Here is a 57,671-nt window from a genome sequence, read left to right on the forward strand (position 1 = left end):
GCAGACCGGTCTGGTCACCTTCCATGGGCCCAATGGGTCGGGCAGCTGGAACCGCTTCAATGCCGACCAGTTCCGGCGCGTGTTCTTCGATCGCGAGCTGATGCAATACCGGAACGTGGTCGATGCCGGGGATGAACTGGTGCAGCGCCGCAACCGCACCGTCACCATCACCGGCGGGAAGGCGCGTGGCGAACTGGTGGGCGGCAACCTGACCGTGCTGACGGCCGTGGCCGGCTCGCCGTACCTGCCCGATTTCACCGGCAAGGTCCTGTTCCTGGAGGACGTGTCGGAGGCGCCGTACCGCGTCGACCGCATGTTGAGCACCTTGAAGCTGATGGGCGCGCTGGACAAGATCGCCGGTTTCATTTTCGGCGAGTGCACCGATTGCGACCCCGGCGACGGGTATGGCTCGCTGACGCTGGAGCAGATCCTCGACGACCACATCCGGCCGTTGAACATCCCTGCCTATCGCGGCGCGATGATCGGGCACATCCGGCAACAGTTCATCGTGCCTGTCGGCGGCAGGGTGGAACTGGATGCCGATGCCGGGAGCTTCCGCCTGCTGGAGCCGGTGTTCCAGGATTGATCCGGCAAAAAGGGGAGGGCGGAGCAGGCAGGCCGGGACGCGGCGGAGCTGAACATTCCTATGCTAATGTCCGCGCGGGGATAGGCCCAGGGGGGGACATGTCGAATCTGCTCGATCTGATGAGGAAGCTCAGCGGCGATGCCGCGCTGGCTGCGGAGTACGAGAAGGACCCGGACGCGGTGACGCGGCGTGCCGGGCTGTCGGACGATGAGCGCAAGGCGATGCTGGGCAAGGACTACGCAGCGATCAAGCGGCTCACCGGACTGGCGGACGGAAAATTCGCCACCAACCACATCATCCAGGCCTACGACGAATAACTCGCTCCCTGACGCCAGGCGCCAGCCCATGATCCGGTGGATGCACATCGCGCTGCTGCTGCTGGCTTTCGCCGGCGCGCCAGCGTTGGCGGCCGACGGGCTGGAGGCGCAAGTCCAGCAGATCGAGCGGCTGGCGGTAAGCGCGCACTGGCGGGAATCGAACGCAAAGATCGAAGCGCTATCGTCGCGGCTGGATGCGCTTACGCCGGAGCAGCGCCACCGCGTCGCGTTCGTGCGCCTGCGCAACCTCGGGCTCGCCGGCGACTCACGTGCCGCGCTGGAGGGCCTGGCCGATCTGCTGCAACAGGACCTGCCCACGGCGTTGCGTATTCGCGTCTATGCCACCGCCATCAGCATCGCGGCCAACACCGAGGACTGGCCGCTGGCGTTCGGCTGGTTGAGCGAGAGCCTGTCGTACCTGCCCGAGGCCCCTGACGAATCGGCCAAGCTGCTCGGTGTCGCCAGCTACCTGCACACGCTCGTGGGCGAGACTGGGAAGGCGCGGGAACTGGCGCTGCGCGCGCTCCGCGAGATCGAATCCGGCAACGACCCCAGAACGTTGTGCCGGGCTCTCGCCGACGTGGCGCTGGCCGAGGACCATGCGCACAACTTCCGCGAAGCGGAAGGCTGGCGACGTCGCCAGATCGACGCATGCGAGCGCGCAGGCGACCTCATCTTCGTCGCCAACGGCAAGTATGGCGTCGGCAAGATGGCGGCCAGCCAGGGCCACCATGCCGAGGCACTGGAGTGGGCCCGGCAGGCGCTCGTGGAGTTCGAGGCCGCGGGCTTCGCGGCCGGCGCATGGAGCGCGAGACTGGTCGTTGCCGAAAGCCTGATCGAGTCGAATCGCGGGCTCGACGAGGCCCAGGCGCTGCTGACCGATACGCTGCAGTACTACCGTACGCAGGAAGCCGACCTGGCCATTGCCGAGACCGAGCGCCTGCTCGCCCGGCTGGCGGAACGGCGCGGCGACCTCGCCGCGGCGCTCACCCACTTCAAGCAGGCGATGTCGGCCTCGGAAGCGGCCGGGCGCGTCGCGCACGAGCGCCGCCTGGCCTACCTGCAGGTCGAGTTCGACACCCGGCTGAAGGAACAGCAGATCGCCCTGCTCGAGGCCGAGAACGAACTGGCCGCGCTGCAGGCCGCCGCGACGCAGCGCCGGCAACTGCTGCTCGGCGTGGGCATGCTCGGGTTGCTGGTCACCGCCCTCCTGCTGTCCGGGCTGCTGCGTCACTCGTTCCGCGAGCGTCGTCGCTACCGCTGGCAGTCCGAGCACGACAGCCTGACCCGCCTGTACAACTACCAGCAGGTGCGCAAGCTCGGCGAAGCGGCGTTCGCGCACGCGCGCGATACGGGGCGGCCGTTCACCGCGATCGTCGCCGACATCGACCTGTTCAAGCAGGTCAACGATCGCTATGGCCACGCCGCCGGTGACGAGGCGCTGCGTTCGCTCGGCAATTGGATCGGCGAGGCAGTCGACGGACGTGGCATCGCCGGGCGCAGTGGCGGCGACGAGTTCACGATCCTGCTCGATACGGACGCAGCCGAAGCCGAAGCATTGCTGCAGCGTCTGCGCGACCGGATCGAGCCGATCACCGTGTTCGGGCGCACCTTCAGCTTCGCCATCAGCTCGGGTGTGTGCCAAGCCGACGGCCACGCCGCCACGCTGGAACAGCTGATCCACGCGGCCGACCAGGCCTTGTACCGCGCCAAGCACGAAGGCCGCGACCGCGTGGTCTGTGCGAACGACCATGCCGCCGTTGCGCCCGAGTCGACCGCGGGCCTGGTGGTGGTCGGCAGCGGCATCGAGTTCGGCCGCCACGTCAGCGAGCGCGCCCTGTCGGAGATCCGCGAGGCCCAGGTGGTGTTCTGCCTGGCCGATCCGTTCGCACTGGCGATGATCAGCAGCTTCCGCCCCGATGCGATCAACCTCGGCGTCCATTACGCCGTCGGCAAGGACCGGCGCCAGACCTACCGCGAGATCGACGCGGCGATCATGGCCGAGGTACGTGCCGGCAAGCGGGTGTGCGCGGTGTTCTACGGCCACCCGGGCGTATTCGCCGACGTGCCGCACCGGGTGGTGCGCAAGGCGCGGGAAGAAGGCATCCGGGCACGCATGGAACCGGGGATTTCCGCCGAGGCCTGCCTGTACGCCGACCTCGGCATCGACCCGGGACAGCATGGCGTGCAGTCGATGGAGACGACCCATTTCCTGGTCCACGACCGCCGGCCGGATACCGCCGGCCCGGTGCTGCTGTGGCAGGTGGCCCTCGCGGGGGACCTGTCGTGTACCCGGTTCCATGCCGAGCGCGAAGGGCTGCAGGCCCTGGTCGACAAGCTGCTGCGCTGGTACCCGCCGGAACACGAGGTGATCCTCTACGAGGCGGCAAGGCTTCCGATTGAAACCCCGCGTGCTGAGCGGCTGCCGCTGCGCGACCTGCCGGCGGCGCATTACGAGGAATACACGACGCTCGTCATCCCGCGGCTCGCCGGCCCCGCGGGGGAATGGCCCGGGAAGAAAAGGGCGGCTGAACCGGACCCCGCTTTCGCGGCGGACTTGACACGCAAATAACAGTCGAAGGCATACGGTGTGCCTGCACTACGACGCAATGTCGTAACGGCCACTCAGCCGCGCCGCACTCCCACTCACTCTCCGCACTGGGCATCGCACTCCTGCAATCTGCAGGAGGCTTGGCTTCGGCCATCCTGGATTCGCAATGGGCGAATCTTCTCTACAGGCGATCAGTCTCATGAATACTCAGACCAGTCCTTCGACCCTCAACGTGCTCGACACCGCCGCGGCGAACGGCACGTTCAAGACCTTCGGCGCCGCCGTGGAAAAAGCGGGCATGACCGAGACCCTCCGCGGCGCCGGGCCGTTCACCGTCTTCGCTCCGACCGATGCGGCGTTCGAACAGCTGCCGGCAGGCCGGCTCGACACGTTGTTCAAGCCGGAAAACAAGGCGGAACTGGCCTCGATCCTCAACTACCACGTCCTCAGCGGCCGCAAGAGCGCGGAAGACATCGGCAAGTGGGACAAGGCCAGGACCGTCAACGGCCAGTCCGCTCCGGTCATGCTGACCGATGGCAAGGTCAGCATCGATGGTGCCCAGGTCACGTCGGCCGACATCGAATCAAGCAACGGCGTCATCCACGGCATCGACAAGGTCAACATGCCCAGCAAGGTGAATTAACCGTTCCCGCTTGTCTGCAATGCAATGGCGGAGAGAAATCTCCGCCATTTTTTGTGGGAGAAGAAGGGAGTTGCCGGACGTGGATGCAGACGTTGTGGAGGTTGCGGGATGATCCGGGGCGCACAAGCGACGTGAGTATCGCGGGCGTGGCTCTCGACCAGCCGTCGTGCGCCCTGTCGTCACCATGGATCCCTCGGACGGCGTTGCGTCCGACTAGTTCCGCGGCACCGCCAGCCGCAGATCGCTTTCCCGCATCACCAGTTCCGAGAAGATCACTTGGGTTTCGTCCGGAGACAGGTCGAGCCCCCAGCCCTCGAACGACGGCGGCAGCGCGACGACGTCGGTGACGGACGAATTCGCGTGTTCGAACAGCGACAGTGCAGGCATGCCTTCCGCCGCACGCCGCACGAAGTAGACGCCGTCGCGTGCCGGCACCCAGTTGGCGCCGTCCCGGGGCTCGAGGTCGGCCATCAGCAACGCTTCCGATCCTGATGCAGCGCCGGCACGCCAGTCTTCCCTCGGCCGCTGCCACAGTCCCCGCGCATCGGGCTTGCTGTAGAGCAGCCGGCTGCCGTCAGCGGATTCCCGGGGATGGGCGCCTGATCCGGCCGTGATCGTGACCGGCGGTCCACCGGCGGCCGGCTGGGCATGGATCCGCCACGCGCCGCTGCGGTTGGACTCGAAGTAGATCCACGCGCCGTCGCGCGACCACGCCGGATTGCGGTTGTCGCCCGGCCCGTCGACGATCCGCTGCGGCGCGCCCCCTTCCGGCGAGACGGTGAAGATCGCGGTCTTGCCTTCCGGGCTGCCGTCGAATGCGATCCGTGCGCCGTCGGGCGACCATGCGGGGTTGTCGACGAAAGCGCCGTCGAAATCTGCGATCTGCACCGCGTTGCGTCCATCGCGATCGCTGACCCAGATGCCGTAGGGGCCGCTGCGGTTGGAGGCGAATGCGATCCGCGCGCCGTCGGGCGACCACGCCGGATTCGAGTCCCAGCGGGTCGAGCGGACGAACCGGCCGGCATCGAGTTCCGTCCGGCTGGCGAGATCGATCTGCCGCAGTTGAGAGCGATGCATCCACTGCTCGAAGGCGATGGCGTCGACGCCCGTCGCCGTCGATGGCTGCTGGACATTCTCGTTGCCCAGGGCGACGGGCCGCAGGTCCTCGCCGTTCGGATCCATCGACCAGAGGCCATAGGTGCCCGAGCGCGTCGAGGTGAACAGGAGCCGCTCGCCGTGCGGCGACCAGGCCAGTCCGTTGATCTTGTGATTGTCGAAGGTCAGGCGGGTCGGCTCGCCGCCGTCCGGGGTGAGCCGGTAGAGATCCTTGGTGACTTCATTGACGGCGCGGACGAAAACGATCGACGCGCCATCGCGTGCGAATCGCGGGTCCATGTCGCCGAGCGAGCCGGGCTCCGGACTCGACACGATCCGCCTTTCACCGCTCTCGAGCGTGGCCAGGACGATCCGGTAGGGTGAGGTGGCGTTTTCCCGGCGGGCGTAGGCGACCTGGGCGCCGTCCGGCGACAGGCTCATGCCGCGGATCTCGGTGGCCGCATCGTCACCGGACACGCGGGTGACGCCGCCACCCAGCGCCGAGACGCGCATGATCGAGATCCCGGCGCCGTCGGAACGCGCGAACAGCAGTGTCCGCCCGTCCGCGGACCAGACGGGATGGCGCTCGTCGGCATCGCTGTTCGTCAGGTTGAGGACGTCTTCGCTTCCGATCGTTTTCACGTAGACGTCGAAGGCGCCGTCGCCGCCGTCCCAGATGAAGGCGACGCGGCTGCCGTCGGGCGACAGGGCGGGTTCGAGTTCGCGGCCGACGAAGCTCGTCAGCGGACGTACGTCGTAGCCGGCGACGCCGGAGGCATTTCCCGCCGGCCGCGAACCGACCAGGAAAACCGCGGCCGCGGCGGCAGCGACGCAAGCGGCGGCCAGCCCGTACAGGACGGGCCTGTTCCGGAGCGCCCGGAACGCCCCGGAACCAGCTGCCTGCCCGGCGGATTGCGCATCGGGCTCCGGCGGGCCGGCCGCAGACGGGTCGGTGGCCGGCGCGGCGACCACTGCGGCGACCTTGGCCGGCGCGATGGGAGCGATCAGGCGATAGCCGGCTTTCCGGATCGTTTCGATGTAGCGCGGGGCCTGCGCGTCGTCGTCGAAGATCTTCCGGAGTTCCGAGACCGCCCGGTTGAGGAGATAGTCGTCGGCGACGGTGCCGGCCCATACGGTGTCGAGAAAGGTCTCCCTGGCAATCACGGCGCCCGGACGCTCCGCCATCAGCACCAGCACCTGCATGACCTTCGGCTCGACCTGCGCGACGCGCCCGTGGATCGAGATCCGGTTGAGCGAGGGCTGGACCAGCGCATCGCCCGCGGTGAAGCCCGGCGGTCCCCCCCGGACCGCCCGGTCTCCGGATCCTGCATCGATCTTCCCGATTGTCGTCTGTTCGCTCACCCGCGCCCACCGCCCGGAGCTGCGCTCTTCGGCGACGCCCACCGGCGCCTGCAGCGAATCTATCGCAAAACCATAGCTTCCCTCCATTCAGGCACGGGTCCATTCGTTCTCTCCTTGCATCGTCCCGGTCCAGGTGGCCGCTTCTTGAACGCTTGCAGCCAGGAGGATGTCTCCATGCTCGGTTTTCGTGCTCGAACGGCCGCCCGCGCGGCGGCGGCGGTGCTGGCTCTGGCGATTGCCGCGGGCGCGCCGGCGGCCGCCCAGACCGACGCGTCGCTGCTGTACCAGAGGAACTGCGCGTCCTGCCATGGCGCCGACCGGCAGGGCACGGGGCTGGGGCCGCCGCTCTCGGCCCGGACCTATCGCTATGGCGGCAGCCGCGATGACCTGGCCCGCATCATCCGGAACGGGATCACGTCGCAGGGCATGCCGGCCTTCGGCGGGACGCTAGCGTCGGAGGAGATCGCCGCGCTCGCCGAATTCCTGCCCGCGCGCCAGGGCGAGCCGGAGCCCGATCCGGAAGAGGTGCAGGCTGCGGCGGAGGCCGAGCCACGCGAGTTCGATGCCGTCCCGGGCGTCGTCGGCACGCTCGACTATGCGGTCCGCGCCGAGTTGTTCGTCGAAGGGCTGCAAACGGTCTGGGCGTTGGCGTTCGTGGATGCGGATACGGCGCTGGTCAGCGAGCGGCCCGGCCGGCTCAGGATCGTCCGGAACGGCGTCCTGGAACCGCAGCCCGTGAGCGGCACCCCGCAGGTCTACGTGCACGAGCACATCTGGAACCAGGGCGGCCTTCTGGACATCGCGATCGACCCGGACTACCGCGAAAACGGCTGGATCTATCTTTCCTACAGCCACCGCCTGGACGAGACCGGGCCCGAGGGCGATCCCCTCGCCATGACGCGCGTCGTGCGCGGCCGCATCCGCAGCAATGCATGGGTCGACCAGGAGGTCGTGTTCGAGGCCGACCGGGCCGCCTATGGCGAGCCGTTCTGGCACTACGGTGGGCGGATGGTGATCGACGGCGAAGGACGGCTCCACTTCTCCGTCGGCGACCGCGGCATGCAGGAACTGGCTCGGGAGCCCGGAACGCCCACCGGCAAGGTCCACCGCATCATGACGGACGGGGCGATCCCGCTGGACAACCCGTTGCGCGGTCGCGATGGCGCGCTCGCCTCGATCTACAGTCTCGGCCACCGCAATCCGCAGGGCATGGCGATCGAACCGTCGACCGGGCGCATCTGGGCAACGGAGCACGGCCCACGCGGCGGCGACGAGCTGAACATCATCGAGCGCGGCGGCGACTATGGCTGGCCGGTCGTTTCCCACGGCATCAACTACGACGGCACGGTGCTGACGCCGGACACGCGGGCCGAAGGCGTGACGCAGCCAGCGTACTACTGGCGGCCCTCCACCGGCGTCTCGGGGCTGGCCTTCTACCACGGCGACGAATTCCCGCTCTGGGAAGGCAAGCTCCTGGTCACCGGCCTGTCGCCGCGCGACCTGCGCCTGCTCACCCTCGACGACGACCGCGTCCAGCACGAGGAGATCATCTTCAGGGCCAAGGGCCGCCCCTACGAGCCGGTGGTCGGGCCCGACGGCGCCATCTACCTGGTCACCGACGACCCGGGACAGATCCTGCGGCTGACGGCGCAGGAGGAGCGCCGACAGTAGCGGGCCGGCCCGAGCGGCGTTCTTGTGCGTGTCATTCCAACGAAGGAGAGCAGGATGAAATCGATCATGTCCGCCAGTCTTGTCGCGATGGCCACCCTGTTCGGGAGCATGGGATCGCAGGCGCAGACCGCACGCCCCGTCCTCGACTTCGCGACGGCGGACGCCATCCGCGACCATTGCCTGGCCCGTGCCGGACAGGCCGGCCACGCGGTCGCGGTCGCGGTCTTCGACGACGGTGGGGACCTGGTGAGCTTCGCCAACCACGGGGCGTCGCCGGCCGCCGCCGCCGTGGCGCAGTGGAAGGGACGCTCCGCGGCGATCTATCGCAGGTCCACGCGCGAGACGGCGTCGTGGAATGTGCCGACTGCGCCGATGATCGCCGCCATGGAAGGCGGCGTGCCGCTCTTCGCCCGGGACGGCACGGCGATCGGTGGCGTCGGCGTCTCCGGCGCGTCGTCGGACTTCGATGCCGAATGCGGTACCCGGGCGGCCGAGGCGGCGAGCCTGATGGTTTCGCGCATGGAAAACTAAAAGCAAGGATCTCAACAAGGGTAAGAGTCGAATGGCACTTACCGGCAACGTCCTGCTTTTGCTCGTCATTCCCGCGAAGGCGGGAATCCAGGGACATTGATCTTCGACGGCATGACGTCCGGTTGGCGGTAGGCGCCTTCGTCCCTGATACCGCTTCTACGGGTTTAGAGAAACATCCCGCCTGAAGCCTCGATCCTCTGCGCGTTCACCCACCGGTTCGCCGGCGACAGCAGCGATGCGATCGCGCCGCCGATATCGTCAGGCAGCCCGACGCGGCCGAGCGCGGTGTTCGCTGCCACGAAAGCATTGAGCTCGGCGTTGTCGCGCACCGCGCCGCCGCCGAAGTCGGTCTCGATCGCGCCGGGGGCGACGGTGTTCACCGCGATGCCGCGGGCGCCGAGTTCCTTGGCCAGGTAGCGGGTCAGCACTTCGATCGCGCCCTTCATCGCGGCATAGGCGCTGTAGCCGGGCAGGGCGAAGCGCGCGAGGCCGCTGGAGACGTTGATGATGCGCCCGCCGTCGGCGATCAGCGGCAGCAGGGCCTGGGTCAGGAAGTACACGCCCTTGAGGTGCACGTCGACCAGCTGGTCGAACTGCTCGGGCGTGGTCTCGGAAAAGGGCGCATGCACGCCGTGGCCGGCGTTGTTGACGAGATGGTCGATGCGCTCGTGCTGCCACTGCGCCAGTGCATCCCGCAGCTGCGCGACGAAGGCCGGGAACGTGTCGATCTTGGCGGTGTCCAGTTGCAGGGCGACGGCGCGGCGGCCGGCGGCCTCGATTTCGGCGACGGCAGCGTCGGCTTCGGTGCGGTTGCTGCGGTAGGTCAGGATCACGTCGCTGCCGTTGCGGGCCAGGGCGATGGCGGTATTGCGGCCGAGGCCGCGGCTGCCGCCGGTGACGAGGGCGATGGGGGCGGGTGTGGCCATGGTGGGCTCCTCTGCGGTTGAAGGCGGTGCATGTGCACCGTGGGGAGCACTCTATTGGTCGCAACTGATAGGATAAATCAGCTGAATTCAGTTAGTCTGTTCGCGATTCGAGAACAATCGCGCCATGACCGGACTGCGGAGACGCCGATGAACCGCCTGGAGGCCATGCAGATCTACGTGCGGGTGGCGGAGCTGGCCAGCTTCACACGCGCGGCCGAGAGCCTCGGGCTTCCCAAGGCCAGCGCATCGACGGCCGTGCAGCAGCTCGAGGCGATGCTCGGCACCCGGCTGCTCCACCGCACCACGCGCAAGGTGTCGATGACCCAGGACGGGCAGCTGTTCTACGAGCGCAGCAAGGACCTGCTGGCCGACATGGACGACCTGCAGGGCATGTTCCGGCAGGCGCCGCAGGCCTTGCGCGGACGGCTGCGCGTGGACATGCCCAGCACCGTGGCGCGCGACGTCGTGATCCCCCGGCTGCCGGCCTTCCTGCAGACGCATCCGCAGCTGCAGGTCGAGCTCAGTTGCACCGACCGCCGCGTCGACCTGGTGCGCGAGGGTTTCGACTGCGTGCTGCGCGTCGGCACGCTGGCCGACAGCAGCCTGGTCGCGCGGCCGCTCGGTGCCTATCGCATCGCCACCTGCGCCAGCCCCGCCTACCTGGAACGCCATGGCATGCCGCAGCGGCCGGAGGATCTCGAGGGACACCGCCTGGTGCACTACGTGCCGACCTTCGGCGGCAAGCCCGACGGCTGGGAGTACTGGGACGGCACGGCCTACGTGAGCCGTCCAATGGAAGGCGCGCTGACCGTCAACAGCGCCGAAGCCTACGAGGCCGCATGCATCGTCGGGCTCGGCCTGATCCAGGTGCCCGTGGCCGGCGTGCGCCACCACATCGCCTCGGGCAGGCTGGTCGAAGTGCTGCCGCAGTACGCGGCCGAACCGATGCCGGTGTCGCTGCTGTATGCGCATCGCCGCAACCTATCGGTGCGGGTGCAGGCGTTCATGGCGTGGATCGAGGAGATCATACGGCCGCACGTGGAGGGCGACGGGTAGGACGGCCGACCAACTTCACGCGTTTCATCGTGACGGGCGGTAGGTTTCCGCATGCGCGACGCGCAGGATCTGGAGTCGGCGCGCTCGAACCGGCGGAATAGGTCAGCGGCGGCGGAGAAGGCAACCGACTGCCGTGCTTCCTGGGCTCTATGTCAAGCTTCGCGAGTGACTGTCGGTCATCGTGCTGGCGTCACCCGCCAGACGGTGTTCGAAAGATCGTCGGCGACGATGAGCGCGCCGCGCGGATCCACGGTCACGCCAACCGGCCGGCCATGGGTCTTGCCGTCGTCACCGAAAAAGCCGGTGACGAAGTCGACCGGAGGACCGGCAGGGCGGCCGTTGCGGAACGGCACGAAGATCACCTTGTAGCCGACGGGCTCCTCGCGATTCCAGCTGCCGTGCTCGCCGACGAACACGCCTTCCGCGAATCGGGCGCCCATCGCGGGCGTGGAGAAGTCGAGGCCGAGCGCGGCGACATGCGAGCCCAGGCTGTAGTCCGGAACGATCGCCGCCGCGACTTTTTCCGGATCCTGCGGCCGGACCCGCGGATCCACGTTCTGGCCCCAGTAGCTGTAGGGCCAGCCGTAGAAGCCGTCTTCGCGGACCGAAGTGAGATAGTCGGGCACCAGGTTCGGGCCGAGCTCGTCGCGCTCGTTCACCACCGCCCATAACTCGTCCGTCCCGGGCCGGATGGCGAGCGCGGTGGGGTTGCGCAGGCCGGTCGCGTAGCGTTTGTGCGCGCCCGTTTTCGCATCCACCTGCCACACCACGGCCCGGTCGACCTCGGCCGCCATCCCGCGCTCGGTGATGTTGCTGTTGGAGCCGATGCCGACGTAGAGGAAGCGTCCATCGGGGCTGGCGGTGAGCGCCTTGGTCCAGTGGTGATTTATCTCCGACGGTAGGTCCGTGACCTTGGCCGGCGGTCCGCTGGCCCGGGTCTGGCCCTCCCGGTAATCGAACCGCACCAGTGCGTCCTGGTTGGCGACGTAGAGATTGCCGTCGACCAGCGCGAGCCCGTAGGGCGCGTTGAGGTCCTCGGCGAAGACGGTCTGTTCCTCGTAGGTGCCGTCGCCATCGCCATCGCGCAGCAGGGTGAGCCGGTCACCGCTCTCGACCTGGGTATTTCCCTTGCTCTTGATATAGCCGGCGATCACGTCCTTCGGCTTCAGGCTCGGCGCGCCGCCGCCCCTGCCTTCGGCCACCAGGATGTCGCCGTTGGGGAGGATCAGGGTCTGGCGCGGGATCTTCAGGTCGGTGGCGATGGCCGCGATCGTGTAGCCCTGCGGCACGGTCGGCAGCTGGTCGCCCCATGCCGCCGGCTTCGCAATGGTCATGTCGGGCAGCAAGCCGTGCTGCTGATCCGGAAGCGCCGGATCGGGGCCATATTGCGCCGGGTCCGGATCGCCGCCGCCACAGGCACCGAGCAGGGCCGAAAGGCCGATGGCCGCAAGCACGTTCAAACGCTTCATGCGGCACCTCCCACGCGGATGCGGGCGAAGCCGATCCATGTCGCCGCGCCCGCAAGCAGGACGACGATTACCGAGAGGATCAGGCCGGTGGGCATGCTCGCCCATGCGTCCCTGGCGTGGACCAGGGCGTTGATGAATCCCAGAACCCAGGTCGCCAGTAGAAGAAGGGCATAGGCCAGGGGGTGCCGTTCTAGGCGATCGGCGCGGAACAGGTCGACGACGGCCCACAGCAGCGCGCAGGCACCGAACACCAGACCGCCGGCGATCAGCCAGGACGCGAAGTTGCTCCATTGGATCTGGTAGCTGGACGCGTACGCGATGTCGCTCAGCATAGCGCCCAGGAACGGCGGGACCGCGCCCGCAAGCAGGAACGCGTGGAGCGGGTGAAGCCCCATGCGAGGGATCCGGTCGACGGTGACGGCCACGGCGGTCTCCTCCCTGATGGTGGTTGAGCGAGGTACCTACAGATGAAAATAACGTCGGTGTGAAGATCGGCAGGGCGAGACTACCCACCTCATCGTCGACGTCGTGCGACGAAGCCGGCATTCATCCCCTCGGAACTGCAAAACGGTTCGAGCGGGCCTTTGGCGAAAAGCGTGATACGGGTCCCGGTCGGGCCGCAATGGAACAGTTTCACGGCTTCCCGGTGTAGATTCGGCCAGACGTAAAGGGGGACGCGGCCATGGACAATGCCACCTCGCAGCACCTGATCGTCCTGTCCGCGAGCGAATCGGATCGCCGGCACAGGGAGGAGCTGATACGCGAATTCTATGGCCGCATCTGCATGCGGCTGGACCTGGCGCCTATCGAGAAGGACGACTTCAGTCTCGATGCCTCGACGATCGTCCTGCCGGGCATGAGTGCGACCCGCGGCAAGGTGTCCCCGATGACCTAGCAGCGGACCGCCGCACTGATGGGCGACGGAAACGACGACATTGCCATCTCCTGGATGGCCGGCGGATTCCGGTTCGAACGAAATGGTCGGACGACGGTGCAGACCCGCGCAGGCGCAGCCTGCATCATGCCCCTGGATCGGGTGTGGCGTGCGGAAACGCCGGACGGCGCCTGGACCGTCTGCATCCAGTTGCCGAAGGCGCCATTGGCGGCTTTCGTTGGCGATGTAGAAGACCTGCCGCCGGATGCCATCAACCGCGACACGCCCGAAGGCGGGCTTCTGCTGGACTATCTCTCCGCCATCACCCGCCGGCCTCCGTCTCCCGCGATGGCGCCGATGGTTTCGCGGCACATCATGGATCTGCTGGCGGTATCGATCGGTTGCACCCGGGAGGTCGGGCGCATCGCCGGAAGACGGGGCGTCCGTGCTGCGCGTTTGCGAGCGATCAAGCAGCACATCCGCGAGAACCTCTCCCACCCGTTGCTCTCCGCGGAGAACGCGGGGCGTCACTTCAAGCTCAGTCCGCGCTACATCAGGCGGCTGTTCGCCACGGAAGACCGCAGCTTCTCCGACTACCTCGCCGAACAGCGGCTCGCCCTGGTGTATCGGCGGCTGTGCGATCCACGATCCGCCGGAACGCCCATTGCCGATATCGCGTTCGAGGCGGGCTTGGCCGAGCCGTCCACCTTCTACCGCCGGTTCAAGGCCCGCTACGGCATCAACCCTTCGGACCTGCGCACCTGTCCCTTCACTTGCGCCAAACTGCAACGCTGACCGTGCCACAGGTAAAGGACGACGTCCGCTTGTAGCCTTGGCCGGTGTAGTAGGCATGCTTGGCGGTGGCATCGGCGGCGCTCATGCCGTGGAACGATGCCCACTGTCCTTTCGCAGGCACCCACTTGGAGTTGTAGCTGGCGCCGTTGGACGCACAGGTGATGAGGCTCGGCATCATTCCCGAGTCGAACAGGTGCTCCACCATGCGCTGGTAGTTGGCGCTCAGCACGCCGTTGAAGGTGTAGTTGCCAATCGGTCGCGGTGCCCAGACCAGAATCCTCGCCGCGGGCAGTGTCTTTCCGGTGAGTCTGGTCCAGGGCCCGTTCAAGCTGGCGACGTCATCCGGGAATGGCGTGGTCATTCCGCGTTCGAACGTAATGGAACGGGGTGCCCCATCCTTCACCATGTGTACATGCAGATGAGGGCCGCTGGACGAACCCGAGTTTCCGATCTGTCCAAGACGCTGGCCAGTGACGACCCTGGCGCCATTTTCGACCAGTGCGTCGACCCGCATCTTCGGATGCCCCTTGGTGATGCTGGTGTCCGTCAACAGCTTGTCGTTGTGCGGGCAGAGGGCCGTCGGAATCGTGTCCGGCATGGCATGGGCATACAGCGCATAGGCGCCGTCGTCCTGCAGTACCCAGAGATGGTTGCCCCCGCCGGGAATATTGCCCGCGATGTAGTCCGGATGACGGCTGTCCTTGCCCGGCACGTTCTCGGGCGCGTTGCGCCAGCAGGCGACTACCGTTCCCGGCGCCATGGCGTAGAACGGCTTGCCGTAGACCACCCAGTTCGACAGGATCTTTTTGTCGGCGCCGCCCGTCCTGAGTCCGGTCCAGTCCTTGTCGCTATTGTGACGCTGCGCACCGATGTCATGGGCCTTGACCTGGTCGGGATTCTTGGTGCTGTGGACACGGGTGCTGTAGCGCTCGTTGGGCGCAAGATCGCTGGCGCGCAACGGCATGCGGTATGCAGATGCGGCCTGCGCGTCCGTCGACAGCATGCACGCCATCGCTGCTGCGGCGAGAACGGCTTGAACTTTCATGATCTGGCTCCTTGATCCGGCGACTGCCGCGTTCCCATCGAGCATAGCCAGCGTCCTCCTGCCGACGTATCGCGTCGGCGGAACAACCGTATTGCAGGAGCGGAACCCAAGGTTCGGGACCGGCCTGGCCAGCCGTCGAGCTTCATGCTCAAGGTCCGGTTGAATACTGTGGTCAACCAGCAGAACGCGACGTGCTTTTACAATGCGGCGATGATTTCCGAGCCGCCGGGTTGAATGCGCTCTGGCCCGCGTTTCCTTAGAGATGGTGAAGTAAGCTCATCCCTTGCCAGTGAAAGGGGACGTGCGAATGGGATCCTTCCTTGCAGCGCTCCCGCGCATGCGGCTGCAGGTGCAAGCCATCACTGACCCGTGCGATGACGCGGTGGCCGTCGTCCGTCGCCTGGGTGCGGTGCAGGCGCAGGACTATCGCGCATCGTTGTGGGCGGTCGGCGTGCGCATGCGCGCGGGCACCGAGGCGGATGTGGAGCAGGCCATCGCCGAAGCCCGCATCGTGCGTACCTGGCCGATGCGCGGCACCTTGCACCTGCTGGCGGCGGAGGACGTGCGCTGGATGCAGCGGCTCCTGGCGCCGCGCGTGGTCGCCCGCGACCAGGCGCGTCACGAACGCGAGTACGGGCTGGACGCGCGTGAGCTGCGGCGTTGCCGCAAGGCGGTGGAGAAGATCCTCGGCGACGGCCGGCCGATGTCTCGCCCCGAACTGTACCGCGCGCTGGAGGACGCGGGCATCGCGACCGCCGACAGCCGTGGCCTGCACATCTGCGGGCGCCTCGCCCATGATGGGCTGATCTGCGGCGGCCCGCGCGAGGGCGCGCAGCCAACCTTCGTCCTGTGCGATGCTTGGCTGCCGGCCACGGGCGTGCCCGGGCGCGATGAGGCGTTGGCCCTGCTGGCGTCGCGCTACATCGCCGGTCACGGCCCGGCGACCGCACACGATCTGGCGTGGTGGTCCGGCCTAACGGTGAAGCAGGCACGGGCGGCGCTGGCATCGGTGTCGTCGCAGTTGCAGACCGTCGACGCCGGCGGCGCGACGTACTGGCAGACAGGTGATGCTTCTCCGGCCGCGCGTTCGCGCAGCGTCCAACTGCTGCCTGCGTACGATGAGTACCTGCTCGGCTACAAGGATCGCTCGCCGGTGCTGGATCCGGCCCATCACCGGCGCGTGTTCTCGGTCAACGGGATCATTCACCCGTGCGTGGTCGTGGACGGGCAGGTGGCCGGCCTGTGTCCGCGCAGTACCGGACAGGGCGGCGCGTCCATGGCGTTGGACCTGTTCCGGCCACTGTCGGATGCCGAGCAGCACGGTGTACGAACGGCGGCAAAGCGCTATGCGCACTTCCTCGGCCGGCCCGCCGATGTAATCTGGTAGGACGTAGAGCAGGGATCTTCATCAAGTGCGATGTGTACCGCATGCGGCCTGCCACGCCCTAGAACCCTGTCGGCGCAATGGACATCCGGCGCCGAACGTCCAACAAATCCCACAATCCAGTTTCCAAAGGCGAATGACCGACCCGACGCGGTCATGATGCAGTCGCACAATGGAACGCAGTTGCGTGTAGCCTGCCGGAGCCTTGCGCGTCATGACAAGTTCCCTCGTTCCATGACTTCCCTCGCATAGGTACGACTCACTGGAACCATGATGCCGTTCGACAGGTGGAGGACACGACGCCCTCCGTCCTCGATGCCCATGTGCTCCGCGAAAAGCAGGTTCACGATGTGCGATCTATGGACGCGCTGGAAGTTGTCCGGAAGGACATGCTCGAGCATCGTTAGCGTTTTCTTGTGCAGGTGCCTGCGACCATTGGAGGTTTCGATCTCCGAGTAGTCATCGGCGCCATGGATTGCAATCACGGACTCGACAGGGACGAGGTCCACACGCCCCGCAAGCGTGACAGCGAGAAACGAAGGCGTTCGGCCATCCGCCCCGCCATGTCGCGCGACGCGTTCCAGCGCCCTGCCCAGTCGCTCCTCGGTGAACGGCTTCGGGACGAAGTCGACGACGCCGAGTTCGAACGCCTCGATGGCGCGATCGGTATTGGCCGAGACGACGATCGTCTGAAATGGCTCTGCGGCAGCCCGGCGCAGAATATCGAATCCATCGCTGCCCGACAGGTTGAGGTCGAGCAGCACGATCGCGTCTTGCGCGCGGCCGAGCAGTCGGGTCGCGTCGGGAATGTTCGCTGCCGCATCAATGCGCTCGACCCTCGGGCCAAGTATCCGGCGCGTCAAGCGCTCGAGCCGCCTCGCGACAACGGTTTCGTCCTCGATGATGACGATGCGCATGCTATGCCTTCGGTATCTCGATCGTATCGACCCATTCAGTGCCTTCAGGCCCCGCGACGAATGACCAGTCGTCGCCGAAGGCTTCCTGGAGGCGTGCCCTGACGTAAGCGTGTCCGCGGCCATCGCGACCGCGCCCGCGCGGGCGGCTTTCGAGCGGCGAGCGCAGCCGATAGGATCTTCGTCTGCTTGCCGACTTTGCGGCTTCCAGCGTGAATACCGCACCGCCTGCGTAGGCATTGTGCGTCAGCGCATTCTCGAGCAGCGTATGGAGTGTCGCGGGCGGCAGGTGCTGGGTGATATCGACATCATCGCTATTCAGGGCGAACTTGTGGTCTTTCCGGTAGCTCATGACCTCGAGATGGCGTCGGCAGAGCTCGAGTTCGTCAGCGAGCGTAACGAGCTTCTTGCCGCTCATTGCGGCAAGCGCGCGAAACTCGCCCGCAAGTGCCTCGATCATGCGCACGCCCGTTTTTGGATCGGACTCGATCCATTCGGAGACGGCGGTCAGCGCATTCATGAGGAAGTGCGGCTGAATCTGGCGCTTCAGGAGATCGAGCTCGAGGCGAGCCGAGCGAAGCTCGGCGGCCGCTTGCGCGCTCTGAGTACGGCGCAGCGAGATGACCTGCTGCGCGAAAAGGAACAGCAGGAACGCTGCGGCCGCAAGGTAATAGGCCTGGTCGACGAAGCTGATCGGGCCGGTTGAGAGCAAAAGGATGAGCCCAGCCGTGACGATTGCCGTGACTGCCGCGCTCGCGACGCGCGCGCGCGCGCCGATCGCTGCGGCGGCTATCACGGCGAGCAATGCGGACAGAATTACGAACGCGGTCTTGTTGTCGAAGCCGGGCATCAACGCCGTCGACGCCGCCATCGCGATGATCGTGAGCACGAGCAGCGTGCACCGGTGACGAGTCACGTAACGTCCGGCGACGTACGCCACGAGCAAGAGACCCGAAGCGATCGCGGCAACGTGCACGATCTCGAGTCGCAGGATATGTAATGGATAGTCGTATGAGGAAACGCTGCGCACGAGTTCCGCACCGAGCTGGATCAAGACGCAGAGCGACAGCAGCGACAGCAAAAGCGATCCGTGATCGCGGCGGTCGGACAGGAACATCGCTGCGAAATACACGGCGCCAAGAAGCAGCGCACCAACTGCGGCGAGCGCCGGCAATCGTTGAGTGACCATTTGTTCAGCCCACGAGCGTCCGTACTCTCCGATCGCGAGCAGATGCACGGGCGAGAACAGCGTGCGGCGCAGGTGGAAGCTCGACATCTTGAGTGCAAGCACGTTGTCGCCGTCGCGCATGAGCCGAGGTGGCACGTAGTGGGTTGTGTCGAGCTTTCCGGGAATCTCAAGCGATTCGTTCGCTCCCGGCGTTCCGCTGGCGCCGATGCGCTCGCCGTTCCAGTAGACCTCGTAAGCCGCGAGCGCCGAGACGTAGACCGCGAGCGGCGCGCCTTCGAGTGCCGGGGCCTTCGGCAATGTCACGTGCGCGCGCACCCATACCAGGCGTTGCTGCGGATCGATCCCGTGCCAGCGCATCTCCTGCCAGTTGTGGTCATCGAATTTCGGCGATGCCCATCTGAGGTTGTCGCCTTCCATGACCCTCACGGTCTCGATTTTCGGATATGCAGTGTTCGCCGCCGCCGCGTCAGTTATCGGAAGGCCACTCACGAGCGCCGCCGCACCCGCCACTAGAAGACCGGCCACGAACGTCATCACCCCATCTGCCCGCGGCATCTCGCTTCGCATGCGCAACCCTTCTACCAGCAAACCGGCAGCCCAACCGGCGTTTCACCGACGCCCGCGGTCGTTCACCGACAGGTCCGACGGAATCGGCGCCGAACCCGTTAAGGTGCGACGTCGGTGCCGATACGGACACCAGAGGAGCATACAGATGCGCAAGCGGATAGTGGCATTTTCGATCGTGACCATCGCAGTCATCGGGATGCTGTCCCCGGTCCACGCGCAGACGCAGAACGTTCCGATCGCGCAAGATGCGAGCGCAGCGTTCGAGCCTTACTCGTTCGAAGCCGCGGACGGCACCGTCGTCGTCGCCGAGCGGGGCGAGTTCTGGGTCCCCGAAAACCGTGGAGACTCCAATAGCCGCATGATCAAGCTCGCGTTCGTGCGCTTCGCGTCGACGAACCCGAATCCAGCAGTGCCGATCGTCTATCTCGCTGGCGGCCCCGGCGCCCCTGGCGTGGGCACGGCGAGACGGGAACGCTTCCCGCTGTTCATGGCATTGCGTGCGGTCGCCGATGTCATTGCGTTCGATCAGCGCGGCACGGGCTGGTCGAACGACATACCCCGCTGCGACACGGGTAGGACATACCCGCTCGATCGGCCGCTGACGCGCGAGCGCATGATTCCGTTCATGCGGGAGCAGGCCCGGACCTGCGTACGGTTCTGGAAAGATGCAGGCGTCGATCTCGCCGGCTACAACACGTGGGAAAGCGCCGCCGATCTCGACGCTCTGCGTCAGGCGCTCGGTGCGGACAAGATCACGCTATGGGGCATCAGCTACGGCACGCACCTCGGCCTGGCCACGATCAAGCGTTATCCGGAGCGAATCGACAAGGCCGTGTTCGCGAGTATCGAGGATCTCCACGAGACCGTAAAACTGCCCGAACTGACCGATGCGTTCTTCGCGCGCGTGCAGGAGGCGATCGGTGCCGACGAGAAGGCGGTCGCACGGTTTCCCGATCTTGCGGCGTTGATGCGCGAGGTCTACAACCAACTCGACGCCGCGCCCATGACGGTTACGGTCACGGCGAAAAACGGCGGTCTGGCGCAGCTCTCGATCGGCAAGCTCGACGTTCAGATGCTGGTTTCCGGCATGATCTCGGATCCGCCGCACCTCGCGTACCTTCCGGCAATGTTCGCGGGCATGGCGAGTGGCGATTTCGGCGAGATCGGACAAGCCATCTACGACAGGATCCGCGCCGATTTCGGCCGATTCGGCAACGGAATGCCCGAGGCCATGGATTCGGCTTCCGGGATTTCAGCGCAGCGCCTCGAACTCGTCGAGGCACAGGCCCGGACATCGCTCCTCGGCGATGCCTTGAACTATCCAATGCCGCAACTCGCCGGTGCTTACGGGGTGCCCGATCTGGGTGACGACTTCCGCGCGCCGGTCACGTCCACTGTGCCGGCGCTGTTCTTGAGCGGGACGCTGGACGGACGCACGTATCCGGAAAGCGCGGCGGAAACAGCCGCTCGCTTCAGCAACGCGACACATGTGCTCATCGAGAATGCCGGGCACAACCTCTTCATGGTGTCGCCGGAAGTCACGGATGTCATCCTCAGGTTCCTCGAGGACAGGCCAATCGAACGCAAACGGATCGTGCTGCCCAGCCCGACGTTCGTGTATTGACGCGCCGGCTCATGAACGATCGCGCGATCGGTCGGCCTTGACGACACGACGGGTGCCGCCACGCGCGCTTCGTTCAACCATCGCGACGACGGTGTCGAAGAGTTCGTCCTGCGCCTGCCTGGCGGTGATTTCACCGTTGGCGGCGGCATAGGACAGGGCCTCGGCCGCGCCGAGCATCGCCCGGAACCCGGCCGGCGCGATGGTCCCGCCGCCGGCGAACGGGGCGAGGACCGCCTGGCACTTCTCCATGAAACCCGCTTCCCAGTCGCGCTTGATCTTCTCGAGTTCCGGTGAGCTGGCCAGCGCCGCGGTGACGCCCGGCATCTCGCGACCCTGGAGCAGCACGCAGTCGACATAGGAAGACGCGATGACCGCAGCCCTGCCCGCCAGGGTCGGTTCGCTCGCCTGCAGCGCGGCGTCCATGAGCTCGGTCTGGCGCGCATCGAATTCCCGGTACAGCGCTATCAGCAGGCCGGTCCGCGTCCCGAAATGGTCATAGACGACGGGCTTTGTCACGCCCGCCTGCTCGGCCACCCGCCCGAGGGTCAGGGCTTCCGTTCCCTCGTCGCGGATCAGCCGCCAGGCGACATCCAGAAGCTGGCGATGCCGCTCTTCCCTCGGCAGGCGACGGCGCGGGCGCGGGGCAGATGCCTGGGCTTTGGTTCTGGCGCTTGACACGTTAATTTACCAACAGTAACTTACCAGTAGTACATTAACGTACCTCTTTCGTCCACGATCCGCCAGCAGGAGTCATCGCATGCACGCGCTCATCGTCACCGCGCATCCCGAACCCGTGTCACTCAGCCAAAGCATCGCGGCGCAGATCGCCGAAGGCGTGTCGCTGTCCGGCCCCGGTCGTTCCTTCGAGATCGCGGACCTCGCGGCGGAAGCCTTCGACCCGAGGTTTACCGAGGCCGATCTCGCCGTCCACCGCAGCCAGGCGCCGCCGCCCGCCGACGTTGCCGCCGAGCAGGCGAGGATCGATCGCGCCGATGCCCTGGTGCTGGTGTATCCCGTCTATTGGTGGTCGATGCCGGGGCTTCTCAAGGGATGGATCGATCGCGTGTTCGCCAATGGCTGGGCTTACGACGAAGGTCCGGAAACCAGGCTGGTGAAGAAGCTCCACCGCCTCCGGGTCCATCTCGTCGCCATCGCGGGCGCCAACGTGCGCACCTATGCGCGGCACGGCTATTTCGGTGCCATGAGAACGCAGATCGACCACGGGATCTTCGACTACTGCGGCGCGCGCGTCGTGACGTCCGAACTCCTGCTCGATTCGCAGACGCGGGATCCCGCTCCCCACCTGGACGCCGCGCGTGCCATCGGTCGCAATCTCTTCGACGTTCCCGGACGGTGCACGGTGGCCGAGGCGGCATGAGTGCGGAGCAGAATGCTCGCCTCACCGAATCCCAAAATGAGCGCGTCGCCACGCAGGCTGCACCGGCCGGCCGCTATGCTGCCCATGACAGCCGCTTCCCGGTCCGCCACATGCTCTCCCTGCCGCGTAGCATCGCCGCCCTCGCTTTTGCCTCACTGTCGCTGGCCGCAACGTCGTCGCACCCGCAAACCCCGCCACAGGCACAGGCGCTGCGGGTGATGAGCTTCAACATCCGCCTGCCGGTCGAGTCCGACGGGGCCGACCGCTGGGAGCGGCGCAAGGCGTTGATCGCGGACATGGTGCGCGCGCAGGACCCCGACGTCATCGGCGCGCAGGAGCTGCACGAGGCGCAGGCCGACGATCTCGTCCGCCGCCTGCCGCAGTACGCGTGGTTCGGGCGCGACCGGCGCGGCGGTCACGACGACGAGCACATGGGCGTGTTCTACCGCAACGATCGCCTGCGCGTGGTCGAGTCGGGTGACTTCTGGCTCTCCGACACGCCCGAGGTGCCGGGCAGCATCAGCTGGGGCCATCCGCTTCCGCGCATGGTGACCTGGGCGGTGTTCAAGCGGCTGGCCGACCGGCGCCGCTTCCATCTCTTCAACACCCACCTGCCGTATCGCGACGAAGACGAAGACGCGCGCGAGCGCGGCGCGCGGCTGATCGCCTCGCGCCTGTCGGAGCTGCCTGCGGACGTTCCGGTGATCGTCACCGGCGACTTCAACACCACGCCCGACCGTCGCGCGCACGCCTTGCTCACCGCGACACTACGCGACGCCTGGGACGCTGCACCGCACCGCACGGGCCCGGCCGCGACATTCCACGGCTTCACCGGCAAGGCCGAGCGCCGCATCGACTGGATCCTGTACCGCGGTCTGCAGCCGCTGTCGGTGCGCACCGTGACCGGGCACGAACGGGACCGCTATCCGTCGGATCACTTCCCGGTGGTGGTCGAGTTCGTGTTCCCGGCACCGCAATAAGACCGGACCTGCGCCGCCGCTTCGTAGGAGCGCGCCATGCGCGCGGTACTCGTTGGCTCGAGATGCGGGCTATCACTGACACCGCCCGTGGCGACGGCCCATGCTTCACTGCGGCGGAAAGGGCTGCCTGGCGCGGCATCGCGCGCATGGCGCGCTCCTACGGATCTCCGGTCGTTACGCGGCTTCGGTCGGCTTGGCGGCGGGCGAGGTCATGGGGCGCGGCCGTGGCCAGTGCGCCAGCACGTGGTGAACGGAGCGATCATCGACCAGCGGGATGCACAGGTCCGACTGTTCGACCCCGTCCAGCGCCAGCGTGGCCGGCCCGTCCGCGGTCTGCACCACTTCGATCAGGTACCGGCTTTCGCCATGGCGGTATTGCAGGCGATAGCCCGGCCAGTGCGCCGGGATGCAGGGCTTGAGGCGCAATCGGTCGCCGTTGCGCTGCAGGCCCAGCAGCGATTCGGTCAGCAGCCGGTACATCCAGCCCGCCGAGCCGGTGTACCAGGTCCAGCCGCCGCGCCCGACATGCGGCTCGACCCCGTAGACGTCGGCCGCCAGCACGTAGGGCTCGACCTTGTAGCGGCCGACGCTGTCGGCGTCCTGGGTGTGGCTGATGGGATTGATCATCCGCGCCAGTTCCCATGCGCGTTCGTCGTCGCCCAGCTGCGCGAACGCCATCGCCGCCCACACCGCGGCATGCGTGTACTGGCCGCCGTTCTCGCGCACGCCGGGGACATAGCCGCGGATGTAGCCGGGATCCTTGCCGGTCTTGTCGAACGGCGGGTCGAGTAGTTGGACCAGTCCGGCGTCGCGGCGCACCAGATGGCGGTCCAGCGACGCCATCGCCTGCCGCGCCCGTTGTGGGTCCGCGGCGCCGGACAATACCGACCAGCTTTGCGAGATCGAGTCGATCCTGCACTCGTCGCTCCGTTTCGAGCCCAGCGGCGTGCCGTCGTCGAACCAGGCGCGCCGATACCACTGCCCATCCCAGGCGTGAGCTTCCAGGCTCTCCTGAAGCAGTTTCGAGGCATCGCTGCAATGGCGGACGAAATCGTCGTCGCCGCGATCCTGCGCGACCTCGCGGAACCGCTGCAGCGCAGCGAACAGGAAGAAGCCCAGCCAGACGCTTTCGCCCTTGCCGCCTTCGCCGACGCGGTTCATGCCGTCGTTCCAGTCGCCGGTGCCGATCAGCGGCAGGTCGCGCTCGCCGAGCAAGGCGCAGCCGCGCTTGAGCGCGCGCACGCAGTGGTCGTAGAACGAGGAACGCACACCGGATGCCGCCGGCAGATCGTAATAGGATTCCTCGTCGGCATCGACTAGCCGTCCTTCGATGAAGCGAATCCGTTCGTCCAGCACGCTGGTGTCGCCGGTGACGTCCAGATAGCGGCACGCGGCCAGCGGCAGCCACAGGTAGTCGTCCGAACAGCGCGTGCGTACGCCGCGTCCCTGCGGCGGATGCCACCAGTGCAGCACATCGCCCTGCGGAAACTGATGGGCGGCGCTGAGCAGCAGATGCGCGCGGGTCAGCGCCGGCTTCGCGTGCACCGTCGCCATCGTGTCCTGCAACTGGTCGCGGAAGCCGAACGCGCCGCCAGACTGGTAATAGCCGCTGCGGGCGACATACCGGCAGGCCAGGGTCTGGTACAGCAGCCAGCCGTTGGCCAGCACATCCACGGCCGGTTCCGGCGTGGAGACCCGCACCGCGCCCAATGTGTCCAGCCAGTGCATGCGGACCGCGTCCAGCGCGTCGTACGCGGCAGACGCGCCTTGCGTCCGCGCCGCCAGCGCGGTTGCCGCGGGATGGTCGGCGGCGGCGCCGAGGCGGAACACCGTCTCGCGGCGTTCCCCCGCCGCCAGTTCGATCCCGACCTGGATCGCGGCGCAGGGATCCAGCCCGACGCCGAGCTTTCCGGAAAGGCGCTCGCGCCGCAGCGCCGCCGGCGCGGCCAGGCTGCCGTTGCGGCCGATGAATTCGGTGCGGTCGGCGGTGAAGCTGCGATCCTGCGCATCGGTGTCGAAGAACGCCACGCGTCCGTGGAACTCGGTGTTGTAGGGGTTGCGTGCGGTCAGCGCGCCGCTGCCGCCGTCGATTTCGCTGACCACGTGCATCTGCGATCTGGCGCGGATGTCGCCCAGCACCCACTCCACATAGCCGGTGGCGGACAGGCGGCGCGTACGTCCGGACAGGTTGCGCAGCCTGAGCACCGAGAACTTGACCGCGTCCTCCAGCGCCACGTACACCCACAGTTCGCTGACGATGCCGTCCTCGATGTGCTCGTACACGCTGTAGCCGAAGCCATGACGGGTGCGATACGCGCCGCTGCCGGGGCAGGGCAACGGCATCGGCGACCAGACCCGGCCGGTTTCCTCGTCGCGCAGGTAGAACGCTTCGCCGCCGGTGTCGGAAACCGGATCGTTGTGCCAGGGCGTCAGCCGGAACTCGTGCGCATTCTCGAACCAGGTATAGCCGGGCGAACTTTCGCTGACCACGGTGCCCAGGCGCGGGTTGGCCATCACGTTGGACCACGGCGCCGGCGTCGGCGCACCTTCGCGCAGCACGCACACGTACTCGCGGCCGTCGCCCGAGAACGCGCCGGTGCCGTTGTCGAACAGGGCCGCGTCGGCGGCGGGTTCGAACGGCCACAGGTCCTCGTCCTCGCCCAGCACCCGGTGAGGCGGCAGTCCCGGTACCGGGTCGGCATCCGGCGGCGGCGGCTGCGGCTGTCCCGGCGCGGCCGGGGCCCCGTCCGGAAACAGCAGGGCGATGTCGCGTTCAGGCGGCACATGATGGCCGACCTGCATGGCCAGCGTGCCGTGCCGGTCATTGACGATCACGCGCGCGATCGACTGCAGCAGAATCCGGTCTTCCTGCGAGATCTGCTGCGCCGGGCGCACGAAGATGCCGCCCGGGCGCTCGAGAACGTTGAACTCGGGATCGGCCGAGACCATGCCCAGGATCCGTTCCTGCAGCTGCTGCCGGTAGCTGGCCTGGCTTTCGTTCCAGATCACCAGATCGGTATGCAAGCCCTTGAGCCGCCAGTAGGCGTGCGCCTGCACCATCTGGCGCACCAACTCGATATTGTCGGCGTCGGCGACCTGCAGCAGCACGATCGGCAGGTCGCCGGAAATCGCGTGTCCCCATAATCCGGACTGGCCGCGGCGGTTCTGCAGCAGGGTCTCGCCGTCCGCGCGCAGGAATGGATGCGCGTAGATCATCAGCCCGGCCAGTCTTTCGTAGAGCTGCGCATCGGCCTGCGAGGCGTTGATCTGACGCCTGACCACCTGGCTGTGGGTCCAGGCCAGGTCGAACACGCGGTCGGCCAGATGGCGGTCGCGATACTTGTCGATCAGCGCCGCGCAGGCATCGCGATCGCCGCCGACGCCGGTGACCATGTCGATGATCGCGGTCTGCTCCGGCGCCAGGACGATCCGGCAGCGGATCGCCACGATCGGGTCCAGCACCGAGCCGGCCGAATCCGACAGCGGCTCGCGCCGGGTCAGGGCGTCGGGCCGGCGTGGCGTGTTTCCGCGGCCGAGGAAGCGCGCGCGGTCGGTTTCATAGGAGATTTCGCTGATGTCGGCGTCGTGCACGGCGACCAGGTGGAACATCCAGGGCGGCGTTTCGTCGTGCGAACGCGCCCGCCGCGTGCACAGCAGCGCCTGCTTTTCGCGCACGATCTCGCTTTGCACGAACAGGTTGCTGAAAGCCGGGTGCATTTCGTCGGCAATGGCCGGCGCCAGCACGACTTCGGCATAGGTGGTGATTTCGATCATGCGCGGCTGGCGCGAACGGTTGCTCAATCGCAGCCGGCGCAGCTCGATGTCGTCCTCGGCCGAGATGGCGATTTCCAGATGGGCCTCGTAGCCGCGCTTGCGGCCGCGGAATTCGGCCTTGGCGTCGGAGAAGATCGCCTCGTACTGGTCCACGGCCACGCAGGTCGGCTGGTAGGCGGTGGACCAGAAGTCGCCGCTTTCCACATCGCGCAGATAGCAGAAGCTTCCCCAATGGTCGCGGGTACCGTCCTCGCGCCAGCGGGTGACCGCCATGTCGCGCAAACGGCTGTAGCCGCCGCCGGTATGGGTCAGCAGGCCGTGGTAGCGGCCGTTGGACAGCATCTGCACGGCCGGCCGCGGGGCGTCGGGGGTGCGGAAGACGCGCAGCTGCATTTCGGTCTCAGCATCGGCCGATGCGGCGCGCGCGATATCGGCTTCGGCTTCGTGCGGGTGGAATACGCCCATGCGCGGAATGCGCTCCTGCAGCAGCAGCAGCGTGGCCTGGAACTCGGCATCGGCGACGAACCGCTTCTGCATCGGCCGATCGTGCAGCAGGTAATCCAGCGCCAGCAGCCCCATGCCCTGGTGATGGGCCATGAACGAGCGCACGAGCGCATGGTCCTGTCCGGGCGGAACTCGCGACGGGGTGAAGTCGATCGCCTCGTGCAGGCCGTAATGCCCGCCGAACCCCATGTCCGTCATGCGCTGCAGGTTCCTGCACGCCGCTTCTGGCGCCACCATCAGCGCCATCATGCTGGCGTAGGGCGCCACCACCAGTTCCTGGCCGAGGCCGCGCTTGAGCCCCAGCCCGGGCACTCCGAATGCACGGTACTGATAGTTCGTCCGCGCATCGACCGCGTTGTAGCCGGACTCGGAGATTCCCCAGGGCACGTCGCGTTGCGCGCCGTAGTCGATCTGCGCCTCGACCACATGCCGCATCGTCTGGTCCAGCAGCGTGTCGGGATAGCTGGGCATCACCAGCTGCGGCATCAGGTACTCGAACATCGAGCCGCTCCACGACAGCAGCGTGGCGGCGCCGTTGACTTCGGTCATCAGGCGGCCGAGTGCGAACCAGCTCTCCTGTGGCAGCTGTCCCTGGGCGATGGCGACGAAATTACCGAGCCTGGCTTCGGATGCCAGCAGGTCGTAGTAGCTGGCGTCGATCCGGCGTTCGTCGACGTTGTAGCCGATCGACAGCAGATGGCGGGCAGGGTCGTAGAGGAAGCCGTACTCCATCAGCGAATACTGGCCGGCCTGGTGCGCCAGCCGTTCGAGCTGTTGGATGCGTTCGCGTGCGCGCTGCTGGGCCAGCGCGCCGTGCGATCCCGTCGCCAGTTCGCGCAGGCTGGGAATGCCGCCGGCGCCGTTCGCGTCTGTGGGACCGGCTTGTTCGTCCTGCGGCGACGGCAGGAGCGCGAAATGCGACAGTTCGGCGTGCGCCGCCAGGCAGGCGTCGGCGAGCATCGCCGGCCAACGCGGTGCCGGCTCCTGCTCGCCCGCGTCGGCGGCTGACGGCCATGCCGCGGCGATCGCCTGTGCCTGCGAGGACAGCCCGGCAAGCGCGCCGTCGGCGTCGGCCAGGGTAGCGGCCGGTTGCGCCAGGAGGGCCTCGAGGCGGCGGCGGAACAGGATCAGCGCCTGTTCCAGTCTGCCGTCGGCGTCGGCCTCCGACTGCCGGGCCTGTTCGAGCACGCCCAGCGTGTCGGCCATGCCGGAGAAGGTGCGCGGCGCCAGCACCGGGGCATCGACCAGCGCCAGCAGTCCCTGGCGCAGCGTGAGCAGGTGCCCGGCCAGGTTGCCGCTGTCGACGGTCGAAACATAGTGCGGGTGCAGCGGCTGCAGCGTTTCGGTGTCATACCAGTTGTAGAAATGCCCGCGATAACGCGGCAGCAGTTCCATCGACGCCAGCGTCAGGCGGGTGCGTTCGACGACGCCGCCGGGCTGCAGGTAACCGAAGTCGTGGGCCGCCAGGTTGGCCAGCAGCGAAAGCCCGATATTGGTCGGCGAGGTGCGGCGCGCGATCAGGAACGTCGGGTGCTCCTGGATGTTGTCCGGCGGCAGCCAGTGATCTTCGGCGCGGATCTGGGTTTCGAAGAATGCCCAGGTCCGCCGCGCCAGCCGGCCCAGGAACGCCAGCTGCGCAGGCGACAGGCGCGGGCGCAGCCGCCTGATCGGACGGCCCAGCCAGGCCATCAGCGCGGGAGACACGATCCATAGCGCCAGGATCGGAGCGGCCACCCACAGCGCCGGCGGATTGGTCCGCCACAGCAGTGCGGCCACGGCGAAGGCGAACAGCGGCGCGAAGGCCATGCCGCGCAGATCCGCGCCGCCGCCGCTGCCGAGCTTGCGCTCCACTTCGCTGGACGGGCTCCATTGCAGCAGGCGGCGACGGCTGATGGCCATCCGCCACAGCGTGCGCGCGATCGCGCCCAGGCTGTAAAAAGCCTCGTAAGGCAGGCAGGCCAGATTGACCGCCGCGCGCCACGACTGGCGCAGGACATCCTTGCCGACCTGCAGCCAGTGGGCTTCCAGGGTCATGTCCAGGGGCTTGACCACGGCGTCCCGCGCCGCCGGAACCAGCACCGGAAGCAGCCACAGGCACAACAGCCACAACGTCCATGCCAATGGCTGCGGCAGCAGCGCCCAGCCCAGCACCAGCAGCGCCACCGCGGCAGCGGGCACCAGGCTGCGGCGCAGGTTGTCGAGCAGCTTGCCGCGCGACAGCCACGACAGCGGATTGCGTTCGTAGCCGCCGTGCATGCGCGGCGCCCACGGCAGCAGCCACGGCAACAGCTGCCAGTCGCCGCGTATCCAGCGGTAACGCCGCTTCACGTCGATGGCATAGCGCGACGGGTAGTCCTCGAACAGGCGGACGTCGCTGACCAGCCCGGCCCGCGCATAGCAGCCTTCCAGCAGGTCGTGACTGAGAATGCGGTTTTCCGGGAACCGGTCTTCCAGCGCATGCTCGAACGCATCCACATCGTAGATGCCCTTGCCGACGAACGAGCCTTCGCCGAACAGGTCCTGGTACACGTCCGACACCGTGCGCGTATACGGGTCGATGCCCGGTTCGCTGCCGAACATGCGCGCATAGCGCGTGATGGGGCTCCCGCCCATGCTGCTGCCGATGCTGGGCTGCAGGATGCCGTAGCCGCGGGTGACGTGCCGGCAGCGCGGGTCGAACCGCGCCTGGTTCAACGGATGCCCCAGCGTGGCGACGAACTCGCGTGCGGCATCGCGCGGCAGACGGGTGTCGGAGTCCAGCGTGATCACATAGCGCACGTCGGTTAATGGTCCGGTATTGCCGACCACGCGGAAGAAGTCGTCGTCAAGGCCTTTTCCGCGCAGCAGCCGGTTGAGCGCGGCCAACTTGCCGCGCTTGCGCTCGTAGCCCATCCATGTGCGTTCGCTGCGGTTCCAGCGGCGTGCGCGATGGAACAGGAAGAAGCGATCGCCGCTTTCCGGCGCATAGCGTGCGTTGAGGCGTTCGATCTGTTGCGCCGCACGCGCCAGCAATGCCTCGTCGCCGGGGAGATGCTGTCGGTCGGCGTCCAGAAAGTCGGTCAGCAACGCAAAGTGCAGATGCCGATCGCGATTGGCCAGGAAACGGATCTCCAGCCCATCGACCAATCCGTCCACTGCAGCGAGGCTGCCCAGCATGCTGGGCACCGCCACCAGCGTTCGCGATCGCGCCGGTATGCCGGTGGAAAAATCCATCCGCGGCAACGGCCGCGGCGGGATCAACACGGTCACGATCCAGTTGACCAGGACGATGCCGAGTTCGCTGGAAGCGAGCAGGGCAAGTCCTGCCAGCAGCCACAGCAGCGCCGGGTGGATCGCTGCCACCGCGCCGGAAAGCAGGGCGGTGGTGAACAGCGCGGCAATCAGCACGATGGGCGCCTGATAGACCGGCAGCGGAATCTTGCGCGGAAGCAGCCACACCCGCCGACCGGCGGAAGCCGCCACCGCCGCTTGGGCCTGCGCCAGCCCGTCATCGACCAGGTAATAGCCCACATGCGTCTGTGGGTCGCCGGGCGCCGGGTGCGCCTGTGCCATCCGCAACGCGATGCGCGCCACTTCGATCTCGCCGGCGCCGCTGCGCCTTGCGAGCTTCTCCACCACATGCCGGTAGGCGTCGCGCGTGCTGAAGTCCATCGATGCATAGGTGCCCGCGGGGTCCTCGCGCAGGGTCTGGTCGACGACGCTCATCGTCTCGACGAAGATGCGCCAGTCCATGTTGGACAGGAAGCGCAGGCTGCCGATGCTGTTGCTGATCGATACCTGGTCGGCGGCCTGCTGCTGACCCTCGGCGTGCACCAGTTCCTCGATCCGGTGGCCACCGTCGGCCACCCACTGCTCGATCCAGATCGCCGCCATCGACAGCTGCGCTCCGCGGCCCTGCAGTCCTCGCGTCAGCTCGGCCACGAAGGCTCCGGACAGCGGCGGCTCCGAACGCGCCATGTCGGCAACCGCCAGCACTACGTCCTTGGGACGGTTGGCTGCGGTTTCGTTGAGCAGGCCCGCCCAATCTGCGGCCAGCCGATGGGCGGCGCCGTCGCGCATCACCCGCACGGCGACCCGTCTCAGGTTCTCGATCAGGGCCAGTCGCAACATGATCGGGATCGCCCACAGCTCGCCGAGCTTGAGCGGGCTGACCGACTGGTAGGCGGCGACGAAGCGGCCGATGGACTCGGCGTCGATACGGCCATCGCCGTGGGCGATGACCTGGGTCGACATGTCGTATACCCGCGGCAGATCCGCCGACGGGCCTTCGCTCAGCGACGGCAGCTGGCGGCTGTAGCCTTTGGGCAGATGCCGCCGCGCGGTACGGATCTGCTCTTCGACCAGGTAGTAGTTGTCCAGCAGCCATTCGCCGGCCGGGCTGATCCGCACCTCATCCTGCACCATGCGCGTCAGCATGGTGGCGGCATCGTCCAGCAGGCCCTCGTTCTCCTTCAGCCGCGCCAGCAGCATCTCCTGTCCCGGATGCGAACGCAGCCGATGTGCGTGCGCCAGCGCACGGCCATAGACTTCCATCTGTTCGGCGCTGAGCAGCTGCGAACGCAGCGGCTCTTCCAGCTGCGGGAGCTTCTGGATGGCCGCCCGCTGCCAGCGCCACAAACGCCGGCGTAGGCGTAGCCAATGACTGAGAATCCTCCAAACGTGCGGCATCTTCGATCCTGTGAGGGCAGATCGCCGTCGTTGCGTCCATCATTGCATCCTTATGACGATAAGTTGTGAAAGATCGACATGCGGAGAAGGTTCAGGGCCCAGGAGAAAAGAGAAATGGGGAGGTTCACTTATCCTGTGCCTTGGGACGGCCGCGGGGCGCGAGGCCGACGACGCGCCGGGCAGCGAGTGGTTTGACGGGAGTTCGGTTTCGAACAGGCCTCGGTAGGTGTGCTGGCGTTCGGCGTCGTTCGACCTCAGGCAGGCAATACCGGCCCAGGTTCGGATGTTGGCGACCCATCGTCCTTTTCAAGTGCTTGGCCGGTTCGCCGAGGCCGAGGACGTGCACCATCACCTCGACCGCCTGAGCCAACGGCAGCCCGCCCTGGTCGTGCTGGTGCCGCGCGATCCTGGCCAGCGCGAGGATCGCTACGCCCACCTGCTGGCGGGACCGGTGGACATCGCCGCCATCGCCGCACGCGCGCCGGCACGCACCTCGGCCGAAACGCAACCCGGCATTGGAGGCGCGCTTGCCGGCGCTGGAAGCCGAAGTGGCGGAACTGCGCGAACAGATGGCGAAACTACGTTCCGGACCCGGCGGCGGCTGAAACGCCAGACACGTGGCGCGCGTGATCCCAGGCTAGCCTGTCAGAGAAGTAAACCCGGCCCGGTGCGTCAACGCGCACGGGAACGTGGAGACGTTGAAGGCGGGGCGACGGCATCGCTCACCAGCGCTGGTGCACGTACGGCCTGATGTCCTCGGCGTAGATCCGCGCGACGGCATCCATGGTGTCGGCGGGCAGCGGCGGTAGCGCGGTTGCGGCGATGTTGGCCAGCGCCTGCTGCGAATTGCGCGCGCCGGGGATCACCACGGTGACGGCTTCCGACATCAGGATCCAACGCAGGGCCAGCTGCGCCATGGTCGCGCCCTCGGGCACCAGGGGGCGGAGCTTTTCCACCGCAGCCAGGCCGATTTCATAGGGCACGCCGGAAAAGGTCTCGCCGACGTCGAAGGCCTCGCCATGACGGTTGAATTGGCGGTGGTCGCTGCTTTCGAATGTCGTGTCGGGTCCGAACTTGCCGCTGAGCAGGCCGCTGGCCAGCGGCACCCGGGCGATGATCGCCACGTTCTTCGCTCGTGCCTGCTCAAAGAACAGTTCGGCCGGGCGCTGGCGGAACATGTTGTAGATCATCTGCACGCTGACCACGCCCGGGTATTCGATCGCCTTGAGCGCTTCCTCCACGCGTTCGACGCTGACCCCGTAATGGCGGATCTTGCCTTGCTCCACCAGCCACTCCATCCGCTCGAAGGCTTCCGGGTGGTAGTACAGGTCGGTCGGCGGGCAATGCAGCTGCACCAGGTCGAGCGCGTCGACTTCGAGGTTGCGCAGGCTGCGGTCGACGAAGGCGACCAGGTTCTCCGCGCTGTAACCCTCGACGGTCTGCTGCGGCAGGCGACGGCCGACCTTGGTTGCCACGAACGGACGCTCGCCGCCGCGTTCCTTCAGCACCCGTGCGATCAACCGCTCAGAATGGCCATCGCCGTAGACGTCGGCGGTGTCGATGAAATCCAGGCCGGCATCGAGCGCTGCGTGCAACGCGGCGATGGATGCGTTGTCGTCGACCTTGCCCCAGGCGTCACCGATGGCCCAGGCACCGAAGCCGATTTCGCCGACGGCGCGGCCGGTGCGGCCGAATGGTCTGGAGCGCATGCGGATGTCCTGTTCCGGGCGCTGTCGAGAGCACGCCTCGCCGAGTACGTTCGGTGCCGAGTCTATTGCGGCCACCCGCCAGGCGCAATTGATCGGAATGAGATGTTGTGCCATTCGGCCTTCGACTGGCGTCTCCGGGATGACAAGGACGAACGACACACACACCCGCGGCATCGCGCGCATGGCGTGCTCCTACGAAGCTGCGGTGCAGGGTGTGGTACCTGGCGATCGGGCGAAGCACCAGTAGGCGCCATTCGCGTCGGGGACGAACCCCCGGTTTGGGCGAACGCTACCGCGCCCGGCAGCAGGGTGGTTGGCCCGGAGGGGGCTCATCCGCGGTCGGGATCGTTCCCGCGGCCCTGCTTCTGCGTGCGTTCGCTGCCCTGGATCCGGTCGTCTCGAGGATCCCGCTCTTCGCCCGATTTGTAGCCCTCCGGCCGCAGCCGCTCGTGCGCCTGCGGGTTGCCATCGGGCCGGTTGGGATGATGAATGCGCTTGGGTGGGTTGCTGTCTTTGTTGATGGTCACGACGTGCTCCTCGCGGGCGGATCCGCGTCTGGCGGCGATGTCATCGCCTCGGGTTGGCGTCCATCGAAGCACAGCCGTGATCAAGGGCGTATCAAGCGGTTCGGAGGCCCGGCGAAAGTGGTCGGGATCTCTATGGCTCGCGTGTTGTTTCGAGGCGGATTCGGATGGCAGGCCAAAGGTGCCGGACCGCCCGTGCCGAAAAAAAAAGCTTCGGGCCCGATGTGATCGGCGGCAGCCCGAACCATGCGTTTCATGCGCCGCGGGCCGGAAGGCATGCCGGTGGACAGAATCGCGTGGCGGCACGATGTCCGCGGCATCGCGCGCATGGCGCGCTCCTACGAATCTCCGGCCGCGTGCCCGTGCCACCCGGCTGACGCCTCAGTCCGCGCAAACAGGAACGCCTTAGGGAAGCACCATTCGTGCCAGGGAGAATGCCTGCAAGGCGCATGCCAGCCGCGACACACCGGAAGGTGCCAACAGCTTGTGCCCGCACCGGTCCACGCGGCGGCGCTATCTGCGGCGGTGGAGCGTGGACTCGGCTTCGGTGCAAGAGCACCCGCTTAGGAGGCCTTGGCCTCCAGGTTCAGTTGGACGAGGTCAACAACGTCCTGAACTGTGGCATCACGTGGTAGCTCCATGTTCGTGAACGTGAAGTCCAGGGCATCCTCGATCTCGATCATCAGGTCGGCTGTGATCATTGAATCAATGTTCAAGTCAGACAGCTTCGCGTCAGGCAAGATCGCCGTTTCATCCACCCCATAGGTTTCCTGGAGAATACCGGCCAGCCGGCGCAGGATGTCCTGATTATCCATTTTTGAGAAGCCCTAAGGAGATGGTGGTCTGGATCTTGCTTAGGATACGTGCATTCCCAGCGCAACGCATCAGTGAGGCACCAGGACTAGATGGAAAGACTGAGCCCCGAGGAACTGCAGAGGAACGTGGCTGCCCAGGCGGACTTCCGCCTGAAGTTCGGTCTTCTGGTGGCTACGGCCATTGTGCTGATCCACTACCTCGTCCCATACGAGGCGAAAGCCAACGCCGCGGTCGTCCTGGGTATCTACTGCTTCTATGGTCTGTATGCCGGCGCCGCCCGCTACCTGGCGGCGAGGCCGGGGGCGTTGACCCTGCGCGATCTTGTGATGGTCACCGCAGTCATCGATCCACTGTTCCTCTCGGCTTGGCTCTTCATCGCAGGCGAGTCGGCGTTCCTCGTCGTGGGGATGTACCTGTTCACGATCCTTGGCTTCGGATTCCGGGTCGGCGCGAGTCCAATGCACGTGTGCCAGGTGATGTCGCTGGTCGGTTTCCTGGTCGTCATCACCCTGGCGCCAGCCTGGCAGGACCACCTGCTGTATGCCTTGTCTCACATGGTGCTCCTTGTCCTTGTTCCGGTATATGCATCGTTCCTGATCAAGAGAATTCGGGCAGCCAAGGCGCTGGCGGAACATGAGAGCCAGGCGAAATCCAGGCTGCTGGCCAAGGTTAGCCATGAGCTGCGCACGCCTCTGACCGGGATCATCGCAGCATCGCAGCTGATGGAGGTCGAGTCGAGGGAGGCGGATACCGTAAAGCGGGCGCGGTCGATCCAGCACCTGGCCAACTCCCTGGAAGCCGAGATCAAGCAACTCCTCGAGCTATCCACGATCGAGCATCGCCGACATCGCAACGCGCGAAGGCAGCGCTCCTTCCATCTGGCGGACACCGCGAACCGCGCCTACAAGTCGTTGGAGTCGATTGCTGAGGCGAAGGGACTTGCCGTCCATCTCGACTATGACGAGAGCATCAAGCGCCCTGTCATCGGTCATGAGGACGAGATCGTGGCGGTGCTGACAAACCTGGCAGGCAACGCCGTCAAGTTCACCGAGCAGGGGTCGATCACGCTGCAGTTGCGGATGGTGTCCAGCAACGACACCGCGTATCAGGTCTGGTTCGGCGTGACGGATACCGGGATCGGTATTGCCCCGGAACACCTGGAGAGGATATTCGAGCCGTTTTACCAGGTGGCAGAAGGGAGAACCCACGCGAGCGGTGGTACCGGCCTCGGGACCACGATCGCCAAGGAGCTGGTGACCGGGATGGGAGGCGAGCTCCACGTCACGAGCACAGTAGGCGAGGGGAGCGTGTTCTGGTTCGTGCTCGAGTTCAAGATCGACAGCGCACCCGAAGCTGCCGCGGTGTCCGGAAGTTCAGCCGGTCACGCCCTGAATGTTCATTCCAAGCGGGTGCTCATCGCCGATGACAACGCGATCAACCTCGAACTGATGAAGCAGATGCTTCAGAAGGACGGGCACCTGGTCACAGCGGTCACCAGTGGCCACGAGGCGCTTGGCATGCTTGCGTCCGAGTCCTTCGACATCGTTTTCCTCGACTACAACATGGATGGCGTCGACGGCGCCATGGTGTTCCAGACCTATAAGTTCAGCCGGGTCGACATCATTCCCACGTTCTTTGTCACCGCCGACACATCGGAAATGACTGCCCGCCTTCTCGAAGGACTGGATGCCGCCGGCGTCATCTACAAGCCGGTGACCTTCGAGAAGATCAGGCAAGCCTTCGCCGTGACGTTCCCCGGCGAAGCCGCGGCCGGTGCCTCTGCGCCTAGCCATGCGAAGCGAGGGACAGCTGAGCTGAGTACCGTCCCGATCGCTTACGTCGACCTGGATATGATTGATGCCCTTCGGGAGATCAAGGACACGCCAGAGTTCCTGATTCGAATCATTGGCGATGCGATGGCGGATCTGACCACATTGCGTGATGACATGTCCCGGGCCATCATGGATATGCAGATTCCTGCCGTGCATCGGGTTGCGCACACCATGAAAGGTGTTGCACTGAGTGTCGGTGCCGTTCGCCTCGGATCGCTAGCAGGCAGGATGATGGAGTTGACCTATACCGGGCTGGAATCCGATCAGGGCCGATGGCAAAGGGATGTCTCGGAGACCATGGAGAACACCCTCGCGGCGCTTGGAGAGGTGAAGCGGGGCCTGGCCCCGCCTCACGCGGTCAATCACTAGCGCGCCCGGTCAGGCAACCTTTCTCCGCTCCGAATCCGGCTGCTCCCCCTGCTGCATCAGGATCAGCATCTCCAGCTGACGGATCTCTTCTTGATCGAGGTCAATGGCCGTTGCGACCCAATCGTCCACCACCTGGGTCGCTTCGGTGAGATCGATGCCGGCAAGGCGGTGCCGGCTCTGCTGAACCTTCAGGCGCGCCTTGCGTCGCTTGGAGTGCGAGGCGATGAAGCACTCGAGGGCGCGTTCGCCCGCGCCTTGCTCGCAAACCTCGTCGATCAGCCCCATCTCCAATAGAGCAGACGCGGAGTAGACCTTCTTGTTGGTCATCAAGCGTTCGGCTACGTAGGGGTTCGTGCGTGCACTGACCAATCCCATCGCCCCGGTGCAGGGAAACAGCCCAAACAGGATCTCCGGGAAGCCAAACGTGCTTTGTTCCTCGGCAATGATGTAGTCGGAACTGAGTGCCATCTCGAAGCCGCCGCCCAAGGCCCGGCCCTGCACCAGTGATACCGTGGTGAGATAGGGCTTGAAGTCGGACGACCACGCCATCAGGACCTCGAGGCAGCGCATTGAGTAGGCGCGCAAGGCGTCGGCATCGCCGCGACGGATACACGACAGGAAGAACGCCAGGTCCCCCCCTTGGCTGAAGTACGTCGCGTGGCTTGACTTGATCACCGCGTAGGCGGGGATGTCGCTGTGGATGCGCGGGACACTGTCGAAGTAGCCCGCGGTGTCATTCATGATTCTTCTGAAATCGGCGATCAGCTCGGGAGTGATGTTGTGCACCCCGCTTGACGGTTCTTCGGTGATCTCGATGCAGAGAGTGGGTTTGGCGAGCTTCCGTAGCGAGGTGGTAATGCGGGGAAGCGTCTGGCGGTTGAGCGTAATCGGGGTGGGCTGGCTGAGCGTTCGCATGGTGAACTCCTATTGGGGCGTGATGGGCATTAATGGGGTGCGGCTGAAACGATGAGTGCTGCGTTTGTCCCGCCAAATCCGCACGAGAAGCTGAGGGCGTGCTGGATCTTTGACGAGAGTGGGGAAGAACCGACGTGGTTGACGTCGCATCGGGGATCCGGGTCGCCCAGGTGGGCGCTGGCCGGGATGAGATCGTTCCGCATCGACAGAATCGTAAGGACCAACTCGAGCGCGCTTGTCGCGCCGATGAGATGGCCATGGACGGCCTTGGTCGAGCTGACCCACGGCGCATCGGCACCGGATCCGAAAACGCGCCTGATCGACTCTGCCTCGATGATGTCGCCGCCGTTGGTCGCGGTCGCATGGGCATTGATATAGGTGATGTCGCCAGGCTTGAGCCCTGCATGGTCCAAGGCGGCCTGGAGGGCGGCGACCTGGCCGTTGGTCTCCGGCATCCCGATGTGATGGGAATCCGATGAGATTCCATAGCCGCTAAGGTAGGCCAAGATGGGTGCGTTGCGTGCGATGGCGCTGCTGGCGCTCTCCAGCACGAGCCAGGCGGACCCTTCCCCGATGACCAGGCCCGTGCGCTCCCTGGAAAATGGTTTGCAGGTACGGGAGGCATCCGCCGGGTCCGGAGAGGACATGGCCCTGGTGCCCTTGAACGTGCCCAGGACTCCGGCGGTTAAGGGCGCTTCCGCGCCCCCGGCCAAGGCAATCTCGATGTAGCCGTGGGCAATCGCCCTGGCAGCTTCTCCGATCGCCACGCCCGAGGAGGCGCAGGCGCTGGCGTTGGTAATGACCGGTCCGTGGATCTTGTGACGAATCGCGACCTGGGCGGCGCCGGCGTTCCCCATGATGGCCATGGCGGTGAAGGGGCGCGATGCGGTTTTGCCGCGTTGCAGCAGCTCCGCACTCCAGCTTTGGACGGCTGCTGCACCTCCATTGACGTTGCCGTAATAGACTCCGGCGCGGCCTCCGTAGCCGGCCATCTGGTCCGGCAGGCCCGCTTCCCGGAGCGCCTGGCCAGCGGCCAAGATGGCCAGATGCTGGCACCGGTCCAGGAAGGGGCGCTCGAGCTTGGTGAAATGGTCCTCGAAAGACACGGGGATCACCCCCGCCGCGAATTCCTCCTGAAGCGGCGAGGCGTGCATCAGGCGGATACCCGAGGCCCCCGTTCGAAGCGACTGGACGGCTTCGGCCGGGTCCAGCCCAACGGGAGAAAGGAGTCCGACGCCGGTAATGGCAACTTGGTGTAACGACATAAAATAAAGCCCCCCGATTGAGGCCAGTTGGCGTACAGGTTCCCCTCCCTGGCACCAATACGCTCAGTCGGCCAGGACTGTGCGTGAAAAAGTGACGGTAGCACTGATGATTCAGCCCGTCATTGGACGTTTCGGAGCGCGTACGGCGCCTCCAATGTCCATTCTCCAGTATGAGGGATACGGGTGGACTGTTTTCCTACAGGCGGGCGGGCAGCACCTCATCGACCCTTCATTCAGATCGCCTGATTGCTGGGATCGGGGCGTGACTTCTGGGGTTGTCGCGGCCCGTTCCAGGCCGGCACCATCGAGGTCGGCTACTTTCACCGCCAGCTTCCGCATTTTGGCTGTCGGCCACATCGCACTTTCGAGGACACGTCATGCGTCGAATGCTCGCCGCCGCCATCGCCATCGCCCTGGCTCTTGCCGGCACTTCCACGATTTCCATGGCGCAGACCTCGAGGGACACGCCCGTGGACGAAGTCACCACCCAGCTGCCGCGCAACGTGCGCCCGACGCACTACGAGGTGGCCGTGGTTCCGGACGCGCAGTCGCTGCGCTTCGACGGCACGGTGGCGATCGCCATCGAGGTGCTCGAGCCGACGCCGAGCATCACCCTCAATGCGGTCGACATGACGTTCGCGAACGTGCGGCTCGCGCCGGTCTCGGGCAGTAGCGGTTTCGATGCGCCGCAGGTCGCGACGGATGCCGAAGCGCAGACCGCGACGTTCACCTTCGCGCGGCCGCTGCCGGCAGGAGCGTATACGCTGTCGATGGACTACACCGGCGTGATCGGCACGCAGGCCAACGGCCTGTTCGCGATCGATTACGACACCGCGGCGGGCAGGCGGCGCGCGCTGTACACGCAGTTCGAGAATTCCGATGCGCGCAAGTTCGTGCCCTCGTGGGACGAGCCCAATCACAAGGCGACCTTCACGCTGACCGCGACGGTGCCTGCGGCGCAGATGGCGGTGAGCAACATGCCGGTCGCCGAGACCACCGACCTGGGCGACGGCAGCAAGCGGGTGCGCTTCGCGCCCTCGCCGAAGATGTCGACCTACCTGCTGTTCTTCGCGCTGGGCGACTTCGAGCGCGCGACGACGCAGGCGGACGGCACCGAGGTGGGCGTCGTCACCCAGAAGGGCAAGCTGTCGCAGGCCGCGTTCGCGCTGGAGTCGTCGAAGGACGTGCTGCGCGAGTACCATGATTATTTCGGAACGCCGTATCCGCTGCCCAAGCTCGACAACATTGCCTCGCCGGGACGCAGCCAGTTCTTCGGCGCGATGGAGAACTGGGGCGCGATCTTCACTTTCGAGTACGCGATCCTGCTCGATCCGACGATCTCGACGCAGGCGGACAAGCAGCGCGTGTACTCGATCGCCGCGCACGAGATCGCGCACCAGTGGTTCGGCAACCTGGTCACGATGCAGTGGTGGGACGACCTGTGGCTCAACGAGGGTTTCGCGACCTGGATGGCGGGACGCACCACGCAGAAACTGCATCCGGAGTGGAACACCGGGTTGGGGGTCGTGGGCAGCCGCGACTACGCGATGTCGCGCGACGCGGTGGCCAGCACGCATCCGGTGGTGCAGCACGTGGAAACGGTGGAGCAGGCCAGCCAGGCCTTCGACGCCATCACTTATTCGAAGGGCGCGGCCGTCATCCGCATGCTCGAAGGCTACGTCGGGCCCGAGGCCTGGCGCACGGGCGTGCGCAAGTACATCGAGACGCACGCCTACGGCAACACGGCCTCGGACGACCTGTGGCGCGAGATCCAGGCGGCCGCCGGCAAGCCCGTCCTCGACATCGCGCACGACTTCACCCTGCAGCCGGGCGTGCCGTTGATCCGCGTCGGGCAGGCCAGCTGCGCGAACGGCATCACCACGCTGGCGCTCGAGCAGGGCGAATACACCAAGGACCGGCCGGACAAGCGGCCGCTGACGTGGCGCGTGCCGGTGATCGCGTCGGTGGCCGGCAGTGGCGAGGAGGCGCGCGCGATCGTCAGCGGCGGTAGCGGCACCCTGGACGTGCCGGGTTGTGGCGCGGTCGTGGTCAACGCCGGGCAGAGCGGCTACTACCGCACGCTGTATGCGCCGGCGCAGTTCGCCCGCGTCCGCGATGCGTTCGCGAAGCTGGCGACGATCGACCAGCTCGGCGTGATGCGCGATGCCTGGGCGCTGGGCCTGGCCGGGCAGCAACCGGCTTCGGATTACCTGGACCTGGTCCTGGCCGCACCGGTCGACGCCGACCCACAGGTCTGGGGCGACATCGCCCAGCACTTCGACAGCCTCCACGACTACTACGAGGGCGATGCGGAGCGGCAGAAGACGTTCGCCGCGTTCGCCATCGCGCGGCTGGTGCCGGTCTTCGCGCGCGTGGGCTGGGAGCCGCGCGCGGGTGAAGGCGATCCGGTCGCGATCCTGCGCAGCGACCTGATCGCCACGCTGGGCGAGCTGGGCGATCCGGCGGTGATCGCCGAGGCGCGGCGCCGCCATGCGGCGCAGGACGCCGACCCGGATGCGGTGCCGGCGGCGTTGCGCAAGACAATCCTGACGATCGTCGCGCGCCATGCCGATGTCGCCACCTGGGACCAGCTGCATGCGGCCGCTAAGGCGGAGAAGACGCCGCTGGTGAAGGACCAGTTGTACCTGCTGTTGTCCGCTCCCCGCGACGAGGCATTGGCGAAGCGGGCGCTGCAGCTGGCGCTCACCGACGAGCCGGGCGCGACCAACAGCGCCGCCATGATCTCCGCCGTGGCCAACGAGCATCCGGAACTCGGCTTCGATTTCGCCGTCGCCCATCGCCGGCAGGTGGATACGAAGGTCGACGCGACCTCGCGCAGCCGCTGGTATCCGGGCCTGGCCAGCAATTCGCTGGAGCCGGCGACGGTGGCGAAAGTCGGGGCGTTCGCGCAGGCGCACATCGCGGAGGGTTCGCGGCGCGCGGCCGATACGGTGATCGCCAACATCGACTACCGGATGAAGGTGCGCAACGAGCGGTTGCCGGAGATCGATGCGTGGCTGCGGGAGAACGGGAGCTGAGGTCGCCTTTCTCGTGCGAAGAAGCGTCCTGTGCGCCGCAACGCCCTGGCAAGCGTGGTGGCAGCAGACTACCCTTCGGCCATGGCCATGATCACCTGCGTCGTCGACTACACCATCGATCCCGGCAAGCTCGAGGCGTTCGAGCGTTTCGCGCTGGAATGGATGCGGCTGGTCGAGAAACACGGTGGGCGGCATCACGGCTATTTCCTGCCCGGCGAGGGCGCCAGCGACAAGGCGCTGGCGTTGTTCAGCTTCGACAGCCTGGCCGCCTATGAGCGCTATCGGGCGCTGTTCGGCAAGGACCCGGAATTCGTCGCTGCGGACCGGATCCGCGACACGTCCGGGTGCGTGTTGCGCTACGAGCGCACCTTCATGCGTCCGCTGATGCCGCCGGGCGCAGACGCGGTGGAGTCGGGTTCTCCTGCCCGATGACGGGTATCGGAACGGCTTGCCTCGCGCCGCCGTAACGCAGAAGCGTATCGGCCGAAGTTGCGGAATCGGCTTCTGCATCACCGCCGTGCGTGCGCTGCACGCGGCCATCGGCATGGACGATAACGACAGCTTCTCCACCGCGCCAGGGCGCCTCCGGGAATCCGGGGGGGCTATGTGCGGGGGACGGAGCCGTCCCTCCGGTGTTCCGCGATGAAGGCACGCACCCTGCCCGCGGCCTGCCGGTGGAGTCGGTCGATGTCCTGCGCGACGTCGAGGACCACGATGTCCGGTTCTTCCGAAGAGGCCTCCAGGGCCGCGTACTGGCTGTCCAGCAGGCTGGCGGGAGCAAAGTGGCCGAGGCGGGCCTGCATTCGCCCACGTATCAGCGCCTGGTCACCGGACAGGTGGAGGAACAGCGTCGGATAACCCAGTTCGCGAAAGCGCTGGCGGTGGGCGCGGCGCAGGCCCGAGTACGCCAGCACGCAGCTGTCGCCGTTGCGTCGGTGCTCGCGCAGCGCGTCGCACATGGCATCGATCCAGGGCGCGCGCATGGCGTCGGTCAACGGTTCACCCCGCGCCATGAGCGCCTTGTTCGCGGGCGGGTGGAAGTCGTCGGCCTCGATCAGGCGGAAGCCGAACTCCGCCCCGAGCCCCGCGGCCAGGGTCGACTTGCCGGAACCGCTGACGCCCATCGCGATGACCAGCACCGGGGCCGCGGTAGCGACGAGGTGGCTCACGACGCGGGCATCCGCACGTCGACGCGGCAGCTGCGGCCGGGCCGGATGTCGCCGATGCAGTCCCCCTCCAGCAGTTTGCCGTCGACCCGCACCTCCATCCCTTCCACGCCGGACTGGCGGAGATAATGCACGTCGAAACTGGCACCGCGGAACGTGCGCTCGGCCCGGGCCGTCTGCCAGTCGCGCGGCAGCTGCGGGGCAACCCGCAGGCCTTCCGGGCGTCCCTTCAGGCCGAACAGGTCCTCGATCAGGATGCGGTACGCCCAGGCGGCGGTGCCGGTGTTGAACAACTGGCTGGAGCGCCCGGCGGTGCGCGGATGCTCGCGCCAGGCGCCGCGGTAGTAGTTGGGAATGAACACCGGCAGCTGCCCGCGCTGCAGGTAGTCGGCCTCGTCCGGGCCGCACAGCATCCGGCGCAACAGGCGCCAGGCGCGTTCGGACTCGCCGACGGTATACAGGGCATGGACGTAGAACGCCGCGGCGTGGTTGTAGACCGAGCCGTTTTCCGCGGTGCCCGGGAACTTCTGGGTCAGGCGGCCCACGTCCTCGCGCATGCCGGTATAGGCCGGCGCCAGCATCACTACGCCGTAGGGCGTCTCCAATTGTTCCTCGATGGCGCGGATCATCATCGCGCGCCGGCGCTCGTCCGCGGTGCCGGCGAGGATCGCCCAGCTCTGCGGGTTGAGATAGATACGGCCCTCGTCATCCTTCGAGACGCCGAACGCCACATCGTCGTCGGTGATGCCGCGGGCATACCACGCGCCGTCCCACAAGTGGGTGTTCACCGCCTGGTTGATGTCGCCGGCGCCGTCGCGGAACTCACGGGCGAGAGAGGCGTGTCCACGCTGCTCGCAGATGTCGGCCCACAGGTCGAGTGCATGGGCGGCGGCCACGGACAGCCAGCCGGACACGCCCTTGCCCTGGTAGCCGACCATGTTCATCGGGTCGCACCAGTCGCCCTGGGCGATGTAGCTCAGGCCGCGCGCGTCGCGGGCGCCGAGCAGCCAGCGCATTGCCTTGCAGATGCGCTCGAAGGCGGTCGGCGTGTCCTCGCCTTGCCAGTCCTTCACCGGCGCGTCGAGGATGCCGTCGTCGCCGGTTTCGTCGAGGTAGGCGCGCAGGCAGACCGGCAGCCAGACGCAATGGTCGGTGTGCGGCACCTGGTTGATGTATTTCAGTTCCGCGCCCTCGATCAGCAGAACGCCATCCGGCATCGCGCCGCTGGCTTCCTGTTGCGACAGCGCGTGCAGGAATGCCGCACGCGCCGTGCCGGGCGCGATGAAGCACATGCCCATGTTGTCCTGCAGGTAGTTGCGGGTCTGCGGATCGGTGGTCAGGCGGTTGACGTCGCCGTGGTAATACACCTGCCGCGGCAGCCAGTGGTTCACGAACCGGTCCAGGTGCCGGTCCGGGGTTTCGATTCGCAACACGCCCCGTCCGCGGGCGATGTAGGCCGCGTGTTCCGATTTGGCCCTGGCGAAGCCTGGGTCGGCGAAGAAGCGCGCGCGCGCGTCGGCGATTTCCGCATCGTCCCGGGCCGGGCCGAGCAGGAAACGATAGTCCTCCGCCTGGCCAGGCGCCAATTCGATGCAGTACTGCAGCACCGCGGCCGGGGTCTCGTAGAGGGCGTCGCCGTTGCCCAGGGTGTCGCGCCGCACGCCGTCGGGGGCGTGCAGCCCGCCTTCGCCCTCGAAGGCCTCGCGCGCGGTTTCGAACGCGGCGGGTTCGCGGTCGTGAAGTAAGAAGGTCCTGTCCTTGAAATCCCGGTTTCTGAAGTAATCCTCCACCTTCTGGTACGGCGTGATGCAGGACGCCACCACGCCGCCCAGGTCCGGGCGGTAGCAGGCGGACTGGTTCATCCAGCTCATGTAGCCGATCGGAATGTAAGGATAGATGCTCAACCTGCGCGGACGGCCGGACGCATTGGCGATCCGGACCTGCCACAGCTCCACCGCCGCGTCCTCGGGCAGGCTGACTTCCATGTCGACCCGGATGCCGAGGCACTCGACGGTCCAGTGGATGTCGTGCTTGCCGACCGAGAACGCGAAGCGGTCCGGCTTCGCCCGCACCGGCTCGTAAGGCGCGGAGAAGATCGTTCCGGTCTCCTCGTCCTTGACGTAGCAGAAGCGGCCCGGATGGTGGGCGTAGTAGGGCTGCTCCGGCTGCATGAAGGTCGTGGCTTCCAGGTTCGGCGCATGGATGTAGCGCGCCGGCTCCGGCTGCATGAAGCGGGCGACGGCGAAGCCGCGGCAGTTCACCTGCATCATCATCCGGCGATTCCACAGGAAGCCCGCCGCCCGGGGCATCGCGGTCGGGCTGGTCAGCACGAAACGTTCGCCGTCGTCGATGGACTGCAACAACATGGATTGGCTCCTTGATTCCTCAAAGCAGATCCCGGCTCTACCGAGGTTTGACAGTTCCAGCCGTCGGCTTTGAAGCCCCTCTCCCTTCGGGAGAGGGGTTGGGGTGAGGGTACGGCGAGCCGCGGAGGTTCGGACGTCTGCTGCTTCGCCGTACCCTTGCGGTGGGCCTTGGCCCACCATTATCGTCCTCGCAAACAGACCTCTTCACCCTAAAGGGAGAAGGAGTCCACCTTGCTGCCTTCAGGCAGCGCGGCTACACGTCAGTCGCCGGCCCGTTCCCTTGCCTCCAGATCCCGCTGTATCTGCTCGAGCTTCGCACCACTCAGGTCATAGAACCGCAGCGCAAACATCGCAATCAGCGCGAAGACGCCGGGCACCGCCGTCTGCAACAGCACGATACCGGTCTGCGACGCACCGCTCTGCGCCTGGTTGGCGGCATAGCCCATCGCCGCCAGCACCCAGCCGACGCCGGCGGCGCCGAGCGCACCGCCCAGCTTCTGCGAGAAGGTCGCGGCGGAAAACGTCATGCCGGTCGCGCGGCGGCCCGTCTTCCATTCGTTGTAGTCGGCGGCGTCGGCATACATCGACCAGGTCAGCGGTGATTTGGGTCCCAGGGCCAGGCTGATCAGGATGTTGAGGAGGAACATGACGACGATCTCTGCCGGCAGGTCCGCGCTGTCGACCCGCGTGCCGTCGGTACCGGTCCTGGTCACGCTGATGACCTGGCCTTGGGCGTTGGCCAGTGTCAGTACGGGACCGGTTTCCTCCAGCTCAACGCGCTTGCGGACGATCCAGAATGCGTTCTCGTGGCGGGTCCAGCGATAGTGATCGTCCGCTTGCGCGGGTGCATCGAGCATCGCGTCCGCCTGCAGCGTGACGGCTGCATTGCCGGTGATCGTCACCACGCCATTGGAGGCCGGCGCGGGAACGAAGGCGTACAGGATCGACAGGGTTCCGACGATGGCCATGGTGACCATCAGCAGGCGGGCCTTGTCGAAACGGCGGGTCAGGAATGGCGTAGCGATGGCGCCCACCGCATACGCCGCCATCTGCAGGCCGATATACGCGCCCATCAAGTCCGGCCGCTCGACGAAGTACTTGAAGTAGTAGGCCGCCGAACTGCCGCGCAGCACGATCGTGATCATGACGATCATGGCCAGGGCGAACAGGATCACCCAGGGCCGGTTCTTCAGCAGGTCGGCGATGTCCGTTAGCGGATGGGTCTTCTGCGCCCGTGGCGGCGTCACCCGCTCGCGGGTGGTCAGGAACGTCACCAGAAACAGCGCCGTGGCCACCGCGCTGTACAGCACCATGGTGAGCTGCCAGCCCCTGGCCGCATCGTCGCCACCGAACCAGGCCGCCAGGTCCGGGGTCGCGGCGCCGACGATGATTCCGGTCAGGTAGGCGAAGAAGAAGCGGATCCCGAAGACGGTGCTGCGTTCGCGGCCGTCGGCGGTCAACACGCCGGCCAGCGAGTTGTACGGGATGTTGACGATGGTGTAGCACAACATCATCGCGCTGTAGGTGGCGTACACCCAGATCAGCTTGCCGGTCTCGCCCAGATCCGGCGTGCTCATGGTCAGGATCGCCGAACCCATCAGCGGCAGCGCGCCGAACAGGATGTAAGGGCGGAACTTGCCCCAGCGCGAACGGGTGCGGTCGGCGAGGGCGCCGATGGCGGGGTCGGTGAACGCGTCGATGACCCGCGTCGCCGCGAACATCCACGCCGCGGCGGACGCGGAAATGCCGAAGATGTCGGTATAGAAGTAGAGCAGGTACGAGCCGATGATGACCCAGTAGAAGTTGAAGCCGGCGTCGCCCAGGCCGAAGCCGATCTTCTCGCTGAAGGCGAGCTTGGCCGTCCTGTCGCTCGCCGGACGGCGACCGTCCGCTGCCTCTTGGCTGGCTGACACTTCTCGCTCCCCGGACCTGTGCCTCGGCTGTCGGTGCCGATATCGAGTTAACGCTAACATAGGGCGGACGCGTGCATGTCGATCCGGAAAACGACGTCTTCCGGGCATCCCCCGTAGGAGCGCGTCATGCGCGCGATGCCGCGGACATCTCGCCGCCCGCGAATTCCGGCAACCAGTGCGCCTGCCGGTCCAGCATCGCGGCCTCCACCGGATCCTGCTGACACCCGCGGTATCGCGCGCATGGCGCGCTCCTACGGAGGGACCGCCAGCGGAGACATGATGTTCGCTTTCGAGCGCGCTGGACGACCCCTGGTGCGAGGTGGCAGGATTCCAGGGATGACCAGCAGGCCCGCCGCAGCGCAGCATCTGCGCGATCTCGCGCGGCTGCGCCGCGTCCGCGACCGGATCGACCGAGAGTACGCGCAGCCGTTGGACGTCGAAGCGCTCGCCCGCGGCGTGCACATGTCGGCGGGGCACCTCAGCCGCCAGTTCCGGCTCGCCTACGGCGAGGCACCGTACAGCTATCTGATGACGCGGCGCATCGAGCGCGCGATGGCGCTGCTGCGATGTGGCGACCTCAGCGTCACCGAGGTCTGCTTCGCAGTCGGCTGCTCGTCGCTGGGCACCTTCAGCAGTCGCTTCACCGAACTGGTCGGCGTGCCGCCCAGCGTGTACCGGCGCCAGGCGGCGCGCGCGACGATGGAGATTCCGTCCTGCCTGGCGAAACAGGCGACCCGGCCGGTCCGGACCAAACCGATCAGGAATGGAGAAGCGCGGGCCCCCGCACCGGACCTAGCATGACGGCCCACCCACAACGAGCACGACCGCCATGGACATCAGCATTCACGCGAGCTTCCTCCCGCACAGAGATCCCGAGGCCTCCCTGGCCTTCTATCGCGATATCCTCGGCTTCGAGGTCCGCAACGACGTTGGATACGAAGGCATGCGCTGGATCACCGTCGGCCCTTCCGGCCAGCCCGGCACGTCGATCGTCCTGCAGCCGCCGGCGGCCGATCCCGGCGTCACCGACGAGGAGCGCCGCGTCATCGGCGAGATGATGGCCAAGGGCACCTACGGCGGCATCCTGCTGGCGACTGCCGACCTCGACGGCGCCTTCGCGCGGCTGCAGGCCAGCGAGGCCGAGATCGTCCAGGAGCCGACCGACCAGCCGTACGGCGTTCGTGATTGCGCCGCCCGCGATCCGGCGGGCAACATGATCCGCATCCAGGCGTTGCGCTGAACCCCTGCCATGACAGAGAAGACAGCCCGCAAGCCGGCGAAGGTCGCGAAGAAGAAGGTTTCGAAGGCAGCCGCGGCCAAGCGGGCGGCTGCGAAGACGCCTGCGTCGAAGAAGGCCGCCGGAAAAACGGCTGCGAAGAAGCCCCGTACCGCGCCGGCCGCCGCGAAGCCGAAACTCCTCTCCGGCGGCAACCCCCAGATCCCGAAGGGCGAGGGCGACGCCCCCGTGCAGGCCTACATCGCGGCCATGCCGGGCTGGAAACGCGAGGTCGGGCGCCGCCTGGATGCGCTCATCGAGCGCGCCGTCCCCGACGTGCACAAGGCGGTCAAGTGGAACTCGCCCTTCTACGGCATCGAGGACCAGGGCTGGTTCCTCAGCTATCACTGCTTCACGAAATACATCAAGGTGGCTTTCTTCCGCGGCACGTCGCTGCGTCCCGTGCCGCCCGGCGAGTCCAAGCAGAAGGAAGTGCGCTACCTCGACATCCACGAAGACGATCCGTTCGACGAAGCGCAGTTCACCCGCTGGGTGAAGCAGGCCAGCCGCTTGCCCGGCGAACGGATGTAAGCGGCCGGCCTGCGTGCACCAGCGCTTCAGGCTGGCAGCGGTTGCCGGGGCGCGGGTGCGGCGGTCTCGGCCAGCAGGGCATCGACCAGGCAGTCGACCTTCGCCTGCGCCGCGGCGACCGATGCGGCGAGGCGTTCGCCGCCGAACTCCTCGTTCTCGATCGCGATGCCGCGCAGGTCGTGGATGCCGATGAACCCGAGCGCGGTGCGCAGGTGGGGGTCGAGGTGGTTCATGTGCGCCAGCGGTCCCCCTTCGTCCATGCCGTGTCCGCCGCGGGACGACAGCAGGATCACCCGCCGCGGCCGGTCGGTCAGCAGCGGCACGTAGGGATCATCACCACGCGAAGGGTCGAACACCACGGTGCGGCCGATGCGCACGATGCCGTCCACCCATGCCTTGAGCGGTGCGGGCATCCCGAAGTTGTACAGCGGCGCGCCGATCACCAGCAGGTCGCTGTCGATCAGTTCGTCGACCATGGCGTCGCTGTCGGCCAGCCGCTCGGCCATCCACGGCTCGCGCGCGTCGCGGCGGGTGAACTCGGCGCGGATCCAGTCGTGGTCGACCAGGCGCGGCGGGGCGGTGCCGAGGTCGCGGTAGCGCACCGGGTCGTGCGGCCGCGCGCTACGCCAGCGGGCGACGAAGCGATGGGTCAGGGCGCGGGTGTGCGAACCGTGCGGGTCGATGCCATGACGGCCGGGGCGGGCGCTGGCATCCAGGTGCAGCAGGCGGGTCATTGCGGGCTCCTCGTTAGCGTTAGGATTGTTCACGCGTGGTGCGATGTGGGGTACGCTAGAGGCCGTCGCTGCGCGCGACAAACGATCTTTTCTTCGAGTATGAATTAGGAAAACTCACTCATGAGCCGGCGCCTGCCATCCCTGTCGGCGCTGCGTGCGTTCGAAGCCGCCGCCCGCCTGGGTAGTGCCAAGCACGCCGCGGGAGAGTTGTCCGTGACGCCGGCGGCGATCAGCCATCAGATCCGCCAGCTCGAGGACGAGCTCGGTCATGCGCTGTTCGTACGCCGGCCGCGCCAGCTGCTGCCGACGCCGCAGGGCCAGGAACTCCAGCGTGCGCTGACCGGTGCGTTCGGCGCGATCGCCGCCGCGGTCGATCGCGTGCGCGCACCGCAGCGGCGCAGCCTGACCCTGAGCGCCACGCCGGCGGTGGCCGCGCGCTGGCTGCTGCCGCGCCTGCCGCAGTTGCGCGAGGCCTGCCCCGGCCTGGACCTGCGCATCCATGTCTCGCACGAGCCGGTGGCGCTGGACGGCGTGGAGGCCGACGTGGCGATCCGCTACGGCAGCGGCCGCTGGCCGGGCCTGCTCGCGTGCAAGCTGTTCGACAACGTGTTCGCGCCGGTGTGCAGCCCCCTGCTGGGGCTGCGCGACCCAGGCGAACTGCCGCGCCACACCCTGCTGCATTTCGCGCCGCCGGGCGCGCGCAGCGCTCCGGTCGACTGGCCGGCTTGGCAGCGCCGCGCACGGGTGGCGGACCTCGACGCCGAAGCCGGGCCGGTCTTCTCGGATGAAACCCACGCCATTTCCGCCGCGCTCGCCGGGCAGGGCATCGCCCTGATGAGCGTGGCCCTGGTCGCGGACGAGCTGCGTGGCGGTTCGCTGGTGTGCCCGTTCGGCCCGGAGCTTCAGGCCGAGCCGTTCCATCTCGTCCATCCCGAGGACGCGCGCGAGGACTGCTGGCTGGCCGCCCTGCGTGATTGGGTCCTGGCGTTGCCGCCGTTGACGTTGCCGACGCAGCGCGAGCGTTGAAGGTGATTTCCGGCACGGCAGACTGCTTCGCCTTAACGTCGACTGTGCTACCGAATGCGTACACCCCGACCGGAATGCGCGTCATGCGATACACCTGCCGCCTGCTTGTTGTCCTCACGTTGCTGGCCACCACGCTGGCCTTGCCCGTCCTCGCCCACCACGGCTGGAGTTCCTACGACGCCGAGCAGGTCATGCGCTTCGACGCCGCCCTGGCCGAGGTGCGGATCCGCAACCCGCATGCCGAGGTCGCCGTCGATCACGACGGAGAGCGCTGGCAGGTGGTGCTGGCGCCGGTGGCACGCATGACCACGCGCGGCCTGGCCGACGACGCGCTCGTCGTCGGCAAGACCATCACCATCGAGGGCTATCCGCGTCTGGACGGTACGCGCGAGCTGCGCGCCGAGCGCATCGTGGTCGACGATAAGACCATCGAACTGCGCTGATCGCAGGCGTTCCGGCCGCATGGATCTCGCGCCGTTCGCGGCTGCGCTGGAAGCGTCGGCGCTCGGGACATGGATGCGCGGTGGCTGGAGCTACGCGCTGGTGAACGTCGCGCACCTGGTCGGGTTGGCGCTGCTGGTCGGCCCGATCATCCTGCTCGACCTGCGGCTGCTCGGTTTCGGCAAGCGTTTCGCGCCGGAGGCCGTCTCCGTCGCGCTCACCCCGTTCGCCATGGTCGGGCTGCTGCTGTCGGCGGCGAGCGGCATCGCCCTGTTCGCGGCCGACGCCACGGCGCTGATCGGTAATCGGCTGATGCAGTTCAAGCTGCTGGCGCTCGTCCTTGCCGTGGCCAACGCCGCCCTGTTTCGTTTCGCTTTCGCGCGCCATTTGCCGCATTGGGACCGCCGGAAGCCCCTGTCCGCACGCGCTTCGGCGCTGCTGTCGATCCTGCTGTGGCCGGTGATTCTGGTGGCCGGGCGCCTGATCGCATACATCTGACCGCGCCAGATCGAAGCCGCGCATGCTTGCGGTTCCTTCATCGTCGATTGCAGGGTGCGGCTGCGGCGTGTTCAATACCTGGCCCCGGTTCGAGACGCCAACGCTCATGGAATCCGATCACGCCGAACGTGCAGAACCGCCCGTGCTGTCGCCAGAGGAGGCCCGCGTGCTGGGCTGCCTGATCGAAAAGGAAGCGACCACGCCTGATCTCTACCCGCTGACCGTCAACGCCGCGCAGTCGGCCGCCAACCAGAAAACCGCGCGCGAGCCGGTGATGGCGCTCGATCCGGGCACCGTGCACCACGCCCTGCGCCAGTTGGAGCAGAAAAGTCTGGCCAAGCAGGTGTTCTCCACGCGCGCCGAGCGCTATGAGCACCGCACCGGCGCCTACTTCAGCCTGCCCCAGCAGCAGGTGGTGTTGCTGGCCCTGCTGCTGCTGCGCGGTGCCCAGACGGTCCACGAGCTGCTGGCGCGCAGCGAACGCCTGTGCAGGTTCTCCGACGCCGAGGACGTGCGCCATCACCTCGACCGCCTGGGCCAACGGCAACCCGCTCTGGCCGTGCTGGTGCCGCGTGGCCCCGGTCAGCGCGAGGACCGCTACGCCCACCTGCTGTCGGGACCCGTGGACATCGACGCCATTGCCGCGCGCGCGCCGGCGCGCACTTCGTCCGAAACGCCAGCCTCGGCATTCGAGGCACGCTTGCTGGCGCTGGAAGCCGAAGTGGCGGAACTGCGTGAGCAGATCGCGGCGTTGCGCACAGGATCCGACGACGGCTGAAATCTCGAAGGGGAAAACGGGATCGGGTTGAAGCCTCTGGGTCGAGGCGTATGACCGGCCGGTGGCGAGCCAGGTCTCAAACTGCTCGCTTATGGAAGTACACCTGCTCTGCCGCCCAGCGCAGGGGTGGCGAGTGCAGCAGCAGGTCGAAGGGCCAGTCGAACTGCAGGCGGTCATAGGCCCAGCGCAGGGCGCGCTTGGCGCGGAAGCGCGGGGCGGCATCTATGGCGACCTGTTCCGGCGGCGGCCCGCCGTCGCGCAGGTGCGCGGCGATGGCGCGGCCGACGGTCCAGCCGTGCTCCCAGGCGGAATGGATGCCGCCCGCGGTGACCGGCGACACGATGCCGGCGGCGTCGCCGACGAGGATGGCACGGTCGCGGGCCATGTCGAACACCGGCCCGCTGCACGGGATCAACCCGGCACGGGTGTGACCGGGCCTGAGATGGCGCGGCAAGCCGCCCGCCTGGCCGACGCGCAACAGGAAACCGTCGATGTCGGGCATGCGCGCGCTCGAAGGGTCATGGCGCAGCGCCAGGCCGGCCTGGACGCCGGTGGGGCTCTGCGCGATCCAGCCGATGTAGCCGGGCGCATAACGCTTGCTGATGAAGCAGTGCAGCGCCTCCGGTCGCGCGAGGGTGGCGCCGGGAAACTCGTATTCGACCCCATAGAGGAACTGGCGCACCTCGCCCAGGCCGCAGCGCCGGGCGACGCGTGAGCGCGCGCCGTCGGCGCCGACCAGGTAGCGGGTGGCGCCCACGCCGTTCACCTGCCAGCCGTGGGCGTCGCGTTCGGCGGCGGTGAATGGGCTGCCCAGGCGCAGGTCCACGCCGTGCGCGCGCAGCTGCCCGGCGAGCCAGCGCATGACCGCGGGCGTGTCGGTGGTGAGGAAGTAGTAGCCCGGTGCGGCCAGGGCGACCTGTCTCAAGCTCGGCGCGTACAGGCGCACCTGCTCGATGCGTCGCGTCATCCGGGCCGGAATCCGGTTGAGCAGGGTCCGCTCGGCGGCTTCCTTCACGATGATGCCGGTGGTACGCAGTTTCTCGCCGGGATCATGCTTGCGCTCGAGCACGCACACGCGCAGCCCGCGTTGCGCGGCGGCAATGGCGCAGGCAGCGCCGGCGAAGCTGGCGCCCACGACGATGACGTCGGGAGCGGAAGCGGGTGTCGCGTTGTCCATCGGCGCTTCGGGGGTGGGAACGTCGAGGACGATATCGATGCGATGCGAAGCCGAGACGGAGGGAATGTGAAGCGAACTTGAAGTCGCGGGGCCGTCAGGCGCGGACGCCGCACGACCTGCAGGATGCAACGTACCCGCGATCTTCGGTTTGCGCTCCGTAGAGGCGAGCTTGTTCGGCTGCTGTCTCGGCGCGGGCTCCGGAGCCCGCGGCAGCGGAGCAACCCCGTTCTACGGCGGTATTTCCCGCAAGACAATCACCTGGGACGACTGCTTGGCTGCGATCAACCGGCTTCGGGGCCCGCTGTTGCGGCCAGCATCGAGCGCGGGCAGGCCGGCCGGTCGAACCAGTCGACGACGGTCGGCGCCAGCAGGTCCAGCCGCATCGGCAGGCTGAGATGGTCCTCGCCGGGCATTTCGAGGTAGCGCGCATGCGGGGCGGCGGCGGCCAGCGCGCGGCCATGCGCGACCGGTACGTGACGATCCGCATCGCCGTGCACCAGCAGCGCACAGGGGACCTGCGCGAGCGCCGCGCCGACGTCGACGGCGTCGAGCGGCAGGTCCAGTGCCGCGCCGGCCTGGTCGATCGCCGCGTCCAGCACCGCATCGTCCAGTTGCCAATGCATCCACCGCCGTGCCAGCCGCTCGTCCCATGTGGCGGGGCCGTTGTCGAGCATGTGCGGCACCATGTCGCGGATCGCGGTGCCCGCGACGGCGAACGATTCCAGCGCGACGACGCGCTCGGCCCGCAGGCGTGGATCGGCGGCGGCGAAGATCGCGGTGGCCGCGCCGTAGGACACCCCGAGCACGTGCAGCGGCCCGACGATCTCGCCGCGTGCGCGCAGCGCAGCCACCACCTCGACCACGTCCGCCGCCTCGCGCGTGCCGTAGCCCGACGGCGCATGGCCGGAACGGCCGTGGTTGCGCAGGTCGATCGCGACCGTGCGGTATCCAGCCTCGCCGAGGCGCAGCGCCCATGGCAGCAGCGAATCGCCGTTCATCATCCACCCGTGCAGCAGTACCACGGTGCCGCGCGGCGTCGGTGCGGGCGCCGTCGGCACGTCGAAGTCGAGCGTGGGGAAGGTCTTCCCGTGCGCCTCGCCGCGCGGCCACGTCGCGCGCAGCCGATACTCCGCGGGGTCGATCGCGCGCCAGAACACCGGCACGCCGGCCTGGGTGATGACTCGGCCACTCCGGTCCGGCAGCCGCGCGAGCGCGGCGTCGAGGCGCGCGGCGGGCAACAACGGGGACGTCCCGTCAGGCGCGACCAGGTGCCCGGCCAGCGAGGTGGACAGTCCCGGCCATGACGAGAAGCCCGCGGCGAGCACGCAGGCGGCGAGCAGAACGGAAAAGCGCAGCATGACGGGTCATTTCGGAAACGGCTGCGCAGCCTACCGGGCAAGCCACGCGTGCTCTATCGCAATACGATGACACCGTGATGACAGAAGAGCGGCCGTTCAGGCTCGAGACCGAGAAAGATCGGGTCGGGCCCGAATCCGGCGACATCGGCCGATCGTGAGCTGCACGCCCGGCCGGGCCGGCGAGGACGCGATGCTAGCGCCTCTTCTCCTCGAACCGGATTCCCGGATACCAGCCGCTCTCTGCGAGGAAGGCCTTCGGATCCTGCATCCGCAGAATGTCGCGCAGCGCCTGGCGCTTGTCGGAGGCACGCTGGTAGTAGGCCTTGACGATTCGGTAGCCGACCCAGTAGCCGAGGTCGCCCGGCGTTTCCAGGCTGCTGTTGTCGAGCCAGGCACTGGTGTCGGTCTTGTCCATGTCGGCCTCGAACGCGGTTTCGATCTCCAATTCGCGGCCACGCGTCAGCGCATCGAAATGCGAGTACGCGACATGGCCGGACGTCAGTTCGGCCGCGAACTCGGCGGCGCCTTCGACCAGCGAGCGCTCGAGCACCGTGGGTTGTTCGAGGTCGGCCGTTTCCGGCACCAGCTGCACGTGTGCATACTCGTGCGTGATCACGTGCACGAACCGGGCCTCCACGTCGGGATTGAGCCATTCCACCGCGCACAAGGCCTCCAGGCCGATCTGCAGCCCGGTATCGGGATAGCCAATGCCCACCGGCTTGCCGCGGCCGACCGCGATCGTCACCGGTGGCAGGTACGCCTCGGGATAGAGTTCGCCAAGCGTGTGCAGGGCCTGGCTCAGCCGTTGCCGCACTTGCGGCAACACGCGCATGCAGCGCTTGGCATCGGCATACAGGTCCGGCCGCTTGTCCAGGGTGTCGGCGATCCTGGTGCCGGTGATGTCGCGCCGCTTGGCGAACTGCTGCAGGCCTTCGGAGCCCGGATCGAGGTAATCGCGCTGCAACTGCTCGGCGGTGGGTTTGCCGTCGGCGGCGTCGTAGATGCGATAGAAGCGCTCCACGTCTTCGATCACGACTGCCGGCGACGTCGTCGCACCCGCGCCGGCCGCCTCCTGCGCCGGCGCCGGTCCGGTTGTACAGGCCAGCACGGTGAGCGCGAGCAATGGGGTGAACGATGCGGTGGGGTTCATGTGTGCGCAGTCTCTGGTGTGGAAAAACAGGTTGCAGTCGACTGTTGCCGGGCCGCGTCAGAAGTTCAACGCTGACCGCTGTTGCGAGCCTGATGAGCTGCCGACGAAAATTCTACCGGGCATTCTCGGATCGGTTTGCCGATGCAGGGGAACAACTTCGCTCGCCGAGGAAAGTGGATTGTCGGCTGGACCCGTCGGCGACCGCCCGAGCAGGAAGACACCATGTCCAATGTCACAGGCGTGCTTGGCCTCGCTTTGCAAAGATCGGGCTTCGAACGGGCATTCCAGGAGGTCGTGCGTGAGCAAACGATGGGCGAAGTGGGGTTGGCTGTTGGCGCTGGCCGGTCCGGCGGTGGTCCAGGCGCAGGTCGATCTGACGGCACTCGACCAGGACATGGCCGGGCCGCGCGCGCAGGTACTGGTGCTGGGCACGGTGCACCTAAGCGAAATACCGGGGGACGTCCGGCCCGAGTCACTGGACCCGGTGCTGGACCGGCTTGCCGCGTTCAATCCGGACGTCATCACCATCGAAGCGATTTCCGGTGAGGAGTGCGATCTGGCCGCCCGGCATCCCACCGTGTACGGGAGCGATTACTGTGCCGATACCGACGCCGCAAAGGCCGCGACCGGACTGGACGTGCCCGCCGCCATCGCCGCGGTGAACAGGACGCTCGAGACCTGGCCCGAGCAGCCTGCGCCCGCGCAACGGCGGCACCTCGCCTCGCTGTTCCTGGCCGCCAACGATCGCGCATCCGCACTCGTGCAATGGCTGCAACTGCCCGAATCCGAGCGCCGCGCGGGCGATGGGCTGGACGACGCGCTGGTGGTGTCGCTGAACCAGCTGACGACGCGCAACAACGAGAACTACCAGGTGAGCGCGCGCCTG

General features: G+C 67.1%; 45 protein-coding genes (2 of these 45 cut by a window edge). 24 read left to right on the forward strand and 21 right to left on the reverse strand.

From position 1 onward, the window contains the following. The 4 genes from FXO19_RS00300 to FXO19_RS00315 form a co-directional block, all read left to right on the forward strand. Positions 1 to 586: the 3' portion of a S66 peptidase family protein gene (locus FXO19_RS00300; RefSeq protein ID WP_187775559.1), read on the forward strand. It extends 455 nt beyond the left edge of the window; 586 of the gene's 1,041 nt are visible here — the last part of the coding sequence; the start codon falls outside the window, past its left edge; its stop codon occupies positions 584 to 586. Positions 587 to 684: 98 nt separating this feature from the next. Continuing rightward, positions 685 to 903, forward strand: coding sequence for a hypothetical protein (locus FXO19_RS00305; RefSeq protein ID WP_149193072.1), 219 nt, complete (start codon positions 685 to 687; stop codon positions 901 to 903). Positions 904 to 931: 28 nt separating this feature from the next. Beyond that, positions 932 to 3,475, forward strand: a complete 2,544-nt coding sequence (locus FXO19_RS00310; protein ID WP_149193073.1) for a diguanylate cyclase — start codon at positions 932 to 934, stop codon at positions 3,473 to 3,475. A gap of 211 nt (positions 3,476 to 3,686) precedes the next feature. Next, positions 3,687 to 4,097 carry a fasciclin domain-containing protein gene (locus FXO19_RS00315; RefSeq protein WP_255516185.1) on the forward strand — a complete coding sequence of 137 codons (411 nt, stop codon included), beginning with the start codon at positions 3,687 to 3,689 and terminating at the stop codon, positions 4,095 to 4,097. Positions 4,098 to 4,310: 213 nt separating this feature from the next. On the opposite strand, the gene FXO19_RS00320 is transcribed toward FXO19_RS00315, so the two are convergent. Further along, complete coding sequence (locus FXO19_RS00320) at positions 4,311 to 6,554, reverse strand: winged helix-turn-helix domain-containing protein (protein ID WP_187775560.1); 2,244 nt, start codon at positions 6,552 to 6,554, stop codon at positions 4,311 to 4,313. Positions 6,555 to 6,728: 174 nt separating this feature from the next. Here FXO19_RS00320 and FXO19_RS00325 point away from each other — a divergent pair, with 174 nt between their 5' ends. Both FXO19_RS00325 and FXO19_RS00330 read left to right on the forward strand, forming a co-directional pair. After that, positions 6,729 to 8,225, forward strand: coding sequence for a PQQ-dependent sugar dehydrogenase (locus tag FXO19_RS00325; protein WP_149193076.1), 1,497 nt, complete (start codon positions 6,729 to 6,731; stop codon positions 8,223 to 8,225). Positions 8,226 to 8,279: 54 nt separating this feature from the next. Then, a complete protein-coding gene (locus FXO19_RS00330) occupies positions 8,280 to 8,756 on the forward strand; it encodes a GlcG/HbpS family heme-binding protein (RefSeq protein WP_149193077.1) in 477 nt (158 codons plus the stop codon). Positions 8,757 to 8,920: 164 nt separating this feature from the next. Here FXO19_RS00330 and FXO19_RS00335 read toward each other — a convergent pair whose 3' ends face one another. Continuing rightward, positions 8,921 to 9,682 carry an SDR family NAD(P)-dependent oxidoreductase gene (locus tag FXO19_RS00335; protein ID WP_149193078.1) on the reverse strand — a complete coding sequence of 254 codons (762 nt, stop codon included), beginning with the start codon at positions 9,680 to 9,682 and terminating at the stop codon, positions 8,921 to 8,923. 147 nt (positions 9,683 to 9,829) lie between these two features. Here FXO19_RS00335 and FXO19_RS00340 point away from each other — a divergent pair, with 147 nt between their 5' ends. Beyond that, a complete protein-coding gene (locus tag FXO19_RS00340) occupies positions 9,830 to 10,738 on the forward strand; it encodes a LysR family transcriptional regulator (protein ID WP_149193079.1) in 909 nt (302 codons plus the stop codon). Between the two features lie 176 nt (positions 10,739 to 10,914). On the opposite strand, the gene FXO19_RS00345 is transcribed toward FXO19_RS00340, so the two are convergent. Both FXO19_RS00345 and FXO19_RS00350 read right to left on the reverse strand, forming a co-directional pair. Then, positions 10,915 to 12,207 (reverse strand): PQQ-dependent sugar dehydrogenase, encoded by a 1,293-nt coding sequence (locus FXO19_RS00345; protein ID WP_149193080.1) that lies wholly within the window; start codon positions 12,205 to 12,207, stop codon positions 10,915 to 10,917. After that, complete coding sequence (locus FXO19_RS00350; protein WP_149193778.1) at positions 12,204 to 12,602, reverse strand: DUF2231 domain-containing protein; 399 nt, start codon at positions 12,600 to 12,602, stop codon at positions 12,204 to 12,206. Before FXO19_RS00350 ends, FXO19_RS00345 begins: the two co-directional genes overlap by 4 nt. 287 nt (positions 12,603 to 12,889) lie before the next feature. Here FXO19_RS00350 and FXO19_RS00355 point away from each other — a divergent pair, with 287 nt between their 5' ends. Both FXO19_RS00355 and FXO19_RS00360 read left to right on the forward strand, forming a co-directional pair. Next, the gene (locus FXO19_RS00355) at positions 12,890 to 13,102 is read left to right on the forward strand and encodes a hypothetical protein (protein ID WP_149193081.1); all 213 of its coding nucleotides are present in this window, start codon (positions 12,890 to 12,892) and stop codon (positions 13,100 to 13,102) included. An 18-nt stretch (positions 13,103 to 13,120) separates the two neighbouring features. Continuing rightward, positions 13,121 to 13,876, forward strand: a complete 756-nt coding sequence (locus FXO19_RS00360) for an AraC family transcriptional regulator (RefSeq protein ID WP_149193082.1) — start codon at positions 13,121 to 13,123, stop codon at positions 13,874 to 13,876. Here the strand turns inward: FXO19_RS00360 and FXO19_RS00365 are convergent. Further along, positions 13,851 to 14,921, reverse strand: a complete 1,071-nt coding sequence (locus FXO19_RS00365) for a M23 family metallopeptidase (RefSeq protein ID WP_187775562.1) — start codon at positions 14,919 to 14,921, stop codon at positions 13,851 to 13,853. The genes FXO19_RS00360 and FXO19_RS00365 overlap by 26 nt on opposite strands. Positions 14,922 to 15,303: 382 nt before the next feature. Here FXO19_RS00365 and FXO19_RS00370 point away from each other — a divergent pair, with 382 nt between their 5' ends. Further along, entirely contained in the window at positions 15,304 to 16,308 is a 1,005-nt protein-coding gene (locus FXO19_RS00370; protein ID WP_187775563.1) for a winged helix DNA-binding domain-containing protein, read from the forward strand. Positions 16,309 to 16,517: 209 nt separating this feature from the next. Here the strand turns inward: FXO19_RS00370 and FXO19_RS00375 are convergent, their stop codons facing one another. Next, positions 16,518 to 17,222: a LytR/AlgR family response regulator transcription factor gene (locus FXO19_RS00375; RefSeq protein ID WP_187775564.1), complete on the reverse strand. Its 705-nt coding sequence runs from the start codon at positions 17,220 to 17,222 to the stop codon at positions 16,518 to 16,520. 1 nt (position 17,223) lies between these two features. Beyond that, on the reverse strand, positions 17,224 to 18,942 hold the full coding sequence (locus FXO19_RS00380; RefSeq protein WP_187775565.1) for a histidine kinase: 1,719 nt from the start codon (positions 18,940 to 18,942) through the stop codon (positions 17,224 to 17,226). A gap of 178 nt (positions 18,943 to 19,120) precedes the next feature. Here FXO19_RS00380 and FXO19_RS00385 point away from each other — a divergent pair, with 178 nt between their 5' ends. Next, positions 19,121 to 20,599 (forward strand): alpha/beta hydrolase, encoded by a 1,479-nt coding sequence (locus tag FXO19_RS00385; RefSeq protein WP_187775566.1) that lies wholly within the window; start codon positions 19,121 to 19,123, stop codon positions 20,597 to 20,599. A gap of 9 nt (positions 20,600 to 20,608) precedes the next feature. Here FXO19_RS00385 and FXO19_RS00390 read toward each other — a convergent pair whose 3' ends face one another. Then, positions 20,609 to 21,277 (reverse strand): TetR/AcrR family transcriptional regulator, encoded by a 669-nt coding sequence (locus tag FXO19_RS00390; protein WP_149193088.1) that lies wholly within the window; start codon positions 21,275 to 21,277, stop codon positions 20,609 to 20,611. 79 nt (positions 21,278 to 21,356) lie between these two features. On the opposite strand from FXO19_RS00390, the gene FXO19_RS00395 reads away from it, so the two are divergent. Together FXO19_RS00395 and FXO19_RS00400 are read left to right on the forward strand one after the other, a co-directional pair. After that, complete coding sequence (locus tag FXO19_RS00395) at positions 21,357 to 21,977, forward strand: NAD(P)H-dependent oxidoreductase (RefSeq protein WP_149193089.1); 621 nt, start codon at positions 21,357 to 21,359, stop codon at positions 21,975 to 21,977. A gap of 119 nt (positions 21,978 to 22,096) precedes the next feature. Then, positions 22,097 to 22,957 (forward strand): endonuclease/exonuclease/phosphatase family protein, encoded by an 861-nt coding sequence (locus tag FXO19_RS00400; protein ID WP_425481430.1) that lies wholly within the window; start codon positions 22,097 to 22,099, stop codon positions 22,955 to 22,957. Positions 22,958 to 23,131: 174 nt separating this feature from the next. On the opposite strand, the gene FXO19_RS00405 is transcribed toward FXO19_RS00400, so the two are convergent. The 4 genes from FXO19_RS00405 to FXO19_RS00420 form a co-directional block, all read right to left on the reverse strand. Then, positions 23,132 to 31,903: a glycoside hydrolase family 94 protein gene (locus tag FXO19_RS00405; protein WP_149193091.1), complete on the reverse strand. Its 8,772-nt coding sequence runs from the start codon at positions 31,901 to 31,903 to the stop codon at positions 23,132 to 23,134. A 722-nt stretch (positions 31,904 to 32,625) separates the two neighbouring features. After that, the gene (locus FXO19_RS00410) at positions 32,626 to 33,612 is read right to left on the reverse strand and encodes an aldo/keto reductase (RefSeq protein WP_149193092.1); all 987 of its coding nucleotides are present in this window, start codon (positions 33,610 to 33,612) and stop codon (positions 32,626 to 32,628) included. A gap of 329 nt (positions 33,613 to 33,941) precedes the next feature. Then, positions 33,942 to 34,139 (reverse strand): hypothetical protein, encoded by a 198-nt coding sequence (locus tag FXO19_RS00415; protein ID WP_149193093.1) that lies wholly within the window; start codon positions 34,137 to 34,139, stop codon positions 33,942 to 33,944. 560 nt (positions 34,140 to 34,699) lie between these two features. Next, positions 34,700 to 34,951, reverse strand: coding sequence for an acyl carrier protein (locus FXO19_RS00420; protein ID WP_149193094.1), 252 nt, complete (start codon positions 34,949 to 34,951; stop codon positions 34,700 to 34,702). A 90-nt stretch (positions 34,952 to 35,041) separates the two neighbouring features. Between FXO19_RS00420 and FXO19_RS00425 the strand changes: the two genes are divergently transcribed. Continuing rightward, the gene (locus tag FXO19_RS00425; RefSeq protein ID WP_149193095.1) at positions 35,042 to 37,153 is read left to right on the forward strand and encodes an ATP-binding protein; all 2,112 of its coding nucleotides are present in this window, start codon (positions 35,042 to 35,044) and stop codon (positions 37,151 to 37,153) included. A 9-nt stretch (positions 37,154 to 37,162) separates the two neighbouring features. Here the strand turns inward: FXO19_RS00425 and FXO19_RS00430 are convergent, their stop codons facing one another. Together FXO19_RS00430 and FXO19_RS00435 are read right to left on the reverse strand one after the other, a co-directional pair. Further along, on the reverse strand, positions 37,163 to 38,068 hold the full coding sequence (locus FXO19_RS00430; RefSeq protein WP_149193096.1) for a crotonase/enoyl-CoA hydratase family protein: 906 nt from the start codon (positions 38,066 to 38,068) through the stop codon (positions 37,163 to 37,165). 29 nt (positions 38,069 to 38,097) lie between these two features. After that, a complete protein-coding gene (locus FXO19_RS00435; RefSeq protein ID WP_149193097.1) occupies positions 38,098 to 39,333 on the reverse strand; it encodes a beta-ketoacyl-[acyl-carrier-protein] synthase family protein in 1,236 nt (411 codons plus the stop codon). Between the two features lie 377 nt (positions 39,334 to 39,710). Here FXO19_RS00435 and FXO19_RS00440 point away from each other — a divergent pair, with 377 nt between their 5' ends. Next, positions 39,711 to 42,371 carry a M1 family metallopeptidase gene (locus FXO19_RS00440; RefSeq protein WP_149193098.1) on the forward strand — a complete coding sequence of 887 codons (2,661 nt, stop codon included), beginning with the start codon at positions 39,711 to 39,713 and terminating at the stop codon, positions 42,369 to 42,371. An 87-nt stretch (positions 42,372 to 42,458) separates the two neighbouring features. Beyond that, entirely contained in the window at positions 42,459 to 42,803 is a 345-nt protein-coding gene (locus FXO19_RS00445) for an NIPSNAP family protein (protein ID WP_149193099.1), read from the forward strand. Between the two features lie 170 nt (positions 42,804 to 42,973). Here FXO19_RS00445 and FXO19_RS00450 read toward each other — a convergent pair whose 3' ends face one another. The 3 genes from FXO19_RS00450 to FXO19_RS19725 all read right to left on the reverse strand — a co-directional run bounded on the left by FXO19_RS00450 (position 42,974) and on the right by FXO19_RS19725 (position 47,816). After that, positions 42,974 to 43,540, reverse strand: a complete 567-nt coding sequence (locus FXO19_RS00450) for a gluconokinase (RefSeq protein ID WP_223115392.1) — start codon at positions 43,538 to 43,540, stop codon at positions 42,974 to 42,976. After that, positions 43,537 to 45,903 (reverse strand): GH36-type glycosyl hydrolase domain-containing protein, encoded by a 2,367-nt coding sequence (locus FXO19_RS00455; protein WP_149193100.1) that lies wholly within the window; start codon positions 45,901 to 45,903, stop codon positions 43,537 to 43,539. Before FXO19_RS00455 ends, FXO19_RS00450 begins: the two co-directional genes overlap by 4 nt. A gap of 260 nt (positions 45,904 to 46,163) precedes the next feature. Next, the gene (locus FXO19_RS19725) at positions 46,164 to 47,816 is read right to left on the reverse strand and encodes an MFS transporter (RefSeq protein ID WP_317133778.1); all 1,653 of its coding nucleotides are present in this window, start codon (positions 47,814 to 47,816) and stop codon (positions 46,164 to 46,166) included. A 336-nt stretch (positions 47,817 to 48,152) separates the two neighbouring features. On the opposite strand from FXO19_RS19725, the gene FXO19_RS00465 reads away from it, so the two are divergent. From FXO19_RS00465 to FXO19_RS00475, 3 genes are read left to right on the forward strand one after another with little or no spacing between them, the layout of a single operon-like run. After that, on the forward strand, positions 48,153 to 48,617 hold the full coding sequence (locus FXO19_RS00465) for a helix-turn-helix transcriptional regulator (RefSeq protein ID WP_149193101.1): 465 nt from the start codon (positions 48,153 to 48,155) through the stop codon (positions 48,615 to 48,617). Between the two features lie 28 nt (positions 48,618 to 48,645). Then, positions 48,646 to 49,056, forward strand: a complete 411-nt coding sequence (locus FXO19_RS00470) for a VOC family protein (RefSeq protein ID WP_149193102.1) — start codon at positions 48,646 to 48,648, stop codon at positions 49,054 to 49,056. Between the two features lie 9 nt (positions 49,057 to 49,065). After that, the gene (locus FXO19_RS00475) at positions 49,066 to 49,623 is read left to right on the forward strand and encodes a DUF1801 domain-containing protein (protein WP_149193103.1); all 558 of its coding nucleotides are present in this window, start codon (positions 49,066 to 49,068) and stop codon (positions 49,621 to 49,623) included. Positions 49,624 to 49,649: 26 nt separating this feature from the next. Here the strand turns inward: FXO19_RS00475 and FXO19_RS00480 are convergent, their stop codons facing one another. Beyond that, positions 49,650 to 50,357 carry an FMN-dependent NADH-azoreductase gene (locus tag FXO19_RS00480; RefSeq protein WP_149193104.1) on the reverse strand — a complete coding sequence of 236 codons (708 nt, stop codon included), beginning with the start codon at positions 50,355 to 50,357 and terminating at the stop codon, positions 49,650 to 49,652. A 120-nt stretch (positions 50,358 to 50,477) separates the two neighbouring features. Between FXO19_RS00480 and FXO19_RS00485 the strand changes: the two genes are divergently transcribed. The 4 genes from FXO19_RS00485 (at position 50,478) to FXO19_RS00500 (ending at position 53,100) form a co-directional block, all read left to right on the forward strand. After that, positions 50,478 to 51,383: a LysR substrate-binding domain-containing protein gene (locus tag FXO19_RS00485; RefSeq protein ID WP_149193105.1), complete on the forward strand. Its 906-nt coding sequence runs from the start codon at positions 50,478 to 50,480 to the stop codon at positions 51,381 to 51,383. Positions 51,384 to 51,466: 83 nt separating this feature from the next. Further along, positions 51,467 to 51,826, forward strand: a complete 360-nt coding sequence (locus tag FXO19_RS00490) for a DUF6152 family protein (protein WP_149193106.1) — start codon at positions 51,467 to 51,469, stop codon at positions 51,824 to 51,826. A gap of 19 nt (positions 51,827 to 51,845) precedes the next feature. Beyond that, complete coding sequence (locus FXO19_RS00495; RefSeq protein WP_149193107.1) at positions 51,846 to 52,322, forward strand: DUF6644 family protein; 477 nt, start codon at positions 51,846 to 51,848, stop codon at positions 52,320 to 52,322. A 106-nt stretch (positions 52,323 to 52,428) separates the two neighbouring features. After that, complete coding sequence (locus FXO19_RS00500; RefSeq protein ID WP_149193108.1) at positions 52,429 to 53,100, forward strand: YceH family protein; 672 nt, start codon at positions 52,429 to 52,431, stop codon at positions 53,098 to 53,100. A gap of 76 nt (positions 53,101 to 53,176) precedes the next feature. On the opposite strand, the gene FXO19_RS00505 is transcribed toward FXO19_RS00500, so the two are convergent. The 3 genes from FXO19_RS00505 to FXO19_RS00515 all read right to left on the reverse strand — a co-directional run bounded on the left by FXO19_RS00505 (position 53,177) and on the right by FXO19_RS00515 (position 56,785). Further along, positions 53,177 to 54,277 carry an NAD(P)/FAD-dependent oxidoreductase gene (locus FXO19_RS00505; RefSeq protein WP_149193109.1) on the reverse strand — a complete coding sequence of 367 codons (1,101 nt, stop codon included), beginning with the start codon at positions 54,275 to 54,277 and terminating at the stop codon, positions 53,177 to 53,179. Positions 54,278 to 54,558: 281 nt separating this feature from the next. Further along, positions 54,559 to 55,635, reverse strand: coding sequence for an alpha/beta hydrolase (locus tag FXO19_RS00510; RefSeq protein WP_149193110.1), 1,077 nt, complete (start codon positions 55,633 to 55,635; stop codon positions 54,559 to 54,561). Positions 55,636 to 55,828: 193 nt separating this feature from the next. Further along, entirely contained in the window at positions 55,829 to 56,785 is a 957-nt protein-coding gene (locus FXO19_RS00515) for a gliding motility protein GldB-related protein (protein WP_149193111.1), read from the reverse strand. A 298-nt stretch (positions 56,786 to 57,083) separates the two neighbouring features. On the opposite strand from FXO19_RS00515, the gene FXO19_RS00520 reads away from it, so the two are divergent. Continuing rightward, a protein-coding gene (locus tag FXO19_RS00520; protein ID WP_255516188.1) for a DUF5694 domain-containing protein crosses the window boundary here: on the forward strand, positions 57,084 to 57,671 show its 5' portion. It continues 468 nt past the right edge of the window; only the first 588 of its 1,056 coding nucleotides appear in the window; it begins with the start codon at positions 57,084 to 57,086; its stop codon lies beyond the right edge, outside the window.

The sequence above is a fragment of the Luteimonas suaedae genome, from assembly GCF_008312895.1.
GTDB classification, from domain to species: domain Bacteria; phylum Pseudomonadota; class Gammaproteobacteria; order Xanthomonadales; family Xanthomonadaceae; genus Luteimonas; species Luteimonas suaedae.

Excerpts from the sequence above, each read along its gene's own strand:
- FXO19_RS00510 (WP_149193110.1), bottom strand. The coding sequence starts at position 55,635 with ATGCTGCGCTTTTCCGTTCTGCTCGCCGCCTGCGTGCTCGCCGCGGGC.
- FXO19_RS00455 (WP_149193100.1), bottom strand. The coding sequence starts at position 45,903 with ATGTTGTTGCAGTCCATCGACGACGGCGAACGTTTCGTGCTGACCAGC.
- FXO19_RS00490 (WP_149193106.1), top strand. The coding sequence starts at position 51,467 with ATGCGATACACCTGCCGCCTGCTTGTTGTCCTCACGTTGCTGGCCACC.
- FXO19_RS00350 (WP_149193778.1), bottom strand. The coding sequence starts at position 12,602 with ATGGGGCTTCACCCGCTCCACGCGTTCCTGCTTGCGGGCGCGGTCCCG.
- FXO19_RS00405 (WP_149193091.1), bottom strand. The coding sequence starts at position 31,903 with ATGCCGCACGTTTGGAGGATTCTCAGTCATTGGCTACGCCTACGCCGG.
- FXO19_RS00330 (WP_149193077.1), top strand. The coding sequence starts at position 8,280 with ATGAAATCGATCATGTCCGCCAGTCTTGTCGCGATGGCCACCCTGTTC.
- FXO19_RS00430 (WP_149193096.1), bottom strand. The coding sequence starts at position 38,068 with ATGCGAACGCTCAGCCAGCCCACCCCGATTACGCTCAACCGCCAGACG.
- FXO19_RS00345 (WP_149193080.1), bottom strand. The coding sequence starts at position 12,207 with ATGAAGCGTTTGAACGTGCTTGCGGCCATCGGCCTTTCGGCCCTGCTC.
- FXO19_RS00435 (WP_149193097.1), bottom strand. The coding sequence starts at position 39,333 with ATGTCGTTACACCAAGTTGCCATTACCGGCGTCGGACTCCTTTCTCCC.
- FXO19_RS00410 (WP_149193092.1), bottom strand. The coding sequence starts at position 33,612 with ATGCGCTCCAGACCATTCGGCCGCACCGGCCGCGCCGTCGGCGAAATC.
- FXO19_RS00475 (WP_149193103.1), top strand. The coding sequence starts at position 49,066 with ATGACAGAGAAGACAGCCCGCAAGCCGGCGAAGGTCGCGAAGAAGAAG.
- FXO19_RS00325 (WP_149193076.1), top strand. The coding sequence starts at position 6,729 with ATGCTCGGTTTTCGTGCTCGAACGGCCGCCCGCGCGGCGGCGGCGGTG.
- FXO19_RS00500 (WP_149193108.1), top strand. The coding sequence starts at position 52,429 with ATGGAATCCGATCACGCCGAACGTGCAGAACCGCCCGTGCTGTCGCCA.
- FXO19_RS00355 (WP_149193081.1), top strand. The coding sequence starts at position 12,890 with ATGGACAATGCCACCTCGCAGCACCTGATCGTCCTGTCCGCGAGCGAA.
- FXO19_RS00305 (WP_149193072.1), top strand. The coding sequence starts at position 685 with ATGTCGAATCTGCTCGATCTGATGAGGAAGCTCAGCGGCGATGCCGCG.
- FXO19_RS00380 (WP_187775565.1), bottom strand. The coding sequence starts at position 18,942 with ATGACGTTCGTGGCCGGTCTTCTAGTGGCGGGTGCGGCGGCGCTCGTG.
- FXO19_RS00495 (WP_149193107.1), top strand. The coding sequence starts at position 51,846 with ATGGATCTCGCGCCGTTCGCGGCTGCGCTGGAAGCGTCGGCGCTCGGG.
- FXO19_RS00375 (WP_187775564.1), bottom strand. The coding sequence starts at position 17,222 with ATGCGCATCGTCATCATCGAGGACGAAACCGTTGTCGCGAGGCGGCTC.
- FXO19_RS00445 (WP_149193099.1), top strand. The coding sequence starts at position 42,459 with ATGATCACCTGCGTCGTCGACTACACCATCGATCCCGGCAAGCTCGAG.
- FXO19_RS00425 (WP_149193095.1), top strand. The coding sequence starts at position 35,042 with ATGGAAAGACTGAGCCCCGAGGAACTGCAGAGGAACGTGGCTGCCCAG.
- FXO19_RS00420 (WP_149193094.1), bottom strand. The coding sequence starts at position 34,951 with ATGGATAATCAGGACATCCTGCGCCGGCTGGCCGGTATTCTCCAGGAA.
- FXO19_RS00340 (WP_149193079.1), top strand. The coding sequence starts at position 9,830 with ATGAACCGCCTGGAGGCCATGCAGATCTACGTGCGGGTGGCGGAGCTG.
- FXO19_RS00480 (WP_149193104.1), bottom strand. The coding sequence starts at position 50,357 with ATGACCCGCCTGCTGCACCTGGATGCCAGCGCCCGCCCCGGCCGTCAT.
- FXO19_RS00515 (WP_149193111.1), bottom strand. The coding sequence starts at position 56,785 with ATGAACCCCACCGCATCGTTCACCCCATTGCTCGCGCTCACCGTGCTG.
- FXO19_RS00440 (WP_149193098.1), top strand. The coding sequence starts at position 39,711 with ATGCGTCGAATGCTCGCCGCCGCCATCGCCATCGCCCTGGCTCTTGCC.
- FXO19_RS00505 (WP_149193109.1), bottom strand. The coding sequence starts at position 54,277 with ATGGACAACGCGACACCCGCTTCCGCTCCCGACGTCATCGTCGTGGGC.
- FXO19_RS00465 (WP_149193101.1), top strand. The coding sequence starts at position 48,153 with ATGACCAGCAGGCCCGCCGCAGCGCAGCATCTGCGCGATCTCGCGCGG.
- FXO19_RS00385 (WP_187775566.1), top strand. The coding sequence starts at position 19,121 with ATGCGCAAGCGGATAGTGGCATTTTCGATCGTGACCATCGCAGTCATC.
- FXO19_RS00485 (WP_149193105.1), top strand. The coding sequence starts at position 50,478 with ATGAGCCGGCGCCTGCCATCCCTGTCGGCGCTGCGTGCGTTCGAAGCC.
- FXO19_RS00365 (WP_187775562.1), bottom strand. The coding sequence starts at position 14,921 with ATGAAAGTTCAAGCCGTTCTCGCCGCAGCAGCGATGGCGTGCATGCTG.
- FXO19_RS00335 (WP_149193078.1), bottom strand. The coding sequence starts at position 9,682 with ATGGCCACACCCGCCCCCATCGCCCTCGTCACCGGCGGCAGCCGCGGC.
- FXO19_RS00395 (WP_149193089.1), top strand. The coding sequence starts at position 21,357 with ATGCACGCGCTCATCGTCACCGCGCATCCCGAACCCGTGTCACTCAGC.
- FXO19_RS00360 (WP_149193082.1), top strand. The coding sequence starts at position 13,121 with ATGGGCGACGGAAACGACGACATTGCCATCTCCTGGATGGCCGGCGGA.
- FXO19_RS00310 (WP_149193073.1), top strand. The coding sequence starts at position 932 with ATGATCCGGTGGATGCACATCGCGCTGCTGCTGCTGGCTTTCGCCGGC.
- FXO19_RS00470 (WP_149193102.1), top strand. The coding sequence starts at position 48,646 with ATGGACATCAGCATTCACGCGAGCTTCCTCCCGCACAGAGATCCCGAG.